The organism is Pseudomonas typographi (genome assembly GCF_014694385.1).
GTDB lineage: Bacteria > Pseudomonadota > Gammaproteobacteria > Pseudomonadales > Pseudomonadaceae > Aquipseudomonas > Aquipseudomonas typographi.
The window spans coordinates 112,982-163,786 of record NZ_JAAOCA010000010.1 but is presented as its reverse complement, the minus strand read 5'-3'; the positions used below and the strand labels follow the sequence as shown (position 1 = coordinate 163,786).

The following is a 50,805-nucleotide window of genomic DNA, read 5'->3' as shown; positions in this document are numbered from 1 at the left end:
GCGTTGATTGATGGCGGCCTGGTGCTGACCGGCACCGGCGAGGCTAACGCCACGGTGAGCGTGGGCGGCGCCAGCGGTGCACTCGGCAGTGCGCTGGTTGCCAGCAACGGAACGTTTAGCGTGAGCTTGACCAGTGCCCAGCTCAACGGTGAGGTGTTGACGCTGGTGCAAACCGACGCCGCCGGCAACGCCTCGGTGCCGGTGAGCTATATCGCGGCAGACGTGACCGCGCCCTTGGCTCCTACGCTTCTGGCCTACAGCGCCGACAGCTCGCAATTGGCCGGGGCCGGTGAAGCCGGTGCCACCGTTAGGGTCAGTGCCGGTGGCACGCTGATCGGCAGCGGGCAGGTCGCCGCCAATGGCCGCTTCCTGATCGTTTTGTCCCCCTCGGTAGCGCCCGGCGATAGCCTGGTGGTAGTACTACAGGACGCCGCCGGCAACACCTCCCCCGCCACGGACTATGTCGTACCGAACGGGACACTGCCCGACGCCCCCGTGGGCCTGGCCTTGAGCAGTGATGGGTTGACCCTCACCGGCACTGCCCAAGTGGGCACCACCGTCGCCATATATGGCCCCGCCGGCACGCTGCTAGGTAGCGCCAGTACGGCGCTCGACGGCACCTTCAGCGTGGCCTTGCAAAGCGCCCAACTCAATGGCGAACTGCTGCAGGCCATAGCCAGCGCCAATGGCGCCGACTCAGTACCCACTAGCTTCACGGCTCCAGACGTCACCACCCCAGCCGCCGTCACCGACCTGGCTGTGAATGCCAGCGGCACCCAGCTCACAGGGCATGGTGAAGCCGGTGCCACCGTGACCGTGCGCAATGCCGCCGGCACCGTGCTGGGGACGGCGATCGTGGCCGCCAATGGCAGCTTTTTCGCTTCGCTGGCGCCGGCACAAGCCAACGGCCAGGTACTGAGTGCCGCCCAGCAAGATGGCGCGGGCAACACCTCGGCCAGCACGTCGGTCAACGCACCCGACATCACCCCGCCGGCGCAGGCCACCGCCTTGGTCGTGGCTGGCGATGGCTTGAGCCTTACCGGCACGGGTGAGGCCGGCGCCACCGCCACCGTGCGCGGCGCCGACGGCACCGTGCTCGGCAGCGGCCCGGTGGGCAGCAATGGCCAATTCAGCGTCACCCTCGGCAGCGCGCAAATCGATGGCGAACTGCTCAGCGTCACCCTGGCCGACGCGCACGGCAATGTCTCGACCAGCGCCTCGGTGACCGCGCCGGACATCGACGTCAATACCCCTGTGGTGGCCACTGACAACCTGGCCACGGCCGAGGTGACCATCGTGCCGGTCACCAACAACCGTACCTACACCGACTCGTTCACCACCTTGCTGGCGGGTTTTTCCAAAACGTTCAACTTCAGCGTGGCGGCGGGTACCGAGGTGGACCCCACCTTGACACTCAGCACCTCCAGCGCCGTGTCGCTGCTCGATGGCGTCGTTTATACCCTGCAGGTAAAAGACGCCAGCGGTAACTGGGTGTCGCTCGATGTCAACGGTAATAGCGGCCTGCTCGACCTGCTTGCACTGGCGGGCCAGGGCATGCGGGTGCATATCAACACCTTGCTGGCGGGCGATTACCGCTTGATCGTCAGCAGTACCGGCATCGGCGTGCTGACCACCGTCAACACCTCGCTGGCAATCGATACCACCAGCCTCACCCAATTCAACGGCGTGGCGGGGGCCGCCATCACGGGCAATGTGATCACCGACCCGGGCGTTAACGGCAACGCCGACATCACCGGCCCAGACCACGGTGCCGTACTCACCGTGCTGAAGAACGGCAGCTATGTGGCTCCCGGCAGCGGCACCGTGGTAGAAGGCCTTTATGGCACGCTCACGCTGAACGCCACCGGGGCCTACATTTACACGCCCAATGGCACGCTGGCCAGCGTCGGCAAGGTCGATGTTTTCAGCTACACCCTCACCCATGCTAACGGCTTGACCTCCACCGCCCACCTCTACGTGCGCATCGACAGCCCACAGGCCACTGAGGTCTGGAACAGCAACGACCTGGCGGCCGCGGCCACCCTGATAGACGCGACTAACGACGTAGCCAGCAGCGCATTGACCTTGGCACCTCTGGAAGTCACCAGCACCAGCGTGCTGGGCACGTTGTCGCTACCGTTGATCGGCAGTGCCAGTGCCAGCTACAACATCAGCGTGGCCAGCGGTGCGGTCAGCGACCTGACGGTGTCGCTTTCAGCGAGCAACGTGTTGAGTTTGCTCAGTTCGTTGACACTGAGCTTGTACCAACAAAACACCGCCGGCGCCTGGGTGTTGGTTCGTAGCTATGGTGGCAGTTCGTTGCTCGCCCTGGGCGGCGGTAATTACGGCATGACCTTCGAGGACCAGCCCAGTGGCAACTACCAGGTGCGCCTGAGCGGTGGCGGTATCAGCGTGGCGAGCAGCGTCACAGCCAGCTTGACCAACGTGGCCACCTACGCCAGCCAACTGGTAGTGCACAGCTACACTGCCGTTACCGGCAACCTGCTGACCGACACCGCCGGCGCCGGTGCCGATGTACTGGGTTCGCCGTTCACCGTACTCAGCGTACTGCTGGCCGGCAACTACGTAGTGCCTGGCAACAACGGCACCAGCATCGCCGGCACTTACGGCACCTTGTGGGTGAAGGCCGACGGTACCTACAGCTACACCTTGAATAACGGCCTAGATAGCAGTGTGGTGGGCCAGCAAGATGTTTTCAGCTACGAACTAACCCATCCCAGCGGCGCCACCAGCACGGCTACGCTGACCGTGGACCTGACCCAAGCGGCTACCACGGCGAGTATCAGCACTTTCGCTACCCTGGCGTTGGCCGACGACACCGCCGCCAGCCAAGCGGCCGTGGCGGCGAGTAGCCAGGAGCAAGTGTTGCAAGGCACCGATGGCAACGACACCCTCGATGGCTCCCACGGTGGCGCTGTCACCTTGCAAGGCGGCGCGGGTAACGACACGCTGATCATCGCCGATCAGCATTTCACCTCAGTCGATGGCGGCAGCGGCACCGATACCCTGCTATGGGCTGGCGGCGATGCAACGATCAACCTAAGCGACCTGGCGCCACGCATTCACAACATCGAGATCTTCGACCTGAACAGCACCACCGCGGTGAAGCTCAGCCTGAGCCTGGCCGACCTGCTGGCGGTGACCGAAGCCGACCACGGCACACTGCAGATCAAGGGCAACAGCCAGGACAGCGTGCATATGAGCGGTGCCTGGAACAGCGACGGCGCGGCGCAGGCCGAGGGTGTCGAATACGCGCAGTTCACCCCCCAAGAGGACGCTACCCACCACCTATGGGTGCAGAACGGCATTCACGTTGTGTAAGGCCTAGGTGCCCCGGTACGCTGGCGCCGGGGGCGTTTCCACGAGTAAGGGATTGCAGTGAAACCACCTCGCACGCTTCGGCGCTTACCATTTGCGCTGTGTATGCTTTGCGCGCTCCCGGCGCAGCCCAGCCAGGCAGCCGGCGGCATCGACCCGGCTTGGCGGCGGTTGAGCCCGGTGCAACTGCGCAACGGGCCAGCACACGTGCCGGCGCGGCCTGCACCGCAGGCGGCCGATAACCCTGGCGGCGCGCTGCTCGACCTGCCGGCGGCCATTGCCCTTGCGGTGGCATGGCACCCGAGCATCGCCGAGGCGGTAGGCAACCTCTACCAACAGGGCGAAGGTATCAACGTGGCCGAAGCCGGCTACTATCCGCAGGTCAGCGGTGGCGTCAAGGCCGGGGTAGACAGCGGTTACAACGGCGCCCGTGGCAGCCGCGCGCTATCGCTTTCGCTTAAGCAAATGCTCTACGACTTCGGCAAGGTGCGCAGCGGTGTAGACATGGCCCAGGCCAAGGCTGCACAGGCCCAGGCGAACATTTTGCTAGCGATAGACCAAGTGGTCCGCGACACCGCCTACGCCTTTATCGAAGTGTGCCGTTATGAGCAATTGCTGGCCATAGCCCGCCAACAAGTCAGCGGCATCGGCGGAATCGTAGCGCTAGCCCGCCAGCGCAGCGACCTGGGCGCCAGCACCCGTTCCGACGTGGTGCAGGCGCAATCGCGCGCCGACGGCGCACAAGCCTTGCTGCAAGAATACAAGGCCCAATTGGCACGCTGGCAAGCCACCCTAACCAGCCTGCTGGGGCGCAGTTATGTGCCGGCCCTGAACGAGGCGCCCAGCCCACGGTTAGAGGGCGCCTGCACACCCACGGCGCCCGCCGGCGATACCCAGCCAGCGGTACTGGCCGCCCTGGCCCAGCGCAGCGAGGCCCGCGCACAACTGAACCAGGCACACGCGCAAGCGTTCCCTACGCTGTCGTTGGAGCCGTCGGTCAACCACTACCTGGACAACGACTACGACCGCGATAACCCTTACATCGACCGCACCCAGGCCGGCCTTTACCTGAACTTGGAAGTACCCATCTACCAGGGTGGCGCCACCAGCGCGCGCACCCGGGCCGCCGGGCACGCCCTGGCGGCGGCCGACTCAGCCGAAGATGCCGCGCGCCTGCATGCCCGCCAGGGGTTGGCCGAGGCCCAAGCGCAAACCGCCAGCCTCGACCTGCGCCTGCAATCGCTTCAGGCGCGCCAGGTGAGCATCACCGAGGCACGCGGATTGTACGAACGCCAATACCTGGACCTTGGCACGCGGCCGCTACTCGACCTGCTCAATGCCGAGCAAGAAATTCACCAGGCGCGTTTCGACCTGGCCAATACCCTGGCCGACCAGCAGCGGCTGCGCGTGGATTGCCTCTACGAACGTGGTGCCTTGCGCCGGGCGATGGGCCTCGAAGGCCTGGCCGTACAAGGTGTGGAGATACTGCCATGAGCAATGCCATACCGCTACCGCCTAGCCCCGGCGACGCTGGGCGCAACGACCAGGGCGCGTGGTTGGAGGCTATCCTGCGGGTGGCCGGGCATTACCGGTTGGATGTTTCGCCGCAGAGCATTCGCCTGGTAGCCGAAGCCGGCGGCACCCATGGAGACGACAGTGTGCGGCGTATGGCACGCCAGGCCGGCCTGAGCGTGCGCTTCACCCAGTTGGACCGCGCGGCCTTGAGCCCGTGGCGGCTGCCGCTGGTAGTGGAATGCGACGATGGCCAAGTGGGTGTGCTCGAGAGCATTGCCGCCCACGGAGCCCTGGGCCTGGCCTTCAGTGGCGACCAGGGCCTGCAAAGCCGGGTCGAAGCCGCCACCCTGCTAGCCCGGGCGCTGCGCGTGGCGGTGCTGCGCCCGGCCAAGACGCTGCGCGACGTACGCACCGACGATTACACCGCGCCCTTCGACGAGCATTGGTTTGGCCGGATCGTGCTGCGCGACCTGCGCCCCTATGCCCAGGTGATGCTTGCGTCGCTCGTGGCCAATGTGCTGGCCCTGGCCGGGGTATTGTTTTCGATGCAGGTGTACGACCGGGTGATCCCAGCGCAATCGTTACCCACGCTGTACGTGCTGTTCGGCGGTGTGTTCCTGGCGTTGTTGTTCGACCTGTTGATGCGCCTGCTGCGCCTGCGTATCACCGACCTGTTGGGCAAACGGGCCGACCTGCGCGTGTCAGACCTGGTGTTTGGCCATGCCCTGCGCCTGTGCAACTCGGTGCGGCCGAAATCCACTGGTTCATTCATCGCTCAGTTGCGCGAATTGGATCAAATCCGTGACTTGATCACGTCCAGCACCGCCACGGCCTTGGCGGACCTGCCGTTCTTCGTGTTGTTCCTGGCGGTGTTCTACCTGCTCGGCGGCGTGCTGGTGCTAGTACCGTTGTTCGCCCTGGTGGCCATGCTGCTGCCTGGGTTGCTTGCCCAGCGGCGCCTCGCCCGGCTGGCCAATGCCTCGATGCGTGAGGCGGCACTGCGCAACGCCATATTGGTCGAAACCATCCAGGGCCTGGACGACATCAAGGCCCTGCAAGCCGAAGCGCGCTTCCAACAGCAATGGAACCATTACAACGCCACCTGCGCCCAGGGCGCGCTACAACTACGGGGGCTGACCAACGCCTTGGTAGCCTGGACCCAAAGCGTACAAGGCGCGGTGTACGCCATTGTGATCGTGGTAGGCGCGCCCCTGGTCATCAACGGTGACCTTACCACCGGCAGCCTGGTGGCGGCTTCGATCTTGTCATCGCGAATGATGGCGCCACTGGCACAACTGACCACCGTGCTGACCCGCTGGCAGCAGGCCAAAGTGGCGTTGCAGGGCCTGAACAAGCTGATGCAGGCACCGGTGGACCACCCCGAAGGCACGCCGCGTGTGCACCTGCCGGCGATTGCTGGGCATTACCGCCTGCACAACGTTGCCTTTCGCTACAACCCCGACGGGCCGCCCGCCCTGCGGGTCGAGCAATTGCTGATCGAACCGGGCGAGCACATCGCTGTACTGGGCCGTAACGGTGCGGGTAAATCCACGCTGTTGCAGGCCCTGGGCGGGGTAATGGACCTGGCCCAAGGCGAAATCAGCCTTGATGGCATCGCCCTGGCGCACCTCGACCCGGCCGACCTGCGCCGCGACGTGGGCCTGTTGCAGCAGCATGCACGGCTGTTCCACGGCAGCCTGCGGGAAAACCTGACGCTGGGTGCCAGCCAAGCCAGCGACCCGGACATCATCGCCGCGTTGGCCGCCACTGGCGCATTGGAATTCGTGCGGCAACTGCCCAAGGGCATGGACCATGTGGTGCTGGAAGGCGGCTTGGGGCTGTCCGGCGGCCAACGCCAAAGCCTGGTGCTGGCCCGGCTGTTATTGCGCCAGCCGCACATACTATTACTCGATGAGCCCACCGCCGCGTTGGATGACGTGAGCGAACGGCGCCTGCTCGACAACCTCTGGGCCTGGGCCCAAGGCCGAACCCTGGTGGTGGCTACGCACCGCTTGAGCGTGCTCCAGCGGGTAGACCGGGTGATTGTGCTGGACAACGGCCAGGTAGCGATCGACGGCCCGCGCGAGGCCGCGTTGGCCAAGCTGCGCCAGGCCGGCGCAGGCCAACAGCCATGAAAGGCAGCCTTGGGCCCCTGCGGGCGGCCAATGCGTCATACCTGGAAGGCGCAGATGAGCGGGCGGTGGCCGGCGCCGGCCGGCTGATTGGGCTGTGCGCCTTGATGCTTGGCGGCTTTCTGGCCTGGGCTGGCCTATTCAATGTGGTGGAAGTGTCTACCGGCACCGGCAAGGTGATCCCCAGCGCCCACGAACAGTTGATCCAGTCGCTCGAAGGCGGCATCGTCACCACGCTGAATGTGAGCGAGGGTGACCGGGTGGAACGCGGCCAGGTATTGGCCCAGCTTGACCCCACTAAAACCGCTTCCACCGTGGGCGAAAGTGAGGCCAAGTACCGCGCCGCCCTGGCGAGCCAGGCGCGGCTGCAGGCCGAGGTCAGCGGCCAGCCGCTGAAGTTTGCGCCGGAGCTTGACGCCTGGGCGCCACTGACCCGGGCCGAAACCGAGCTGTACAACGTGCGCAAGCAGGGCCTGGAAGCCACCTTGGCGGGCATCGAGGCGTCGCTGCGGCTGCTGCGCGCAGAGCTTGAGATCACCGAAAACCTCGCCAAAATCGGCGCCTCCAGCCGGGTCGAAGTACTACGGCTGAACCGCCAACGCTCGGAGCTCGAACTCAAAGCCATCGAGGCGAAATCCGATTACATGGTGCGTGCCCGCGAAGAGCTGGCAAAGGCCAGTGCCGAGGCCGACATGCAAGCGGCGATCATCCGCGGGCGCAACGATGCCTTGCAACGCCTCACCGTACGCTCACCGGTGCGCGGCATCGTCAAAGCCATCGAGGTGAACACCATAGGTGGGGTAGTCCCGCCCAATGGGCAATTGATGCAGATCGTACCGCTGGATGACCAATTGTTGATCGAAACCCGCATCCAACCGCGCGACATTGCCTTTATCCATCCTGGGCAGAAGGCCAAGGTGAAGCTCAGCGCTTATGATTATTCGGTGTACGGCAGCCTCGACGGCGAGGTGGTGACCCTCTCACCCGACACCCTTCAAGACGAGGTCAAACGTGATGAGTTCTATTACCGGGTGTACATCCGCACCGGCGATAACGCCTTGCACAACAAGGCCGGCAAGGCATTCCCCATCGTGCCGGGCATGGTCGCCACCGTCGACATCCGCACCGGCGAGAAGAACGTGCTCGATTACTTGCTCAAGCCGCTGAACAGGGCGCGCGAAGCGCTACGGGAGCGCTAGCGCAAGCGGCGCTGCCCCGGCGTGCGGGTGTGCCTGCCCCTGAAACCGCCGCCACTGCTTATCGATTTCACTGTAGGGCATGAAGATGCTCACGCGTGGGCGGTTCGCCAGGTCTGGCCGTTTCAACCGGGCAAGGTCCGCCTGGGTCAGGTAGGCCACGTTGATGCCCACCACCTCGCCATCCTGGCCGAACACCGGGCCACCACTCATGCCTTTGGCCGTAGGGCCATCGTGGGTGGCCTAGAACACACCGTCTTGCGCATCGAGGCGTACCAGCGCCGCCAGCGCGTGGCCGCGGCCCTCGATCGGTAGGTACAGGCTGTTGAAGCCAACGGCGGTGAGGGTTTCGCCGTGGGTGTATTGCCGCCAAACCGGCAGGTTGCCGTTGGCGTTGTGCTTGAAGAACTGCACGTCGCCGCTACCCTGATACGCCGCCCCGGGCAGGTACGGCAGGTGTTTTACCGTTACCGCGTAATCCTGATTCCACTGCACCGCGCTGCCCATTAACAGTAGGGGTAGCGGGCCACCAGAGTGGACGACGAAAGCTTGGGGGTAGGCAGGGTCCTTTACTAAAGCGGTTGGCACTCCGTTGCACCCGCTGACCAGCACACAGGCTGCCAGTAGATACTTGAACAGGGGCATTTCAGACACACAAGGGATAGCGGACAGGGGCGAAATATGTCACATAGCCACTACCCCATCAACCCACCCGGCGGTCCTTTTGTCCGCGGCCAATGCCCCCAGGTAACACCCTCAGCCGAGCAGCGTTTGCAGTTGTGCCTGTGTTTGCCCAGCGCCCATGGCTCGCGCCGCCCCTAGGGCATCGATGCCCTGGGCATCCCGGGCGCGCAGGTCGGCGCCGTGCTCGAGCAGGTAGCTTACGATCTCGCTACGGTTGAACATGGCGGCCATCATCAGCGCTGTGCGCCCATCGGCCCCACTGCCATCCACCGGTGCCCCTCCTTCGACCAATGCCTCGATCACCTCCAGGTAGCCCTTGAAGGCCGCACCGGCCATGGGCAGTTGGCCACGGTCATTGGCCTGCAGCGGGTCGGCACCATGGGCCAACAGCACGCGGGCGGCGGCCGCATGGCCGTGGTAACAGGCCAACATCAGCAGCGAATCGCCCTTGTGGTCGCTCAGGTTGGCTGGCAGGCCGTTTTCCAATAGCCGTTGCAGCATTGGCGCGTCGCCTTGGCGGGCGACCTCCAGCACCTGGCGGGCAAATTCGGCGCTTTCTTCTTCGGTCATGGGCGTAGGCTGGGCGGTCATCAGGCTGTCTCCTCAAGGCATGTGCATTACCAGGCAAAGTGTTGGCCAACGGGGACCGCTGGTCAATTCAATGCAGGCTATGCACCTGGGTGAAGGAATTAATCGTGGTTAAAAGGTCTGAGGTTATGAGCGCCCCGCCGAGCAGGCGTTCAATCCCGCAATTTGCATCCCGCCTCACCGTGCATCTTGCAATATGCACGAAGCCTACAAACCACCACAGTTCTCAACCCCTTGTTTTTATAGATGATTTTATTTTTTCATCAGTTGGCACGCTCGCTGCAACCTTCTCTCGTGTATCTGCCAAGCACCAGTTGAGGAGCCGACATGAACTTCCTGCAAGAAAAATTCGCCAGCCTCTTTTCCGAATATCAAGTCACTGCCCTGCCCCGCCCAGACGGTGCCGTGCTGCTGACCCTCAAGGGCGCCGACGGCAATACCACGCGCCGCTCAATTTCTTATGCACAACTCAATACCCCTGAACAGTTGTCGTGGGTGATCAGCGCCATCCGCCGTGATTTGGCTGGTGAAGCAAGCCAACTGCCCGACATTCACCAACTGCAAAGCCAGAACCGCTTCGCCCTGCCGACTTATCATTCCGTTTGAAACAGCCGGGGCTCGATCGCGTAAAAACCGCCGACCGTTAAATGCCCCTGCAGCTCCCCGCCTGCCCTGGCCAGCCCACAGGTCGCCATCCCGGCCTGCTGGGCTGCGTTCAGTTCTTCGACCACATCAGATAAAAACAGCACTTGCCCCGCCGGCACGTTAATCGCCGTAGCGATCGCCGTGTATGACGCAGGCTCGCGCTTGCCCCCCGAGGTGGTATCGAAATAGCCCGAGAACAACGGGGTAAGGTCACCTGCTTCGCTGTAGCCGAAAATCAATTGTTGCGCTTGCACTGAGCCTGATGAGTACACGTACAGGCGGTAACCGGCTGCATGCCATTGGCGCAACGCGGCCACCGCGTCGGGGTACACGTGGCCCTTGAGCGTGCCGGCCTGGTAGCCTTCGGCCCACACCCTACCTTGCAGGGCCTTGAGCGGGGTGGCTTTGCGATCCTCGGCAAGCCAGCCGAGCAAAATTTGGATCACCCGTTCTACGTCTGCATCCGGCTCGCCGCTGGCCTGGCGCACGGCGGCCAATTGCGCAGCCACCTCGGGCTGCTGAGCATGGGCGCGCACATAGGCCGGTAGACGCTCCCGGGCGAAGGGAAACAACACGTCGTATACGAAGCTTACCGCGCTGGTGGTACCTTCGATGTCAGTCAGAATAGTGGTAATGGCCATGGGGGTCAGTCCTCCAGCAGTGGGAAACGGCGGGCGATGCTTTCGCCGGTGAACCGCGCCACCCAGCCTTCGGCATTGTTGAATAAGCGTATGGCTACAAAATGCGGGTGCTCGCCCATGTCGAACCAGTGCGGGGTGCCGGCCGGGACGGAAATCAGGTCGTTCTTTTCGCACAGCACCGCATACACGTAGTCGCCCAGGTGCAGCGTGAACAGCCCACGGCCCGCCACGAAAAAGCGCACTTCGTCTTCGCCATGGCGGTGTTCGTCGAGAAACTTCTCGCGCAGCTCGGCCTTTTGCGGGTGGTCGGCATTCAGGCTGATCACATCGACGGTGAGGTAACCACATTCGTTCATCAAACGCTGGATTTGCCCCTGGTAGGCAGCGATCACCTCGTCCTGGCTGGCACCGGGGGTAATGGGCGCGTTGGCCTGCCAGCGCTCGAAACGCACCCCATGCTCGGCCAGGGTGGCGGCGATGTCTTCAATGTGGGTCAGTACTTTGTTTGGCAGCGCCGGGCTGCTTTCGTGGTAAACGGTCAGGCGGCTCATGGTGTACCTCTTTGTCGCAAGCAGTTGTTGCAGGCAGTTATTACGGGCCAGCTGTTGTGGGCAGATCAGCGGCCAGCGGCGCGGGTTTTCAATTCACATTCGAAGAGGAACTCGAACGCCTCGACCTGGCGCAATGCATCGCTCATCGCCGCCCCCCAGGTGTACAGCCCATGGCCACGAATCAGGTACCCCACGCAGTCGGGGTGCTCGGCCAGCCAGGGCTGGACTTTACTGGCCAGGCGGGCAATATCCTGATCGTTGTCGAAAATCGGCACCACCAGCGTGCTTTCATGGGTGGTGATACCGCTGAAGGCCTTTTGCAGTTCGTAATCCTGGAACACCAACCGGTCGCTGGCCGCCAGGCGCGAGAGCACCGTGGCATTGACCGAATGGGTGTGCAGCACGGCATGGATGCGCGGGTCCCAGCGGTAAAGCTGGGTGTGCAGCAGGGTTTCGGCCGACGGCCGCTTGCCCGGTTCCAAGCTGTTGCCGGCCATGTCGGTGGCCAGCACGTCGCCGGGGCCCAACTGCCCCTTATGTTTGCCTGAAGCCGTGAGTAGCGCTTCACTGGGCGAGAGGCGCGCCGAATAATTGCTGCTGGTGGCCGGCGACCAGCCACGGCCGTACAGAAAGCGCCCGGCGTCGATAATCTGCTGGGCCAGGGTGTCGCGGTCCGGGTTCATGGGGTTTCCTCTTTCATCAAAGTGGCGATGATAACCGCTGCCGCGCCCGCTGCCACGCCGGCGAGGGCAAAGGTGGCCAGCGGCCCCAGGGGTGCCCAAGCGTAGCCTGCGTACAGTGCGCCCAATGCACCGCCAGTGCCGGCCAACGCCGCATACAGCGCCTGGCCCTGGCCTTGGTGGTGCAGGCCAAAAGTGCGTTGCACAAACCCAATGGCCGCGGCATGAAAACTGCCAAAGGTCGCCGCGTGCAGCAGTTGCGCCAGTAATAACACCGGCCACACCCCTGCAGCGCTGCCCAGCAGCAGCCAGCGCAGCGCTGCCAGGGCGAAACTGGCCGCCAACACCCGCCGTACAGACCACCGCCCCAGTACACGGCCCATAACCATGAACATCAGCACCTCGGCCACCACCCCAACCGCCCACAACAGGCCGATGGCGGCGCGGCTGTAACCTAACTGCTCCAAGTGGATGGTTAGGAAAGTGTAATAAGGCCCGTGGCTGAACTGCATCAGCGCCACGCACCCATAAAACGCCAGCACGGGCCTGCGCCGCAAGCGTTGCCAGAAGCCTGCTTCGGCCAGGTTGGCCGTGGGTGCCAGGTGTGGGGGTGGCGGTACCCACAGGCTGGCGAGCAAGATGCCCGCCATGATCGCCACCACGGTGTAGGGGTAGGCATCGAGCCCGGCCCATTCGAAGGCGCGGCCCAGGGCGACCACCGCGGCGATGAACCCCACCGAGCCCCATAGCCGCACCTGCCCGTAACGGGCCGGCTGCGCGCGCAAGTGGGCCAGGGTAATGGCTTCGAATTGCGGCAGCACCGCATGCCAAAAAAAAGCGTGCAGTGCCATGACCAAGGCCAGCCAGGCATAGCGATGGTCGATGAAGATCAGGCTGAACGCTGCCAGCGTACACAAGGTGCCCAAACGCACGATGGCCAGGGGCTGGCCGCTGCGGTCGGCCAACCACCCCCATAGGTGCGGTGCCACGCAGCGCATCAGCATCGGGATGGCCACCAACTCGCCAATGCGCGCACTGGCAAACCCCAGGTGGGCGAACCAGGCCGCCAGGTACGGCGCGGTGGCCCCCAACAGGGCGAAATAGAAAAAGTAAAACCCCGACAGCCGCCAGTAGGGCACCACCACACCAAGCTGCTCGGCGGGCGGCAGGCCCCTCAACGCTGGCCCAATACCGGCGTGCTCACCTGTACCCCAGCGTTCTGCCCGCGGTGGCGCAGCAGGTGGTCGAGCAGCACAATGGCCATCATCGCCTCGGCGATGGGGGTAGCACGGATACCCACGCAGGGGTCGTGGCGGCCCTTGGTCACCATATCCACCGCCTGGCCGTTCACGTCGACGCTGGCGCCCGGCACCGTGATGCTGGAGGTAGGCTTGAGCGCCAGGTGGGCAACGATCGGCTGGCCGGAGGAGATACCGCCTAGAATGCCGCCGGCATTGTTGCTGGCGAAGCCCTCGGGGGTCAGCGGGTCACGGTGCTCGCTGCCGCGCTGGGCAATGCTGGCGAAACCGGCACCGATCTCCACGCCCTTGACCGCATTGATGCTCATCAGGGCATGGGCCAATTCGGCGTCGAGGCGGTCGAAGATCGGCTCACCCAGGCCTGGCATCACCCCTTCGGCGACCACGGTAATCTTCGCGCCGACCGAATCCTGGTCACGCCGCAGTTGGTCCATGTACGCCTCAAGCTCGGGCACCTTGGCCGGGTCTGGGCTGAAGAACGCATTCTGCTCCACCGCCTCCCAGCTTTTGAACGGTATGGCGATAGGCCCAAGTTGGCTCATGTAGCCGCGCACCTGAATGCCCAGGGTTGCCAGGTACTTCTTGGCGATGGCGCCAGCCGCCACGCGCATGGCGGTTTCGCGCGCAGAGCTGCGGCCGCCGCCGCGGTAGTCGCGCACGCCGTACTTATGGTGATAGGTGTAATCGGCATGGGCGGGGCGAAACACATCTTTGATGGCGGAATAGTCCTTGGACTTCTGGTCGGTGTTGCGCACCAGCAGGCCGATCGGGGTGCCGGTGGTGCGCCCCTCGAACACCCCGGAGAGGATTTCGACTTCGTCGGCTTCTTGGCGCTGGGTGGTGTGGCGGCTGGTACCGGGCTTGCGCCGGTCGAGGTCGCGTTGCAGGTCTCGCAGCGACAGCTCAAGGCCCGGCGGGCAACCGTCCACGATGGCGACCAGCGCCGGGCCATGGCTTTCGCCGGCGGTGGTGACGGTGAACAGCTTGCCAAAGGTATTACCGGACATGCGAGCGCTCCGCGAAATCAGACTGCCTGGGTAAAACGGTCGGTTAGTATACAGATTGTTGCGCGCCGGCGAACCATCGCCGGCGTGCCCAGTCCAACCGCTAACCCGCTGCCATGGCCCAATGATGTTACGCCTGATCGCCTCACTGCTGCTGTGCCTGTGCTGCTCTGCCCAGGCAGCCCCCACGCCCATTCTGCAACACCCCATCGACCTCGACGTGCCCGGCGGGGCGCTGCACGGCACCTTGCTGCTGCCACAAACCGGCCAGCCCGTGCCGGTGGTGTTGATACTGGCGGGCTCCGGGCCCACCGACCGCGACGGCAACAATACCGACGGTGGGCGCACCGACAGCCTCAAGCGCCTGGCCTGGGCCCTGGCCCGCCAAGGCATCGCCAGCGTGCGCTACGACAAACGCGGGGTGGCCAGCGGCCGCCCGCTGGCACCCGACGAACGCCAACTGAGCGTGGAGGGCTACGTGGCCGACGCCGTGGCGTGGGCGCAGCGGCTCAAGGCCGACCCCCGCTTCGGCCCCCTGGTACTGCTCGGCCACAGCGAGGGGGCGCTGATCGCCAGCCTAGCCGCCCCGCAAATACCGGCCCAGGCGGTGGTCAGCGTGGCGGGCAGCGGGCGGCCGATCGACCAGGTACTCACCGAGCAATTACGCGAGCGCCTGCCACCGCCGCTATTCGCCCGCAGCCTGGCGTTGATCGAAGCGCTCAAGGCTGGGCGCCAGGCCTCTGATGTGCCAGAGCCGCTGCAGGTGGTGTTCCGGCCCAGCGTGCAACCCTATTTGATTTCCCTGTTCCACCAAGACCCCGCCCGCGCCTTCGCCGCTTTGCGCATGCCGGCGTTGATCGTTCAAGGGCGCAACGACATCCAGGTGAGCGTGGCCGATGCCCGCGCCTTGAGCGCAGCCAAGCCCGATGCGCAACTGCAGTTGATCGCGGGCATGAACCACGTGTTGCGCATCGTACCGATGGACCTCAAAGCCCAATTGGCCTCATACAACCAGCCAGACCTGCCCCTGGCCGGTGAATTGCCTGCCAGTGTGGTGGCGTTTATCAAGGCCCACACTTGATGGGGTGCTTCGGCAATTGACTGCACCCTTTTGACGGTGCCCTTTGTGCTGCCGGGCAGCGTTGCCGCGCGACGATATTCACGCGTCGCCGCGTGGGCGAACCGCTGAAGCGCCCTCAGTGACTACAGGTTTTGTAACAACGGCCGATACATCCTCCAGTGATGAGGACGCCGCGATGACCGACACCCCTGTAGATAAAGCCCCAGCCACAGAAAGCCCCGCTGCCGAACCGGCGCCGGGCCGGGTGCTGCCATGGGGCGATGTGCTGCCCGAACACTTCCAACTGCTGCGCCTGCTTGCCCTGCCCAGCGACCGCATCAGTGGGCCGCGGCCGCTGCGTTTCATGCAGGCCGCCCATGCCGAGCGCCACGGGCCGCAATACAGCCTGTTGCGCATGGAGGTGCAAGTGCCAGGCCAGCACGTGCGCAAAGAGCAGAACCGCCTGGATGTGTGGGTAGACCACGAACAACAAGTGGCTTGGAGCGAACCGGCCACCCTGAACATGGAACCGGCCAACCGGGGCCTGGGCCGCTACCTGCTTGCCCAAGCCGCCGGCTGGTTGCAAAAACGCTGGCCGCACTATCGGATCGAGGGCCAGGAACTGCCCAACCGCGACGCTATCGTCGAAAACACCCGCCTGCGCCGCGACCACGTGCTGCGCGTGCACGGCTTCGATGTGGAATACGCCGACCCACAGCACCTCAAAGGCCGCTATCGCGAGCTTAAGGTGAACCAACTGCTGCCCCAGTGGAACACCGAGAAAGTCCAGCCGGTGGACATCCTCGACGCGGCCACCTTGCTGCAAGCGGGCGACCAGCATATCCAGGAGTTGGAAAACACCTTACGCAAGCGCGACGAACACATCGCCAAATACCGCCGCGAAGACGGTAGCCTGCGTTTTACCATCGTGTGCCTGATTGCGTTCGCCGTGTTCCAGGCGGGGTTGCTGATCTGGATGGCCACGCATCGATAAATGCGGTGGCCGGCGCGTAAGGCCGCGAGCGGCCCGGCCGTGGCGTTATGGCAACTCCGGCTGTACCCGGTTTCGCCCGGCCTGCTTGGCCGCGTACACTCCGGCGTCGGCCCGCAGCAGCAAGGCGTCGGCCCCTTCGCCCGCACGCCAGGCGGCCACGCCGAAGCTGGCGGTGACCACGCCCAACCCTTCCACCGGCTGTTCGCGCAGCGCTTGCAGCAGTTCCTCGGCGAGCTTCAACGCCTGGGTGGTGTCGCTGCCTGGGCAGAGGATCATGAATTCCTCACCACCCAGGCGGCAAAACACGTCGGTACGCCGCAGCCGCTGGCCGATGCGCCGGCACAGCGCCTGCAGTACCGTATCGCCCATGGCGTGGCCCAGTTGGTCATTGATGCGCTTGAAATAGTCGATGTCGAGCATGATCACCGCCAGCGGCAGTTGGTCACGCTCGGCGCGGGCAAGCTCAGTGGTGAGCCGCTCTTGGAAGTAACGCCGGTTGTAGATGCCGGTCAGGGCATCGGTCACGGACAACGCGCGCAGTTCTTCCTCGACCCGTTTCAGGTCGGTGATGTCGCTCAAGTAGCCATGCCATACCACGGCGCCATCGGCCACCGACTCGGGCGTGGCTTCGCCACGTACCCAGCGCAGGCCCTGCCGGGGCAGGCATACACGGTACTCTTGGCGCCAGCGCCGCAGTTCGATAGCCGAGGCCCGGATCGCGGCACGCACCCCTTCCAGGTCATCGGGGTGAATGCGTTCGAACACCGGGTCGGCATCGGCCAGCAGTTGGGTCAGCGGTAGCTCGTAGATATCCAGCATTCCGCGGCTCGCATAGGTAAACGCGCTGCGCCCATCAGCCCGCAAACGGAACTGATAGATACCGCCGGGCACCTCGGCGCTGAGTTTTTCCAGCAAGCGGTCGCGGGCTGCCAGGGCTTCGTGCACACGCCGGCTTTCGGTGATATCGATACACACCGCCAGGTGGCCGACCGCATTACCGTTGCCATCGCGCACGGCGGTGACCAGCATGTTCACCGTCAAACGCGTGCCGTTGCGCCGCACCAGGCTCCACTGCTGGGCGTGAGGCTGCCCACCTGCAAGGCTGTCGGCGAGCATCGCGCGGCTGGGCGGGATCACCTCGCCCAGTTGCTCGGCCCGCTGCCGCACGCGCTCGCGCAGTTCATGGTGCACGTGCAGGTCGCCCAGGTTCAGCCGCCCGATCACTTGCTCGCTGTGGTAGCCAAGCATGCGCTCGGCACCGGCGTTGAAGGTGGTGATCAGGCCGCCCAGGTCGGTGGCAATGATCGCCACTTCGGTGGCCGCGTCGAGTACGCTGCGCAGTTGCCCATGGGTATTGCGCAAGCGCTGTTCGCTGGCACTGAGCTCCAAGGTACGGCGCGCCACCAGTTGCAGCGCGCGCTGGCGCTGGCTAACCAAGTTGTAAAGCAACCCGGCCAGCAGCAAGCTAAGGGTGCTGCCCAGCAACGCCACCACCGGCACTAGTGAACTGCGGTTGGCCCGCAGGAACACCTCGCTGGGCAAGGTTTGCAGTTCGTACACGCGGTCGGCCAGGTGCAGCGGGCGCAAGTCGCGCAAGGCATGCTCCGGCGGCGGCTCCACCGCGCCATAGAATGGGATGGGCCCTGCCGGGTCGGTGACATCGCTTATCGCCACGCGCAGGTTGTCTTCGCCGGGCTTGGGTAAACCATCGGTCATCAACTGGCGAATGCTGATCGCGGCCGTCAGGAAACCCAACGGCACCTGTCCCGCCCGCCCGGCCTCCTCTGCATAGCCGTACACAGGGGCCGCCAACAACATGCCACGGGAAAACCCGGGGTCGACGCCGATCAGCTCCAACGGGGCAGAACCGGCCAACCGGCCCTGGGCCAACGCCTTGCGCAACGTCACGCCGGGCAGGGGCTCGCTGAGCGAATCGAAGCCCAGCGGCAATTGCAAATGGCTATGGGCGCGGATGTACAACACCGGGTAATATTCCGGCCGGTGTGCCGCCGGCACCCATTGCTCGCCGACCCGCTCGCGAATCACATACCCTGGCGCCCCGCTGGCCTGGGCATATTGCTCGAAAGCGGCGCGCTCGGCGTCGCTGACACGCGGCAACCAGCTATAGCTCTGGGTACGCTGCAGCAGAGGCGCGGCAAAGCCGTTGAATGCGCTGCGCGTCACGCCCTCGGAATAAGCGAAATAACGCCGCAGGGTGTCCAGGCACTGGAGCTGTTCGGCGAACCGCTCGTAAAGCCGGCTGTAGCGCTCGCTGGCGAGCAATTCGAAACGCTGGCGCAGTTGCTGTTCAGCCAGCCGTTGCAAGCCCAGCGTAAGGCTGGCGGTGACCAAGGCACCACAGGCCAACCCCACACAGGCCACCAGCCAGGCCGAGGCCCCCTCACTGATCAAACCAAGAATTTTCGGGCGCGCGGCCAACCCCATAGGTATTACCCAACGATATCGGCGTGCGTAGAAGCACGCTGGCCACGCGCTCTGTTATAGCTATTCGCCATTAGCTTGAACAGCCTGCCGCGCCAGGCCTCAGACAAAAGGCCAGGTGGCGCGGGCGGTCAACGGGCCGTGATGCGCCAAGCGCGGTGGATCTTATCGTTACGGGCGAAGTCCATTGGCCGGGTACTGGCGCTGATTTCTTCGACCTGGTAACGCTGCAGCAGCGAGGCATCGAGCACGAAGCGCCTGAAATTGTTCGAGAAATACAGCACACCACCTTCAGCCAAGCGCGCCATGGCCAGGTCGATCAACCGAACATGGTCGCGTTGCACGTCGAACACCCCTTCCATGCGTTTGGAATTGGAAAATGTCGGCGGGTCGACAAAAATCAGGTCGAACGTTTCGCGGTTTTCTTCCAGCCAGGCCAGCCCATCGCCCTGCTCAAGCCGGTGTTTGTCGGAAAACCCGTTGAGCGATAGGTTACGCCGCGCCCAATCCAGGTACGTATGCGACAGGTCAACGCTGGTGCTGCTGCGCGCGCCGCCCTTGGCGGCGTGCACGGTCGCCGTGCCGGTGTAGCAAAACAGGTTGAGAAAACGCTTGCCGGCCGCTTCTTGTTGCAAGCGCAGGCGCAGCGGCCGATGGTCGAGGAACAGCCCGGTGTCGAGGTAATCGCCCAGGTTCACCAGCAAGCGCACACCGCCCTCACTGACCTCCAAGAACCGCCCCTCGCGCCCCTGGCGCTCGTACTGGCGGGTGCCGCCCTGGCGCTCTCGCCGCTTGACCACCACATGGCGCGGGTCTACCCCCAGTGCCTGGGGAATCGCCGCCAAGGCATCGAACAGCCGCGCCTGGGCTTTTTCTGGGTCAATCGAACGGGGCGCTGCGTATTCCTGCACATGAACCCAGTAGCGGTACAGGTCGACGGCGACCGCGTATTCGGGCATATCGGCGTCGTACACCCGGTAACATTCCACCTGCTCGCGGCGTGCCCATTTGGCCAACTGCCGGTGGTTCTTCTGCAAGCGGTTGTAGAACATCTGCCCGCCCTCGGACAACCGCGCGGGGGCTGCCGGTGCTGGGGCCGGCGGGTGCTCGCCAGCGGTGCCCTGGCCGGTGTCGCTGTGCTCATGGGCATGGCTGCGTTCGGTGCGCTCGCCGGTCACGAACTGTGTGGGCACCACGTCGATCAGCAACAGCTTGCAGGCCAGTGCGCCGTTCCAGAAGGCGTACTGCTTATGGCTGCGGATGCCCATGCGTTTACCCAAGTCCGGCGCCGCGGTGAACACGGCGGCTTGCCAGTTCAGGCAGCCTTGGCGCAAGCGCTCACCCAGGTTTTGGTAGAGGTACAGCAAGCTGGCCTCGTCACCCAGGCGCTGGCCATAGGGGGGGTTGCACACCACCAGGCCTTTCTGGTTTTGGTCCGGGCGCGGTTCAAAAGTGGCCACCTCACCCTGGTACACCTTGACCCAGGCACTGAGGCCCGCGCGCTCGATGTTATTGCGTGCCGGTTGGATCAGCCGCGGGTCGGCCTCGTAGCCGCGAATCCACAACGGCGGCCGCGTTAAGCCGGCCTCGGCGCGCTGCTGCGCCTCACTGTGCAGCTTGCGCCACAAGGCCGGCACATGGCCCAGCCAGGCGCTGAAGCCCCAGCGCTCACGGGCCAGGTTCGGCGCAATGTCGGCGGCCATCATTGCCGCCTCGATCAAAAAGGTGCCCACACCGCACATGGGGTCGGCCAGCGCCCCGCCTTCGGCGGCGATCCGCGGCCAGCCGGCGCGGACCAGGATCGCCGCGGCGAGGTTTTCCTTGAGCGGCGCGGCGCCTTGCTGCAGGCGGTAACCACGCTGGTGCAGGCTGTGCCCGGAAAGGTCGAGCGATAGCACCGCCTGGCCACGGTCCAGGCGCAGGTGCACGCGCAGGTCGGGGTTGAGTTTGTCGATGCTGGGGCGCTCGCCGCTGGCGCTGCGTAGGCGGTCGACGATGGCATCCTTGACCTTCAAGGCACCGAAATGAGTGTTATCGATGCCCGAACCGTGCCCGCTGAATTCCACCGCCAGGGTGCCGCTCGGTGCCAGATGGTCGGCCCAGTCAACGGCATGCACCCCTTGGTAGAGTTCATCGGCGTTGCCCATGGCGAACCGCGACACCACCAGCAGCACCCGGTTGGCCAGGCGCGACCATAGGCACAAGCGGTAGGCGGTTTCCAGGCTGGCTCGGCCACGAATCGCCGAGGTCGATTGGCGCACCTCGGCCAGGCCCAGCACGCCGGCCTCATCGGCGAGCAAGCCTTCCAAGCCTTTGGGGCAGGTTAAAAACAGCTCATGCATTTCGGACATCGGGTGACCTCTCGGGGCCGCACGGCATGCGCCGGCCCGGGTTACTGGTGCTGTTCCCGCAGCGCCACGGTGGCACATCAGGTGCCATGCCACCTACGCAAGGTAGGCAGCGAACTGGCCGCAACGGTAAAAAACCTGCGACCCTTCGTCGATATTCTGGCCCGGCACCTCCGCCGGCCGACGCAATAGCGAATGGCTTGCAACCGCAATACAGCGCCCGGCACCAAGGCATTACAGCTTTTGCAACCTCTGAAACACACTTTTACTTATGGTGCTTCATGCTAACTAGGACTGGGTTATGACAAAACGATCATTCCCACGGCAGCAACCATTGTTTAGAACTTGGCCCTAGCGCTGCCATCAAGGGGCGCTATGTGGCCCGCGACGCCGGCAGTGGGCCCTGTATCACCGGTAGAACGATTCTGCCCGGCCTCCCGGAGGCCGACGGGACATTCAGTCAACAATGAGGGCTAAACCCTATGAGAAGACTCAAGCGTGATCCGTTGGAACGAGCTTTCAGTAAAGGATACCAGCACGGTGTTAGCGGTAAATCCCGCGAACTGTGCCCATTTACCCTGCCAGCAGTTCGCCAGGCCTGGATTAATGGTTGGCGTGAGGGGCGCAGCGACCAATGGGACGGCATGACCGGCACCGCAGGCATCCACCGGCTCAACGAGCTTCACGCGGTCGGCTGAGTACCGACGTACCATTCCACTCAACCGTTTGACCTAGCCCGCCTCATCCGGGCGGCGGGTTAGTGGCAAGGCAAGGTCGCCTGCCACGCACCCGGGGCCTGTTTCGCAGGCCCCTTCAACCAACGCACAGGCCTTAACGCACGGCCCTCAATGCATCGACCGCTTCGCGGATCAGCGCCGGCCCCCTGTAGATGAACCCGGAATACACTTGCACCAGGCTCGCCCCGGCGGCGATCTTTTGCGCAGCGTGGGCACCCTCGGTAATACCGCCGGCGGCAATGATCGGCAGTTTGCCGCCCAGCGCCTGGGCCAGCACGCGCACGGTATGGGTGCTCTTCTCGCGCACCGGCGCGCCGGACAACCCGCCGGCTTCATCAGCATGGGCCAACCCTTCGACGCCCTGGCGGCTGAGGGTGGTGTTGGTGGCGATCACCGCGTCCATCCCGGTGTCCAGCAGCGCTTGGGCCACTTGCGCGGTTTCTTCGTCGCTCATGTCCGGGGCGATCTTGATCGCCAACGGCACCCGCCGGCGATATTCGGCCGCCAACGCCTCGCGGCGCTCGGCCAGGGCCAGCAGCAATTGCTTGAGCGAGTCGCCGAATTGCAGGCTACGCAAGCCCGGGGTGTTCGGTGAGCTGACATTCACCGCCACGTAGCTGGCCAGCTCATACACTTTCGCCAGGCCGATCAGGTAATCGTCGACCGCGCGCTCCACCGGGGTATCGAAGTTCTTGCCGATATTGATGCCCAGCACGCCCCGGTAGCGGGCGGCACGCACCCGCTCGAGCAGGTGGTCGACGCCCAGGTTGTTGAAGCCCATGCGGTTGATGATCGCTTGTGCCTGCGGCAGGCGGAACAGCCGCGGCTTCGGGTTGCCCGGTTGTGGTCGCGGCGTCACCGTGCCTACTTCGATGAAACCGAACCCCAACTGCGCCAGGCCATCGATGGCCGCGCCGTTCTTATCAAGGCCCGCGGCCAGCCCCACCGGGTTGGCGAATTCAAGGCCCATCAGCGTGACCGGCAGGGGCACCGGGGCCTTGGCCAACAGCGCATTCAGGCCCAAGCGGCCACCGGCGCCAAGCAGGTCCAGCGAAAGGTCGTGGGAGGTTTCCGGGGAAAGCTTGAACAGCAACTGGCGGGCCAGGTCGTACATGGGCGGGCGACGCTCACGAGGTCTTCAGAAGGCGCCGAGTATAGCCGCAAGCCGGCCGCTGGGCACCTGCCACATTGACCGTGCGCCGTCTGGGCGCGCCCCTGCGCCGTTGCGCACCCGCTTGGCGCAGCCCGGCGCTGGCCACGCGGCGCAAAACCTCGCCACACGGCGCTGGCAGCGCCGCCATGGCCATTGGCCCGGCTCTTGCTAGGGAACTTGCAACACATTCGGGAGGTGGCCAAAGGCGGCCTTCTCCCCCCGACGAAGGCGTCGTTCCCCCCTGCGAAAGCGGGACCGGGAGCGGCGCCTTTTTTTGTTTCAGGCTCCTAAATCGCGGTTCGAGACCGCCGCCGAGGTGTTCGATGCAAACGAGTTTCTGGAAAGCCGGGCATGCCCCCACGTTGTTCTGCGCGTTTTTGTATTTCGACCTGTCGTTCATGGTCTGGTACCTGTTGGGCCCACTGGCCGTGCAAATCGCCACTGACTTGCAACTGACCACTCAACAACGCTCGCTGCTGGTGGCCACACCGCTGCTTGCCGGCGCCTTACTGAGGGTGGTGATGGGTTGGCTGGCTGACCGCTACTCGCCCAAGGCCGCCGGGCTACTGGGCCAAAGCATCGTGATCGTGTCGCTGCTGGTGGCCTGGCAACTGGGCGTGCATACCCTTGAACAAGCGTTGCTGCTGGGCGTCGCCCTGGGCGTGGCCGGCGCCTCGTTCGCCGTATCGTTGCCGTTGGCTTCACAGTGGTACCCGGCCGAGCACCAAGGCAAGGCCATGGGCATCGCCGGCGCCGGCAACAGCGGCACCGTGTTCGCGGCGCTGTTCGCCCCGGCACTGGCGGCGGCCTATGGCTGGAATAACGTGTTCGGTTGGGCGCTTATACCATTGCTGGTTACCCTGGTTCTATTCGCCCTGCTGGCACGCAACGCCCCCACCCGGGCGCAGCCGAAAAAACTCGCCGATTACCTCAAGGCGCTGGGTAACAAAGACAGCTGGTGGTTCATGTTCTTCTATAGCATCACGTTCGGCGGCTTCATGGGCTTGGCCAGCGCCTTGCCCGGCTACTTCCATGACCAATATGCGCTCAACCCGGTGACTGCCGGCTACTACACCGCCGCCTGCGTGTTCGGCGGTAGCATGATGCGCCCGCTCGGCGGCGCCCTTGCCGACCGTTTTGGCGGCATCCGTGCGTTGCTGGCGATGTACACCGTGGCGGCCTTGTGCATCGCCGCGGTGGGCTTCAACGTGCCCAGCTCGCTAGTGGCGCTGGCGCTGTTCGTGGTGGCGATGCTGGGCTTGGGCGCCGGTAACGGCGCGGTGTTTCAACTGGTGCCCCAACGCTTTCGCCAGGAGATCGGCGTAATGACCGGGCTGATCGGCATGGCCGGCGGTGTCGGTGGCTTTTTGCTGGTGTCGGGCTTGGGCGCGATCAAGCAGCAAACCGGCGACTACCACTTGGCACTGTGGGGCTTTGCCTGCCTGGCAGTGCTGGCCTGGTTCGGCCTGCACAGCGTCAAGCGCCGCTGGCGCGCCACCTGGGGCGCAGCGGCCGTAACCGCGGCACGGGTGTGAGATGAGCCTAAGCCTGGCGTTCGGCCAGGCCAGCGCCGCCGGCCCGCGGCCGGAAAACCAAGATGCCCTGCGCGGGGTAACCCCTGCGCCGGCACTGGCGGCAAGCAAGGGCTATTTGTTCGCCATTGCCGATGGCGTGAGCCAGTGCGCCGACGGCGGGCTGGCCGCGCGGGCCTCGCTGCAGGCGGTGGCGATGGATTACTACACCACCCCGGAAACCTGGCCGGTAGCGCAATCGCTGGACCGCTTGCTGATTGCGCAAAACCATTGGCTGCGGGCCAACGGCGGCGGCCAGCCATTGCTGACCACGCTCAGCGCCGTGGTACTGCGCGGTAACCGCTTCACCCTCGCCCATGTGGGCGATTGCCGCGTGTACCGCTGGCGCCGGCAACAGTTGCAGCGCCTTAGCGAAGACCACGTGTGGAGCCAACCCGGCATGCAGCACGTACTCAAGCGCGCGCTGGGCTTGGACCAACACCTGGTGGTCGATTACCACGAGGGCGAGTTGGCCGAGGGTGATTGCTTCGTACTGCTCAGCGACGGGGTGTGGGCGAGCCTGAAGGACGGCGAAATCGCCAATGCCCTGCGCGAGTACCCTGCCCCGCAAGCCGCCGCTGACGCCCTGGTGGCCCAGGCGCAATTGGCCCGCAGCCAGGACAACGCCAGTGCCCTGGTGGTGCAGGTGGTTCGCGTGGGGGCAGCGGCGCTGCGCGATACCCTCGCGCACCTACAGCAGTACCCGCCACCACCGGCGCTCAAACCCGGGCAGGTGTTTGAAGGCTTTCATATTCAGGCGCGCCTTAACGAAAGCCAGCAGGCGTTGCTCTACCGCGCCCACGATAGCCAAGGCCAAGCCTGGCTGCTCAAGACCTTGCCGGTGCATGGGCGCGACGACGCCCAGGCCCAGCACGCGTTGTTGCTCGAAGAGTGGTTCTTGCGCCGCGTGGCCGGCCGCTACTTTCCCGAACTGTACCCGGCCGGGCCACGCCAGTACCTGTACTACGCCATGCGCGAGTACCCCGGTGCCAGCCTCGCTCAACGCCTGCACAGCGAAGGGCCGTTGTCGTTGCCTGCGTGGCTGGGGTTGGCCATGGAACTGCTCAAGGCCTTGGGCCAATTGCACCGGCGTAACATCGTGCACCGCGACATCAAGCCGCAAAACCTCTGGTGGTCAGGCGGCGATCACTATCGCTTGCTGGACTTCGGCCTGGCCTATTGCCCGGGCTTGAGCAGCGTGCCGGCAGGCGAGGTGGCCGGCACACCCAACTATATCGCGCCGCAAGCCTACACCGGCGAGGCCCCTAACGCCGGGCATGACCTGTATGCCGCCGGTGTCACCCTGTACCTGGCCCTCACCGGGCACTTGCCCCACGGCGAAATCGAGGCGTTCCAACGCCCGCGCTTCGGCCAGCCCACCGCGCCGGGCCGCTACCGGCCAGACCTTCCCGGTTGGCTGGAAGCCTGGTTGCTGCGTGCAGTAGCCCCAGACGCCGCGCTGCGCTTCGAAACCGCCGAGCACGCCCTGTTGGCCCTGGAGCACGCAGACCGTAGCCCCCAGGTACTGCGCCCGCGGCCACTGCTGGAACGCGAACCGGTAAAGGTTTGGCGCAGCGTGGCTTTGTTGTCGTTGCTGGTGAATGTAGTGGCCTTGCTCGCCTGGCTCAAAGGCTAAGCTACCCGAGCCTCGGACGAGCGCGCCAGGGCCCGATCGCCCACCTGTTCAAGGTTCTTGTAACAAGGCCGATACGCTGTTTGCCCTGCGTGCACCCTTGGGGCCCGGCACAATGAGAACAGCAGCGATGCGCGACGTGCATACCCACTACGACAACCTGAAAATAACGCCGAACGCGCCACCGGAAGTGATCCGCGCCGCCTATAAGGCATTGGTGCAGAAGTACCACCCCGATAAGCACCCCGGCAACGAAAGCGCGGCGAAGGTGTTGCGCCTGGTCAACGAGGCTTATGCGGTGCTCAGCGACCCGCGGGAAAAAGCCCGGCATGATGCGTGGATCCGGGCACAGCCGGGCCGCAGAGCGCCCTTGCCCAAGCCGGCAGCGCCACAACCGGTGGCCGCGCAACACCGCACGGGGTGGGTTTGGATCGTTATTTTGCTGGTGCTGGCGTTTGCCTTGGGGGTGGTGTTGGCGATGGAATTACCAGCGGGGTTGCGGCCGCCGCGCTGAATAACAGCAACGCCGGTGTCAGGGCTCCAGGTCGTTCGCATGGACAAAGCACAGCTTATTACCTTCCGGGTCGCGGCAGTACGCGCCGTAGTAGTCTGGCGAGTAGTGCGGCCGCAACCCCGGCGCGCCTTCATCGCTGCCGCCCATGGCCAGCGCTGTTTCCCACGCTGCCCGCACGTGGGCCGGAGAAAGAGCCATAAAGCTGACCTGGGTGCCGTTACCGCACGTGGCCGGCAAACCATTGAAGGGCAGTTGTACGAAGAATTGCGGCCAACGCTTGCCAGGGCAGTGCCAGCCGGCGCCCGGCGGGCCGCTATCGTCTTCGTCGGGCATACGCACCAGGCCCAGGCGGGTGAGCACCGCGTCGTAGAAGGCGACCATGCTGGGGAGGTCGTGTGCACCCACTTGAATATGGCTGTACATGTGCTGTCCTCTTCGTGGTTGTAACGTTGGCCTTCAGCGCCCTTCAGTTCACCCCCGCAAGTACGTGGCCAGCACCTGGGCACAGGCGCTGATGCCATCACGCAGGACTTCTCGAAACCGTGGGTGTTCTCGGTGGGGATAGCCAAGCAACCCGCCCGGCCGATCACGCCGCTGGCGAGTATGGCCGATGCGTCCGAGGCAAAGTCCACCAGCAAAGCGACCTGAGGGGTATAGCCTGAGCGCTCGCCCGCCCCGATCAAGGCATCGGTGACTGACCGAGAGTATGGCCCCTTTTCGTCAGCCGCTACGATGATAGGATTCACCTCCAGCCGGGTGCCGTATTCCGCCGCCACCGGCCCCACTTCGATTGCAATCGCCGTGCTGCAGGGCAGGTGGCGGGCGGCGAACAAGGCACCGGCGTTGCTTTCTTCTTCCCTGGTGCTGAACGCGAAATAAACATCCTGGCGCAACGCCCCGCGCTCGCCCGCCAGCGCCTCGGCGGCCCGCAGGGTCGCCAGCAGGGGCGCGCGGTCGTCCATGAAGTGCGCGGCCAGCGCATCGGCTAACTCAAAGGGTTTACGCCAGTGCCGGCTCAATACCACACGGGTGCCCGGGCGAACCCCGGCGGCCTTCAGCTCGGGCGCGCTGCGGCGTGTGACCATGTGAACGTCGCCCCAGGTAACGTCGCCGCGTTGCACATCGGCCCCTTGCGGGGATTCGGCCGTCGCATGCATGGTGCCGAACGAGAGCACCCCGGGCAAGGTCGCCTGAGCGCCGAGGATATCCACCGGGCACATGCCGAAATTCACAGGGTTTACGCCGCCCAAGGCGATGACCTTCAAGGTGCCATCTGCCTCGACACGCTTGACGCTCATGGCCACCTCATCCAGATGGGCCATCACCAATATCGCCTCGGGCCGTTGCGTAGCGCCCCCTGTGGCAGGTGCCCGTAATACGCCCACCAGGTTACCGGCCTGGTCGGCCCATACGTCGTCGCACCACTTGCCCAGGTACCCTTGGCACAGTTGGCGAACGCTGCCCTCCTCGCTGCCCAGCCCCTGCGCGCAAAGCAATTGCGTGAGTATTTCCAGATCGTTTTCCGCGCGTGTTTCCCGTTCCAGTGGGGTAACTCGAAAGTCGACTGCACAATGTTGCCGGTGCCTTTATCTTTGGCCGGGCGAGTGGTCGCCGCTTGCCCGCTAGCCCCCGTTCGCGCGCCAACGTGCGCGATATCACCTGGGCACGCTCGATACGGCCCTGCATTGCTATGGCCTCCCCGGCTGTACCAGGGCCGGCCAACTGCTATCCACCGGCCCTCGGCAAGGCAAACGCCTCCAGGTAATCGCCCGCGCGAGTTTGCAGGCCACCGTGCCCGCCGGCAGCGATCACCACGTACTGGCGGCCGTCGTTGCCCATATAGGTCATCGGCGTGGCCTGGCCACCGGCGGGCAGGCGCACCCGCCACAGTTCGGCGCCGGTGCCTGCGTCAAACGCACGTAGGTAGTCGTCTGCGGTGGCACCCATGAAAATCAGCCCGGAACGGGTAACGATATTGCCGCCGATGTTGAAGATACCAGTGGGCAGCGGCAGGTTGGTATGCAGGCCGAACGGCGCCATGTCGCGGGTGGTGCCGACGTCGTGCTTCCACAATAGCGTGCGCTTAACCAGGTCTACCGCCGCCAGTTGGCCCCACGGCGGGGCCTTGCAGGGTGCACCGAAAATGCCTAGCCAAGGGTCGACCTTTACCACGTAGGGGGTGCCGTATTGGGGGTTGATCGCAAACTTTTTCGGCCGCGGCGGTGTGCCGTTACCGTCCCAGGGTTCTACCAAGCCTTTTTGTTCCGCGGTGGCGCGCGCGTAGGTCTGGGCCACGAACGGGATATAACTTAAATTGGCATAAAGCCGTTTATGCTCTGGGTCCACCGACGCCCCGTGCCAATCGATGACCCCGTCGAACGCCGGATAAACCAAGGTTTTTTTCTCCACCGTGAAGGGCGTGAATGCACCTTTATAGTCCATGCTTTTGTATTCGATGCGGCAGAGCATTTGGTCTAGCGGGGTGATCCCCCAGGTGTCTTGCTCAGTCACTTGCGGCGGCGCAAACGACGGCATGCCGACCGAATAAGGCTGCGTCTTCGCCACCCGCTCTTCAGCCAACCCGCCTTGTGGTGCGGGCTTTTCTTCGACCGCGCTGATGGGCTGGCCGGTTTCACGGTTGAGTACGAACAGCTCGCCGCGCTTGGTCGTTTGCACCAGCGCTGGGAGGGTACTGCCGCCTGGGCCGGGAAGGTCGACCAGCGACGGGCCGATCGGAACGTCCATATCCCACAGGTCGTGGTGCACCGTTTGAAAACTCCAGCGGGGCCGCCCGGTTTCGATGTCCAGCGCCACTGTGGCGCTGGAATACTGCTCATCGAATGGCCGGCGCTGCGCACCATAATAGTCAGGTACCGCATTGCCCGTGGGCAGGTAGACCAAGCCGCGCGCCACGTCGGCGGTATAAACACCCCAGGCGTTGGGTGTGCCAGGGGTAAACTGCTCATCCGCGCGGGGGTGCGCGATCGGGCTATCCGGTCGGCCAACGTCCCACGCCCAGGCCATCTCGCCGGTCAGCGGGTCGAACGCCCTCACCGCCCCAGATGGCTCATGTGTCTTTTGCCCGTCGTAGACCCAGCCGCCCAAGATCACCCGATCGTTCACCACCAATGGCGGCGAGGTCACGAAATGAAACCCAGGCTGTACCTCACCCAGGTGGGCCCGAAGTGACACGAAGCCCTGCTCGCCGAAGCCCTCGCAGGGCTTGCCCGTTTCGGCATCCAGCGCCACCAGGCGAGCATCCGCCACCGGTGCGATGATGCGCTGCGTACAGGTCGCGCGGGGGGCTGGGGCCTGATAATAAGCCACCCCCCTGCAGGCCAGGTAGGCGTTATTGTGGGTGTCCGGCTTGGGATCGAAGCGCCATTTTTGCGCACCGCTTACCGCATCCAGTGCGATGATCTGGCTATGCGGGGTGCAGATGTAAAGGGTATCGCCGACCTTGGTCGGGGTGACTTCGAAGTTGAACTCATAGCCATCGACGTTCTCGCCTTTGCGAGGCAGATCGCCTGTGCGGTACTCCCAGGCGGGCGTGAGTTTGGAAACATTCTGCGGGGTAATTTGCGCCAGCGGCGACCAGCGTTCGCCGCGAGGCGTACGCCCGTAGTACGCCCAGTCGTTGCCGCTTTGGTCGCTGCCATCGGCCTGCGCCACCGGGCTCGCGGCTGCCGGCTCTACGGGTTGCGAGGGTTGCGAGGGTTGCGGCCATGAGTGGGCGAAGAACAGCCCGCCGACCAGGGCCACGGCCAATACCGGTGACGCCACATTCCAGACCCTGCTGGCAGGGGCAGGTGGAGAGAGCCGGTTTCTCACCCTGGGTAGCAACAGGTAAAGGCCAAGCAAGGTCGGCAACATCAAGCGCGGCTCCAATTGCCAAACATCCAGCCCCGCTTCGTAAAACGACCATAGCAAGGTGCCCAACCATACCGCCGCATACACCCACAGCGACCAACGGGCCCCCTTGGCCAGCCCAATGCCGGTGGCGAGCAAGCCGATGCCGGCTGCTGCGTAGTACGGCGAGCCGCCCAACCACGACAGCCAAACCCCGCCTGCCAAAAATAGCAAGCCGGCCAATGCGACGGCGATACCGGTTATTCGGGGCGTGCGACGATTGTTCATGGTTGAAGGCCCATTGGCGTGATCACGCGGGAGGCAGCCGACAAAACCATCGGGCCGCCCTCTGTATGTGACATGGAGTCGATCGTTTCGTACTGAGTTCAGTTAAACCCTGGTGCTCGGTGCCGCTGCCCGGCGACCGCTTCTGGGTCCCTTAGCTAACATCCGGTAAAAAACCCCCTTGGCAGCGCACCCCCACCTTAGGTTCTAATACCGCCCTCTTAGCACATTGGCAGGCCTTCCCATGCAGGCATTGTGGCTGCACCTTCAGGACTTCTGGAGCACGTTGGACCGCCACCCCTGGTTGCAGTCCACCCTGGGGCTGGCGATGCTGCTGCTGGTGGCGCTGATCGCGGGGCGGCTGGTGCGCTATGGACTGCAGCGGTTCGCGCGTTTGCTGTCGCACCAATTGGCGCTGGTGTGGGTAGATGACCTGCGCCATAACAAGGTTTTCCACCGGCTGGGGCAGATGGTGCCGTCGCTGGTGGTGCAGTTCGGCCTGGGGCTGGTGCCGGAACTCAACCCGGCCTTGGCGCACTTTCTCGCTAACCTGGCGCTAGCGGTAACCATCCTGTTCCAGGCGCTGGCCCTGAGCGCGTTGCTCAACGCCCTGCTCGACATTTATGCGCGCACCGAGCACGCCCGCACACGCTCGATCAAAGGCTATGTGCAACTGGCAAAAATGGTGCTGTACGTATTCACCGGCATCATCATCGTCGCCACCTTGATCGACCGCTCTCCGTTGTTGCTATTGTCCGGCCTGGGCGCGATGTCGGCAGTGATTCTGCTGGTCTATAAAGACACCCTGCTGTCGTTCGTGGCCGGGGTGCAGCTCACCAGCAACGACATGCTGCGCGTCGGTGACTGGATCGAAATGCCCCAGGTCGGTGCCGACGGCGACGTGGTAGACATCACCCTGAACACGGTAAAGGTGCAGAATTTCGACAAAACCATCGTGTCCATCCCTACCTGGCGCTTGATGTCCGAGTCGTTTCGTAACTGGCGTGGCATGCAGCAAGCCGGCGGCAGGCGAATCAAGCGCAGCGTGTACCTGGATGCCAGCGGCGTGCGCTTTCTCACCGCCGAAGAACAGGCTCGGCTGGGCGAGATACGCCTGGTCAGCGACTATGTGGCACGCAAGCAGGCCGAACTCCAGGCTTGGAATCAAGCCCAGGGCAATGTGGCCGCCCATGCCGCCAACCAACGCCGGATGACCAACCTGGGTACCTTTCGCGCCTATGCCCACGCCTACCTGAAAAGCCTCCCCGACATCCAGCCGAACATGACCTGCATGGTCCGCCAGATGGAAAGCACCGCCCAGGGCGTGCCGCTGGAAATCTACTGCTTTACCCGCACCACGGCGTGGGCCGAGTACGAACGCATTCAAAGCGATATCTTCGATTACCTGCTGGCGGTGCTGCCGGAGTTCGGGCTTGGGGTGTTTCAGCAGCCCAGTGGCGCGGATATGCGGGCCGGGTTGATGGGTAGTGGTGCGCGCCTCCCAGCCTTGGACACACCCCCTTCGTCAGCTCTCCCTTGCAGGAGTGACAGCACATGAAGCGGTCATTGAAAGCAGCGTAGGCTACCGATAGCAGCGCTAACCGTACGGAATTTGTCAGGCGATGTGCATCGCGCCCTACGTCTACGTGCTGCGGAGCATGCCGCAGCACAGAAGCAGAAGTCAGAGACACCCTTGCCCAGGCTGTTCGCCCAAACTCACGCCTTATGCTGGGTGAGGCCCTGGCGCCGTTGGGTCGACGATTTGAGTGACCAGGATGTCGACGCGATCAATCAGGCACGGGACAAGACGCCTGCTGAACCGATGAGGTTCGAATGATTGTCCTGAACACGAATGTTCTCAGCGAAACCCTGCGGCCTCAATCAGAGGCCACGGTGCTCGACTGGCTCAATGAGCAACAGGCAGAGACGCTGTTTATCTCCAGTGTGGCCGTGGCAGAAATGATGTTCGGTGTTGTCGTTCTGATGCAAAGCACATTCGCAGTGAAAACCCTAGATCGACCGACGCTGAGTGTCTTTTCTAGGGTTCGGCTTCAAACTCGCTACCTTTGTAGCGAGGCCATTCACTGCAATGGATTGGAGTCGCCGGGATGATGCGAGGGGGTACGTCCTCGCCTGGGTGGGGCCCATCAGCCTATCAGGTGGATAGCGACACTTCTCCTCAGCCGACAAAATCCACTTTGAGGTTCGAACTTGGCGGAGCCCAAAAGAGGCCCGTCCAACTCCCGGTAGCGATCAGATCGCCAGCTTTTAACGGCCTACCTTGCCCGGCGGCATGCCGTGCTAGCCATGGCAACGATCTCAAAGGATCGGTGAACGGGTCGCTCCCAATACCCGACCGTTGAATCCGACCGTTCAGCCATAGTTGAACGCTTTGCCTTGACCAGTCTACTGCCGGCTCGATCGGCGCCCCGAGTATCAGTGCGCGGTTGAGTTACTGATCCGCCACACAGAGCAATGGATCAGCCCGCTCTCCATTGATAAACCGTGTGTCACACAGCTCAATACCGACGTGCCAAGTTTCAACGGCTTCATGCGCGGCGCACAGGCTGGCATGCTCGTCGAGATCCAATCCAAGACGCACGATGAGCTCAGCTTCAAGTCCGATGCGGTTGCAATATCCTGCCGGTACTTGCCATCCAGAGGAATGAATCGCCTCAATACGGACACGCGCTGCGCTGACCAAACTGCCTGGGCTGCCGCCTAGCTTCCAAGCGGTCATGGCGCTTTCAGGATACCAACCCAGTTCCGAAGCCACTATTTGCTGTACCCAATATGCATCCGTTTCGGTCATCAGCCCGTATTCTTCCAATGGTTGGCACACCTCATCTCGCCAAGCACGTATAAGGGCTGCCGCCACCTGGGCTCGCCGGTTCATAGCGGTAGCTCATCTTGACGGCGACGCGATTGAGCGGGAGCTGGCCGCTCACAGGCTAAAAACTTCCCACGACCCGGGATACCTCTAGCTTCACCATCCCAAACGACCTCCCCCCTCGAAAGCGTTATCGCAGGCCAGGCACTCAGCTCCATACCCTCGTAGGGGGTATAGTCAACGTTGTGATGCAGCATCTCGTTGGTAATCACAACCGGCTCGCCCTCATTCCAGATGACCAGGTCGGCGTCAGATCCAATGGCGATGCTGCCCTTGCGTGGATACAGGCCATACATCTTCGCGGCATTAGTGGAGGTGAGTGCGACGAAGCTTTGTGGGGTTATCCGGCCGGTGCGGACGCCCTCAGACCACAGCAGCGGCATCCTCGTTTCGATTCCAGGAATACCGTTGGCAACCTGCTCGAACGACGGGCTTTCCCCATGGGCTTTTTTACCGTCTCGTCCCTCGTAACGGAACGGCGCGTGGTCCGACGAAAACAACTCGAACGAGCCGTTCTCCAGGCCGTTCCAAATGACCTGCTGGTTTGCCGGGTCGCGAGGTGGTGGACTGCAAATGCATTTCGCACCGTCAAAACTGTCATCGCAACCCAGCGAAGCAGCGGTCAGGAACAAATACTGTGGACACGTTTCCGCAAACACCTTGAGGCCTTTGCTTTGTGCCCAACGGATCTGCTCGACTGCTTCACGGCCAGAGACATGGACGATCAAAATGGGTACGTCTACCAACTCTGCCAATGCGATGGCGCGATGAGTGGCCTCACGTTCAATCAACATGGGGCGTGAGCTTGCGTGATAGCGCGGAGCGGTAAGCCCGGCTGCTATCAAACGTTCGGTAAGCCACGCAATGCAATCGCTATTCTCGGCGTGGAGCATCACCATGGCGCCTTCCCGACGTGCAACAGACAAGGCCTCCAGAATCTGCCGGTCATCAAGTTTCAACGCGTCGTAGGTCATGTAGATTTTGAAGGAGGTATACCCCTGCGCTATCAGCGCCGGAAGCTCTCTTTGCAAGACGTCGGGGGTCGGATCAGTCACGATGAGGTGAAATGCATAATCGATTACTGGCTTATCGCCGGCGCGCCGATGGTAGTCGTCGACTGCTGCACGCAAGCTTTCACCCTTCTGCTGACAAGCGAAGGGAATCACCGTGGTGGTGCCACCGCATGCAGCGGAAACGGTGCCGCTGTAAAAGTCATCAGCCATCACTGACCCATCGCCTGTCGGTTGGTCGAGATGCACGTGGCTATCAACCCCACCCGGCGTGACATGGCGCCCGGCTGCATCAATTTCCTTTAGCCCAGGAGGCAGGTCAGCCGCCAAGGAGACAATGCGTCCATCAAGAATCCCGATGTCGCAAGTGAAAGTGTCCGCAGCCGTGACCACTCGGGCCTTACGGATAACCGTGTCGAAAGATGGCATATCAAACCTATATAAGCGCTAGCCGACCACCGTCATTCACCGGCGCTTAAATCCAGGTGGATTTAAGCGCCGCCTGGAACGTCCGAGCGGCCGCCTGAAACAGTGATTTATGGTGCAAGGATACGGAGCTATGGGTTAGCCGAGGCGTACCGTTTAAGGCTTAAAGCATGACGTCGCCGCCATTCGGCGACAGCGTTTGGCCGGCGTAGAAAGCCCCTGCGCTAAACGCCAGTAACAAAGCGGTGGGGGCTATTTCAGAAACCTGGCCGAACCGCCCAATCGGTAGCTGCGCTTTTTTTGCCGCGAGCCATCCACGGCTATGCTTGCGAAGCAACTCGGTGTCTACAGGGCCTGGGGCAATTGCATTGACCATGACATTTTGCGGGGCACCTTCGTAGGCAAGCGCTCTGGTGAAACCCACCACACCGGCTTTCGCCGCGCAGTAATGCGCAAGCCCTGGTGCTCCTTTGTAAGCCAGCTGCGAAGCGACGTTGATCACACGACCATATCTGCGGGCAAGCATCCCACCAAAGAAGGCATGCGTGACCAGCATTGTTCCGCGTAGGTTCACCCCGACAATGCGATCCCAATCGCTGTCATCGGTCATTGAAAACGGACGGTCGCCACCCCCAACACCCGCCGAATTCACGACGATGTCTACGTGACCCAAGCGTTCTTCTGCCCATCCGGCAAAGCGCCTGACCGACGCCGGATCAGACACATCGCACTCAGTTGTATGAAGCTCCAGGCCTTTCACACTCATGCGATCGCAAAGGGCTTCTGCGTTTTCGTCATCGTCGACATGACAAATCGCGACCTCAGCTCCCTGTTCCAAAAACAGTTCTGCGATCGCCCCGCCGATGCCTCTGCTGCCGCCGGTGATGACTGCCTTGCGGCCGGTAAGATCAAATGCATTATTCATGACCAACTCCTAATTAGCGGGTGCGGGATGGACGCTGTGCCAATGCTTGGCAATGTCGAGGCGGCGGGTAATCCAGACGTCCGAGAACGTCGAGACGTAATCAAGAAATCTTTCCAGCGCCGCGGCACGCGCGGGATGGCCAACCAACCGCAGATGGAGACCGATCGACATCATCTTGGGTTGGGTCTTCCCCTCCTTGTAGAGCATGTCGAAGGCATCTTTGAGGAAGCTGAACCATTGGCTGCCGGTGCTCACACCCGATGCAAACTGCCCGTCGTTATTAGTCAGCGAGTAAGGGATGACCAGATGTGGTTTACCGCCGACGTGGGTCCAGAACGGCAACTCATCACCGTAGTAATCCGAGTCATAGATAAAGCCCCCCTGCTCGACCAACAATCGCCGGGTGTTGACGCTAGGGGAGTATCGGCAGTACCAGCCCTGAGGTCGGATCCCCGTTGTCCGTTCGAGGGACTCGACCGCTTTTTGGATATGCTCTCGCTCTTGCTCCTCGCTGAGCTGGTAGTGCTTGATCCACCGCCATCCGTGGGAACACACATCGAACCCTGACGCCCTGATGGCTTCACACGCCTCAGGGTTACGTTCGAGTGCAAGCGCGCAGCCATATATCGTTGCCTGCATGGATCGCTCTTGGAATAGGCGCATGACTCGCCAGAACCCAACCCGGCTTCCATACTCGAACAGCCCTTCGGCAGCGAGGTCACGGCCCTGCACGCCAGTATTGAGCCCGCTGCTTTCAGTGAACCAGGTTTCAGTGGTTTCCTCGCCATCCAGGATTGATGGCTCTGAGCCCTCCTCGTAATTCAGGACGAAGTTCAGAGCTAGCCGAGCGCCGCCAGGCCATTTCGGGTCGGGAGGATTGCGGCCGTATCCAACAAAATCTCGTTCATGTTCACTCATGCTGCTGCACCTCTGAAAGCCCAGGAAGTCGTAGGGTAGTTGGGTCTACATCGGCAAACGTTTCGTCATCAGCCGTGAGATCCCGCCACATGAAAATCGCGTGGGTAGCAGGCCCATCTAGTACATGCAGCCCCAGATGCCAAGTACCTGGGAAGAAAGTGATGCCCTGATCGGGGGTCGCCACGAACGCCCTTGCACCACTGATGTCCGGGCGTTCATCAACATCTGGCGCCACGACAACCAGCCAGCGCTGGGAGCTCATGGGTACGAACGATTGCGAGGAGTAGCGATGACACTCAAGGCTGTCGAAGGTCAGGGTCTCGCCGTGCACAGGCTCGTTTCGCACGAGTGAAAGCGAAGGGAGAGCATGACTGCGCTGGGACTGGAGTTCGTCGTCAAAATAATGCCTGGCCGCAGTGCGCGGTGACTCTAGAACCCGCCCATATGAGGCAAATGCCTCCTGCGTCAGCGGTTCAGTGAAGATATCAACCACGGCGGCCTCCTTGGGTCGATTCTATCCACGCCGCATAAGCACCAATGCCCTGCTCCAGAGCAATCCTGGGCTCGTAGTTGAGGTCACGACGAGCGGCTTCAATACTGAATTTTTCCTGGTATTCATCTACCGGGTCAGGCCCAGGCTGAAGCGCTATGTCCGCATCCGGGAATAGCTTGCGCACTATCTGCGCAACCTCTTCAAGCGTGCCCCAGGTGTCGCCGGTGATGTTGTAGGTCGGGCGCGGCAATTCAGGCGCGTCCAGGGCATTCAGAAGCCCTTCAACCGCATCGTCGACGTGGATGAATTGCCGGGGGAAATCCGAGCCGAAGGCCATTCTGGTCGGGCGCTTTGCCAGGGCGTTCTCAAGCATTGTGCGGATCACACACTCGGTGGTTCTACCCGGGCCGTATACCCAGGACAGGCGAACACTCGCCGCAGACAACCCGTACTGCTTCGCATAGGCCGTTGTGATGTATTCGGATGACACCTTGCTCGCGCCATAAAGGCTGCCCGGCCTGAGTACAACGTCTTCGCAAACGGGGCCTGATTCGACGACACCGTAAGCACTGGTCGAGGAGCAGTAGACGAACCGCCGCGCACCATGGATACGCGCAAGTTCAAGCACGTTAGCCGTACCGACAATGTTCACCTGCACCATTGAATAGGGCACATCACGAGCCACCATTGGCCCGGAATAAGCGCCGCAATGTATGATCGATTCGACACCCTCTTTCGCGATCGCATGCAGGCGATGGATATCACCCAAATCGCACTCTTTGATCTCGATACCTTCGCGGGTGATCGAGGCAAGTCGATCCAGCGCCACCACTGGACGGCCCTGCTCGAATAGCCGACGCACCAACTGGCGTCCTATCAGCCCCGCAGCACCGGTCACGATCACCGGCTTTGTCGCTGAATGATCGGCGTTCATAGCTGCTGCTCCGTCTGTAGGATGGGAGTACTGGCCTCGGCTCGGGCTTCAATGGGCAGCTCCGCATCAAGGAGCTTGCGGGTATAGGCCTGTTTCGGATTGGCGAAGATCTCTTCCGTCGGGCCTTGCTCAATAATCTTTCCGTGACGCATGACCGCGACATAGTGGGCCAGAGACCGCACCGAGTTAAGGTCATGGGTGATGAACAGTGCGGACAGCCCCATGCGCTTCTGCAGGTCACGCACCAGATCGATAATCTGCGCGCGCACGCGGATATCCAGAGCCGTTGTCGGCTCGTCGAAAATCACAAAATCGGGGCGGATAGCAAGGGCCCTGGCCACCCCGACACGTTTCTGTTCACCTGCGGTCAGCTCATGCGGATAGGCATCAGCCTTGACGCTGGCGATACCCACCAGGTCAAGCAGCTCCATCACGCGCGTTTGCTTCTCAGCTCGCGTCAATCGCTCACCTAGCTTCAGCGGCTCGGCCACAAGATCCCGTACTCGCCATCTCGGATTCAGCGCAACGTAGGGCTCTTGAAAAACCATCTGCATGCGGCGTCGGACGTCCCTAAATTGCCTGTCTGGAAGGCTCAGGGTTTCTGTTCCATCAAAGCGGATAGAGCCCGAGTCGGACTGCAGCAGCCGAACAATACATTGGCCGGTGGTGGTTTTGCCTGACCCGCTCTCTCCCACAAGTGCCAGCGTCTCCCCTTTGCGAATGGTCAACGACACATGGTCTACCGCCCGAACGGGTTCGCTGGAACCTTCTACATGGAACGTCTTGACCAGATCGATAACCTCCAACAGAGGGGGTGCCTGGCTGCCGTTTTGGGCCTGGTCGTAGCCCATGGGGAGCGGCCGCACCCTAGCGGCATCCAGCAGTTCTTGGCTGTACGGATGTTTAGGGCCATCGTTCAAGAAAGAACGGATGGTTTCGAGCTCCAGCAATCGCCCGGATTTCATGATCCCTACTCGATCGCAATAGCTGGCCACTATGCCGAGGTCATGGGTAATCAAGACCACTGCGAGTCCGAGTTCACGGCATTTTTCCACGAGCAGATCCAAGACTTGCAGCTGGATAGTGGCGTCCAGGCCCAATGTTGCGTCGTCGGCGAGCAGGATCTTCGGCTGCGCAATCAGAGCCATCGCAATCACAACGCGTTGCGCCATACCGCCCGATAGCTCATGGGGATACGCATGGGCCCTTCTGTGCGGGTCGACGATCCCGACTTGCTCAAACAGGCGAATGGCCTCGCGCCAAGCGTCTTTGTTGTTGATGCCCCGATGTGCGCGAAGGATCCTAGCGATCTGCTCGCCGACATTCACAACCGGATCCAACAAAGACTTGGCGTTCGTTCCGATAAGCGCAACTTCACCACCGCGATAACCGCGGCGCTGCTCCGCTGTCATCTTGGAAATAGCGTGCCCATTTACCAAAATCTCGCCTTCGACAATGCGCCCATCACCGGGCAGCATGTCGATGATGGCTCGCGCCAGCAGCGACTTGCCTGCGCCCGTCTCGCCGACAATGCCGAGGATTTCTCCTTTCTTCAGCGAGAAGCCTACGTGCTGTAGCGCGAGCGAATGTGCACCGTCAGAGAATCCAACAGACAGGTTGCGGACTTCGAGCAAGGGCTGGTTAACTTTCGTCATGAGGTGCTCCGTGTCTGCGGGTCGAACATTTGCTTAGCCGCGTCTCCAAGCAGCGCAAACGTCAGTACCGAGAAGACGATGGCGAGACCGGGGAACAACGCCACCCACCAAATACCGAGGATCATTTGTTGGGCGCCGTTGCTCACCATCAATCCCCATTCAGGTGTCGGCATCCGCACCCCTGCGCCCACGAAAGACAGGCCGGCAGTCAGCAGGATTGCCATGCCAATGCTGATGGAGATCTGAACGATTGCCGGTGTAAGTGCATTGGGCAGGATGTGTTGGAACATGATCGTTCGGTCTGTAGCGCCGCTACACCTAGCTGCCGCGATGAATGGGCGATCGCGAAGTGACAACACCTCCGCGCGGATCAAGCGAGCGAAGACCGGGGTGAACAGAACGGCGAGCACGATGGCTACGTTCCAGATTTCCTGGCCCATTACTGACACCAGTACCATCCCCAGCACGAAGACCGGGAATGATTGGATAAAGTCAAAGAGGCGCATCGCCAAGGAGCCGAGCCAACCTTTGTAGTACCCGATGGCGAGCCCGATCGGCACCCCGATAACGAAGGCGATCGCAACGGCGGTGACACTGATGAGCAGGTTAATGCGCGTAGCAAAAACGACGCGGGAAAAAATATCCATGCCTGACACATCGGTGCCGAACAGGTGCGACGAAGACGGTTGTTGCAGCGCGTTTATGGGATCAGCGGTTTCCGGTGAATACGGAGCAATCCACGGCGCGAAAACTATCGCCACAACCTGCATCGCCAGGAGTGCCAGCCCAATAATCAATGCCGTGTTGCCGCAGACCCGGCGCTTTCCAGATACCTGCTTCATACCTGTATCCTCGGATCAGCGATGCCGTAGAGCACATCTACGACGGTGTATACGATGAGAATGAACGCGGCGGCCACTAGCACAAAACCTTGTAAGGCAGGGTAATCACTGTTCATCACCGCAGAGACGGCGTACTGACCCAGCCCTCCCCAAGCGAAGATCGTTTCAACCAATACGGCAGCGCCCAAAAGGAACCCAAAAAGAAACCCAGCCATGGTGATGATCGGTGGCAGGCTGTTGCGCAGCGCGATGCGAACCAGTTGCCATTCGCAAAGGCCGCTTGCACGAGCATGGCGGACGAACTCACTCCGATAGTTATCGGCGAAAACCATCTGTGTCATCTTCATCAACGCGCCGGCATTCACAATGACCAGCGTGATCACCGGTAGGCACAGACGGCCCACTGCAGAGGCAAAGGCAGCCGTATCGCCTGCCAGCAATGTGTCGATGGTCAAGAACCCGGTCACGACAGGCGGGGCTGAAAGGGTCGGGTCGAGCCTGCCGAACGGTGCGGGTGCAATACCGGCAACATTGAAGAGAAAATAAATGAGGAGAAGGCCAACCCAAAAGTCCGGTACTGCCCCAGCGGCAAGGCCGTATACCTTGCTAAAGCGAGCAATTACCCCTTTCGGCTTGGTGACGGCGACGACGGCGAGAGTCACGCTCACGGTGATCGTCAAAATCATCGTGTAAGTAATCAACTCAAGCGTTGCCGGGACACGATCAAGCAAATCGACAACCACAGGGTTGGACGTGAACATTGATGTACCCAAATCCCCATGAACGACCGTCGATAGATAACTGGTGAATTGCGACCAGATACTACCGTTGAGCCCGAGTCGCTCGCGCAAACTCAAAATTTGTTCTGGGGTGGCCATGTTGCCCAGCATCAACAGGGCCGGGTCCCCTGGCAGCAGTCGAATAAGTAGGAACGTGGCAAGCAGAACGCCAAACATCTGCGGAACAAGAATGGTCAGCCTGGCCAGAACGATTCGTAAAGGGCGGGGCAGCGACCGCAATGAAATGCTAAGTCTCATACTGTTTTCCTGGTGTGTAGGCTTGCGTAGCGAGAGGGGCGAAGGCCCTACCCCCCTATTGATGCTCCCTACTTCTTGTAGAAGTCATACCAACTGTTGCTGTTGGGCGTGTACCAGCTGAAACCCGCGACGTTTGCACGTGTCGCGAGCTGAAAACCAGGGTTCATCAGGAAAACCCACGGGGCTTGATCCATGACGATTTGCTGAACGCGCTTCATGCCTGCATCGCGCGTTGCCTCGTCCGTACTCGACAAAGCTTCATTGATCAGCTTGTCTACTTCGGCATTGTTGAATTTTGCGTAGTTGATAAGTGAGGCACTGTTCAGCCAGAGATTGGCCACATAGGCCGCATCAGGAACGATCGCCATGTCGCGGAAGAAGTACATCGGAATGGTACCCTTCGAGTATCTCTCCACCAGCGTCGAAGACGGTAACTTCACAAGCTCGACATCTACATTCGCGCGAGCGAATGCAGTCTTGAGGATGACCGCGATCTCTTCTTCGATCTGGTCGCCAGTGCGATATCCAAGCTGCGTTTTGAACCCCGATTCCTGGCCCGCTTCCTTCAATAGCGACTTGGCCTTCTCAACATCCTGGGTGTACGTGAAATACTGATCGGTGTACGACGGGTAGATCTCCGAAATCGGGCTCTTGGTTGCCCGAGCCTTGCCGTAGTACACGGCCTTGAGGATGTCGTCACGTGGGACGAGGTAGTTCAGGGCCTGACGAACCTTGGGATTGTCGAATGGCGGGGTTGTGTTGTTCATCTCCACACGGTGGATGTAGTTGCCGAACACCTGCCAGACCTTCAACTGCGGGTTCTTTTCAACCATCGTAAGTTCACGTGGAGAGAGCCATTCTGCTACATCCACGGCCCCGGCTTGCAGCGCAGCCAGGCGATTCGCCGAGGTCGGCATTTCACGGAATATCACCTTCGACAGGCGGGGCACACCGCGGTAGTAGTTCGGGTTGGCCTCGTATACGACTTCCTGGCCTGATTGAAATTTTGTGACCTGATACGGAGCGAACGAAGCAGAGTGGGTAGAAAGCCAGGTGGATGCGTACGGGTCGCCTTAGGTAGCGTTCTTCTTGGCGGCTGCTGCGTCCAAAATACCCAGATCGTTATTTACCCAGATTCGCTCAATCAGCGGTGAGGTTTTCGGCAACGTGACTTTCACCGTCATCGCATCCAGTTTCTTGAAGGCCTCTTCAAAAGACTCGATGCCCAAGATCTGGCTCATGTACCAGCGAAAATTCGCATTCTTGTTCCAGCCGCGTTCGAAAGACCACATAACGTCGTCCGCTGACAAGGTGTTGCCGGCAGCGCTTTTGACCCCAGGGCGCAGATGAAAGGTGATGGAGGTCTTGTCCTCTGCCACCGTCCAACTTTCGGCGAGCGCCCCCACCAATTTGTCGAAATTCTCGACCTGCACACCGTCGGCGACCTTGGTGTCATACGCCAGCAACCGCTCGTAGATATTCCGTTTCGCTTCGTGAGTCGCTTCGGTAGGTGGGTACTCTTGGTCCAGTGATTCAGGAGTCCGAGGCCCCGCCACCACCAGGATTGAATTCGCATCCTGAGCAAACGCGCTCGAACTCAGCGCCGCGCCTAGGAGGGAAACGACTGCCAGTGCCTGAGCAGTTGGCTTCAGAAAGAACCGCATCATCTTCGTTTTCATCGTATGGGTTACTTTATTGAAGGTGAGTGAGCGAACCCCTATTCGGGTGTTATGGCGTGATGCCAGTGGTTCCCTGGCACACGTCACCGGCTCGTGAAGAGGAACGTTGTAAGGCATGGTCAATGGGAACGTGGATCGCTAACATCTTGATTTTTAATATTGTCGCTAAATTATTTACAATTGTGACAATCGAACTGCAAGCGCTATGCCATTCTGTGACAAAGGCATTATCAAGGGATCGCTTCTAGCGCGCAGATGCCCTGTAGACCGCGATATAGGGGCATTCGGGGATTCACAACAGGGGACCTTTCTCAGCCCCGCGCGGCACTGTGCTACGCCCGGATTCCTGCTCTTATACGGTGCATGAGTGAATACAGTGATCACCGAGGGTGCACCCTTGAACAATGATGGACAATTTTGTGACAATCACGGAACCTTTCGTAACAGACCATGAAGGCTGCCCGCATGCTTACCGATGACCGATCTTCAATACGTCCTCGCAAAGCCCGAACCACGGGCCAAATCCTCGGTACGGCTGATAAGCGAGATACCATCTACGAACGCATCCTTCATGCGGTGATGGAACATCGCCTGATTCCCGGCACCAAGCTTGTTGAAGAAAAGCTGGCGAGCGTATTCGAGGTCAATCGGACGCGCATCCGGGAGGTGCTGGCCAGGCTTGCTCATGAAGGCGTGGTCACGACCATCCCTAATCGCGGCGCGTTCGTGGCAAGTCCTTCGGTAGAAGAGGCCCGATACATTTTTCATGCACGCAGAATTCTCGAACCGGCATTGATTCGTACATTGGTCACACAGGCCGATGAGGAGCGAATCCGTCGGCTATATGACCACGTGGCTCAGGAACGAGCTGCGCGCGAGGCGGGTGACAAGCGGGCTGTCATCCGCTTGTCAGGAGAGTTCCACTTGCTGATCGCAGAGATGGTCGGTAGCCCACCACTGTTGAAACTCATGCGGGAGCTCGCATCGCTCACTTGCCTGATAATTCTGCTTTACGACTCTCCGAATGTTCCGGCGTGCCCTAACCACGAGCATCTGGAAATAATCAAAGCGATTGAACAGGGGCAAGGTGAGAATGCGGTAGATCTTGTGATCGCCCACCTGAACCATATTGAGGAAACGCTTGATCTATCGGTAAGCGAGGAACAAGAAGTCGACCTGGAGGAAATTTTTGGTTAACGGGGGGAATTACCTGCTGGCGGCCCTACCGAAGTTCGGCCCGGCAATGTTCCAGCAGCCCAGCGGTGCGGACATGCGTGCGGGGCTGGCACGAAGCTGAGAGGGCTGTTATCGCGACGCTTTATCGCCTTCACCGTAACGGTGTTTTGCCGGCCACCCAGGGGCCGTTGGGTTTTCGATCAGGTACCATGCGGGCCGCGTGCAACGCATGCCTCAGCCGCTCTGGATCAAGGGTTTTACCAGATAAAAGCCCACTTTTGGACCTTTCGATGACTTCGCGTAATAAGCTCCGCGCCCTGGCCCTGGGCGTTGCCGTCGGTTGTACTGCCCCCGCTTTCGCTGCGACTGCTTTCGCCCCCGATTCGCCCTGGATGCTTGGCGATTGGGGTGGCCTGCGCAGTGAGTTGCTGGCCAAGGGGGTGGATTTTCAACTGGCCTATTTAAGCGAAACCGCCGGCAATGTACGAGGTGGCTACACCGGCCACCACACCGCCCGCTACGCCGACCAATGGACGTTGGGCGCCACCTTTGACTTGAACAAGCTGCTGGGCTGGAATGCCACCCAGGCGCAAATCCAGTTCACCGACCGCAATGGCCGCAGCTTGGACGACGATGCGCTCAATGACCCACGCGCCGGAGGCTTCGCCGCCACGCAGCAAATCCACGGCCGGGGCAGCGTTACCCGTATTACCGAGTTGTGGCTGAGTAAGGGCTGGTTCGACGATCGGCTGAATGTCAAAGGCGGCCGGTTTACCGTCAGCGACGAATTCGCCGTACAAGACTGCCTGTTCCAGAACTTGGCGTTCTGCGGCTCGCAACCTGGCAACTACGTGAATGACATCTACAACAGCCCCACCAGTTCATGGGCGTTACGCATCCGTTATCGCGTGGTGCCAGAACTGGCCGCGCAGGTGGGCGTGTACAACATCGACCCTTCAGGCCTGGAAAACGACAACGCGATGAAGCTGCGCACCCACGGCACACGCGGCATGCTATTGCCGGCCGAGCTGGTGTGGACGCCACAGCCGAACCACCTGCCGGGCGAATACCGCCTGGGCTATTACTACAACACGGCTAACCACGACGACGTGTACGACGGCGCCGATGGCCAGCCGGCCGCGCTGACCGGCGAAAACTATCGCAGCCAAGATAGCCGCCATGGTTGGTGGATAACTGCCAAGCAGCAGGTGACCGCGCGCGGTGGCGACGCCAACCGTGGGCTGGTGCTGTACGCCAGTGCGACCTTCCACGACCGCGCGACCAACCCGGTAGACAGCTACCAACACACCAGCATGATTTACAAAGGGCCCTTCGATGCCCGCCCACACGATACCTTGGGCTTGGCCGTGGCCCGCATCCACGCCAGCAGTCGCTACTTGCGCAACGCCAAGCTGCAGAACGACCTGAGCGGGCTAGGCGACAACGCACTGGGCTACATACCCGAGCAACATACCGCGTACATCGCCGAGTTGAACTACGGCATACAGGCCACCGGCTGGCTTAACCTAATGCCCAATATCCAGTACGTACGTAACCCAGGGGGCGTGCGCGAGGTGGATAACGCGGTGGTGTTGGGGCTTCAGGCGAGTTCGACCTTTTGATGCTGGGGGCGCACTACCGGTAGCGTGTGCCCCTAGCCCCCTCCAAACATCGCTGTCCAATAGATGCCAGCATTGCTCTTCGGGTCAGTGGCATAGCCGGCGCCCATGTCACGGTAGGTCGGGTTCATCAGGTTGGCGCAATGCTCGGGGCTGGCCGCGGGCGCTGTTAAGGGCGGCCAGCAGTGCTTGGCCTTCTGCTTGCGGGTCGCCCAGCCGGGCAGAGAGCAATGGCCGCGCGAGCACGATGCGCCAATCACGCCCGGCCTGGCTGATGCCGATGTCTACGAACTGTGGGTCGAGCACCACCTTGCAGAAGCTGTCACGCACCGCAGCCAGGGCAGCCTGCACGTCGCGCGGGCCGGAAAGGCTGATCGCGCGCACGTTGGCCATCGGGTAACCGGCCTTCGTCAACGCGCCCTGCAGGTCAGCCGCGCCGTCCGCCGGCAGTACCAGGCGCGGGTCGCTGGCCAGGGGTGGAAGCGGTTGCGACGCTTGGTCGCCGCAGCGCTGGTACTGCCCGCGGTAGGTATTGAGCGCTTGCGCCAGTTCGCCGGGCTCGTCCGCTTGGGCCTGGGCGGCCAACAAAACCATAGGTACCAGGGCGAGTGAGCGAAACGTTCGCATAGGGCCTCCTACTGTGGTGTTTCCGAAGTTCGCACACGAACTGATGCTTGGGTTTTGCTGTCGAGAAAGGCGCCGTGAAGCGGCATAGCAGGGCTATGGCCAGGAGCGGCAATGCGGGCCGGCAGCAAAAGGCACCGTCAACATTGTGCAGCCAACTTCTGAAACACCACGCTAGCGCCTACGCTACAGCCGCAACAGCCCTTGCCGGGCGATGCGAGTCAGGTGGCCGATGACCGTGGCGGCATCGCCGACCTTGGGCGATTGCACCACCGCCAAGTCAAAACGATCGTCGGCGAAGCCGGCCAGGTCTTGCCCTGCCTCAACGAACTGAATGGCCAAGGCTGCGGCCTTGCCATTACGCCGCGGCCAGCCGTCGAGGCAGCGCAACAGTGTGGGCTGGTGCTGGCCGCACAAGAGAATGCTAGGGGTACGGCTGTGCAAGCGGGCTGTTGACAGCGGCGCCAAGCAGACGATGGGGCGTGGGCAACTCATGGAACTCTCCGCCTCGCGAACGCTGCCGGGCGGGGTGGAGGCATCACCGAGCCAGCGCTTTAGCGGTATTTCGCAAGCCGCCCGGCTTGCCGCGCCCCGCAAGTAGCTGTCTAAATCGGCGCTATGGGCGGGAATCCTAGAAAAGCCCTGCCCTGCTTGTCAAGCGGCATCAGCGGTAGGCCACCCGCCCGCCCTGCGGTTCCAGGCGCTCGCGTTCGCGGTCATAAGCCAGAAAATACTTGTTCACCGCGTTCACGTAACTGACCGGGGCCATGCCCACTTGCTCTTGGGCCACCCGTTCGACTTGAAAGAACCATTGGTTGGGGTTCAGCCCACGGCGCCGGGCCTCGGCGCGTAGCGCCTGCACACGTTCCGGGCCGAGGTTGTACGCCGCCAAGGTAAACGCCATGCGTTCGCGTTCGGCCAGGTGCCGGCTGGCAAAGAATTTGCGCTTGATCATTGCCAAGTAGCGGGCCCCGGCCTTGACGTTGTTGTCTACGTCGTGGATACCCCCTACCCCGACCCGTGCCGCCGCCGACGGGGTGATCTGCAGCAGCCCGGTGGCGCCGCTGGCGCCGCGGGCGTCCGGGTCCAATGCAGACTCCTTGTAAGCGAGGGCGGCGAGGTCGAGCCAGTCCAGGCCCTGCTGTTGAGCATTGCGTTGCAGCACCGGGCGCAGGCCTTCGAGGCGCTCGCGCTCGCGGCGCGCCATCGGGTTCTGGATCTTGTAGAGCTGTGCATAGGCCGCGGCGAAGGTTTTATCCTGGTCGGCCGGCGGCCGATAATCGCGCAAAAAGCCATCGACACTGGCCTGCAACTGCGTCGCTTCGCTGCGGGTGTACCAACGCATGCCGGCGGCAGGGGCGAATGCCAGTTGGCGGTCGACCTGCAACTGGGGCATCACTTTTGCCCAGCGCTCAGCAATCGGCTGCTCGACCAGGGTCATCGGGTACACCTTGGCTTCGACCATTTCCAACACATCTTCCACGGCTAGGCTCGGGTCTACCCATTCGATGCGCACCGGCGCCAAGTGGCGCCGTTCCAGCCGTTCGTTCAGCGCCGCCACGGCTTGCCCAGCGGCGCTGCCGGCCGGCAACACCAGCAGTTGCCCGGCCAACTGTTCAGGGCGGCTGAACTGCCGCGCGCCGCGTGCCCTCACCAGCACCAATGGCGCCCGCCCCACAGTGGGCGCGCTGCCAGCCACCGCAGCCAGGGGCGTCGGCTCTTCCATGGCCTCACCGGGCGCGACGAGATCGCCTTCACCCCGCAACAGTGCACCGAGCAATTGCTCCTTGGCCTTGGGGATCACCTTGAACCTGATGGCCTGCCCGCCGCCGGCAGGGCTTGCCAGGTAGCGTTCGAAGGCTTTTAGGCGTACCTCTTCCTCACCAATCGACCGGCCACTGACCGTGCCGGAGCTGTTGCGGCTTTGGTTGACCAGCACCCGCAACACATGGCTGGCGCGGATCTCGGGCAGGTCGCGGCCCTTTGCCGAGTGCGCCACCTGCTGCGGCCCGCCGGTTCTCGCCTGTGCCCCTGCCGGTAACCAGGCCGCCATGCATAACACAATGAGTAAGAGGGGTCGCTTCATTCGTGCTCCGAATCAGTGGCCGGCCCGAGGTACTTGGGTTAGCAAACAACGCGCCAGAACCCGCGTGCCCAACCCTCGGCCATCGCCAGCCGCCCACACCGGGCGCCGGCAAGCCCTTGAAGTGCTTGTTTTTATTACCAATACCCAGCTCTGCTATGCTGCGTGCAAAATGTAGTGAGCACGCACCATGCAATTGATCGACATTGGCGTCAACCTTAGCAACCCCCGCTTCGATGGCCAACATGAGGCCGTGTTGGCGCGCGCGCACCAAGCCGGCGTGGTGCAAATGGTGCTCACCGGCACCAGCCTTGCCAGCAGCGAGCAGGCTCTGGCGCTCGCTTTACAGCATGCCCCGGAAGGCCAACGGCTGTTCAGTACGGCTGGGGTTCACCCACATGAAGCCAGCAACTGGGGCGCAGACAGCGCCCGACAACTGGCAGCCTTGCTCGACCAGCGGCCGGTGGTGGCGGTGGGCGAATGCGGCTTGGACTTCAACCGCGATTTTTCTCCGCGCCCCGCCCAGGAGGCGGCCTTCGAAGCGCAACTGGCCTTGGCGGCGCAGTTTCAACGGCCGGTTTTCGTGCATGAGCGCGACGCCTTTGGGCGCCTGCAAGCCATTATTAAAAGCTTTCGCGACCAATTGCCGGCGGTGGTGGTGCATTGCTTCACCGGCGAGCGGCAAGCGCTGTTCGGCTACCTCGACTTGGACCTTCATATCGGTATCACGGGCTGGATCTGCGACGAGCGCCGGGGTGGTCATCTGCATGGGCTGGTGCGCAACATTCCCCGCGGCCGGCTGATGCTCGAAACCGACGCCCCCTACCTGCTGCCACGCACCTTGCGGCCCAAGCCCAAGAATGGCTGCAACGAGCCGGCCTTCTTGCCCGAAGTGCTGCGCGAGGTCGCGCGCCACCGTGGCGAAACCGAGCACGACTTGGCGGCCCATACCACCGCGTGCGCGAAGTTATTCTTCAATTTGCCCGGCGTGGATTGATCTGAATCACCAAAGGCATCATCTTGGAAGTGGAAAATAATGGCCCTGCGCCACTACAGACTGTCGAGATCGCCCTATGCATTGGCTTAGTAACCTTTCGCTCAAGTACAAATTCTGGGCTGTGAACGCCGTGGCATTCTTCACCACCTGCTTGTTGGTGTTGTACGCGGTGCACTTGGAACAACAAGCCCTGGCGCGGGTTGCGCAACCTGCGCCGAGCTATGCCGAGGTGTTTGTCGACCGCCTTCCACACTACGCGGCGGCCGTGCTGGTGCTGATGCTGGTGCTGCTGGCGGCCTCGCAGTGGTTGATTCGTTTTTTGCTGGCCCAACTCAACGCCCTGCGCGACGTGATGGTGCACGTCGAACGCAGCGGCGACCTTAATGCGCGAGTGAACGTGGCCGGCAGCGATGAAGTGGGCCAGATGGCCAGCGCCTTCAACGCACTGCAGGCGGGTTACCGGCGCGTGGTAGGCACCGTGGCCGAAACCGCTGGGCAGCTCGACAACGGCGCAGCGAAGCTGGCTGCCAGCATGGCCCAGGTGCGCCAAGGCATGCTGGGGCAGCAAAGCGAAACCGACCAAGCCGCCACCGCCATTACCGAGATGGCCGCCACCGTGCAACACATTGCCGAGCATGCCAAGGCTACCCGTGAGTTATCCGAACAGGCCGACCAAC

The 50,805-nt window shown here is 62.4% G+C and carries 41 protein-coding genes and 4 pseudogenes (1 of these 45 running past the window's edge); 18 read left to right on the top strand and 27 right to left on the bottom strand.

Annotated elements, in window-relative coordinates; all coding sequences use genetic code 11:
• The 4 genes from HAQ05_RS10280 to HAQ05_RS10265 form a co-directional block, all read left to right on the top strand.
• A partial coding sequence (locus tag HAQ05_RS10280) for a BapA/Bap/LapF family large adhesin (protein ID WP_238936497.1) occupies positions 1-3,342 on the top strand: 3,342 nt, incomplete at its 5' end.
• 57 nt (positions 3,343-3,399) lie between these two features.
• On the top strand, positions 3,400-4,833 hold the full coding sequence (locus tag HAQ05_RS10275) for a TolC family outer membrane protein (RefSeq protein WP_420825764.1): 1,434 nt from the start codon (positions 3,400-3,402) through the stop codon (positions 4,831-4,833).
• A complete protein-coding gene (locus tag HAQ05_RS10270; RefSeq protein ID WP_190420067.1) occupies positions 4,830-6,989 on the top strand; it encodes a type I secretion system permease/ATPase in 2,160 nt (719 codons plus the stop codon). The genes HAQ05_RS10275 and HAQ05_RS10270 overlap by 4 nt, the downstream gene beginning before the upstream one ends.
• On the top strand, positions 6,986-8,185 hold the full coding sequence (locus tag HAQ05_RS10265; protein ID WP_190420065.1) for an HlyD family type I secretion periplasmic adaptor subunit: 1,200 nt from the start codon (positions 6,986-6,988) through the stop codon (positions 8,183-8,185). Before HAQ05_RS10270 ends, HAQ05_RS10265 begins: the two co-directional genes overlap by 4 nt.
• Here the strand turns inward: HAQ05_RS10265 and HAQ05_RS29460 are convergent.
• A pseudogene (locus HAQ05_RS29460) lies at positions 8,171-8,827 on the bottom strand (trypsin-like peptidase domain-containing protein). The gene HAQ05_RS10265 and the pseudogene HAQ05_RS29460 sit on opposite strands and share 15 nt — an antisense overlap.
• Positions 8,828-8,938: 111 nt before the next feature.
• The gene (locus tag HAQ05_RS10250; protein ID WP_190420060.1) at positions 8,939-9,457 is read right to left on the bottom strand and encodes an ankyrin repeat domain-containing protein; all 519 of its coding nucleotides are present in this window, start codon (positions 9,455-9,457) and stop codon (positions 8,939-8,941) included.
• A gap of 324 nt (positions 9,458-9,781) precedes the next feature.
• Here HAQ05_RS10250 and HAQ05_RS10245 point away from each other — a divergent pair, with 324 nt between their 5' ends.
• On the top strand, positions 9,782-10,060 hold the full coding sequence (locus tag HAQ05_RS10245; RefSeq protein ID WP_190420059.1) for a DUF3509 domain-containing protein: 279 nt from the start codon (positions 9,782-9,784) through the stop codon (positions 10,058-10,060).
• On the opposite strand, the gene mtnC is transcribed toward HAQ05_RS10245, so the two are convergent.
• The 5 genes from mtnC to aroC all read right to left on the bottom strand — a co-directional run bounded on the left by mtnC (position 10,048) and on the right by aroC (position 14,237).
• Complete coding sequence (gene mtnC / locus HAQ05_RS10240; protein WP_190420057.1) at positions 10,048-10,740, bottom strand: acireductone synthase; 693 nt, start codon at positions 10,738-10,740, stop codon at positions 10,048-10,050. The genes HAQ05_RS10245 and mtnC overlap by 13 nt on opposite strands.
• Positions 10,741-10,745: 5 nt before the next feature.
• Positions 10,746-11,291, bottom strand: coding sequence for a 1,2-dihydroxy-3-keto-5-methylthiopentene dioxygenase (locus HAQ05_RS10235; RefSeq protein WP_190420055.1), 546 nt, complete (start codon positions 11,289-11,291; stop codon positions 10,746-10,748).
• Between the two features lie 65 nt (positions 11,292-11,356).
• Positions 11,357-11,974: a methylthioribulose 1-phosphate dehydratase gene (locus HAQ05_RS10230; protein WP_190420053.1), complete on the bottom strand. Its 618-nt coding sequence runs from the start codon at positions 11,972-11,974 to the stop codon at positions 11,357-11,359.
• Positions 11,971-13,140, bottom strand: coding sequence for an MFS transporter (locus HAQ05_RS10225; RefSeq protein WP_194718649.1), 1,170 nt, complete (start codon positions 13,138-13,140; stop codon positions 11,971-11,973). The genes HAQ05_RS10230 and HAQ05_RS10225 overlap by 4 nt, the downstream gene beginning before the upstream one ends.
• A 5-nt stretch (positions 13,141-13,145) precedes the next feature.
• Positions 13,146-14,237, bottom strand: coding sequence for a chorismate synthase (gene aroC / locus HAQ05_RS10220; protein ID WP_190420051.1), 1,092 nt, complete (start codon positions 14,235-14,237; stop codon positions 13,146-13,148).
• Positions 14,238-14,358: 121 nt separating this feature from the next.
• Between aroC and HAQ05_RS10215 the strand changes: the two genes are divergently transcribed.
• Both HAQ05_RS10215 and HAQ05_RS10210 read left to right on the top strand, forming a co-directional pair.
• On the top strand, positions 14,359-15,315 hold the full coding sequence (locus tag HAQ05_RS10215; protein ID WP_190420049.1) for an alpha/beta hydrolase: 957 nt from the start codon (positions 14,359-14,361) through the stop codon (positions 15,313-15,315).
• Between the two features lie 175 nt (positions 15,316-15,490).
• Positions 15,491-16,288: a hypothetical protein gene (locus HAQ05_RS10210; RefSeq protein WP_190420047.1), complete on the top strand. Its 798-nt coding sequence runs from the start codon at positions 15,491-15,493 to the stop codon at positions 16,286-16,288.
• Between the two features lie 45 nt (positions 16,289-16,333).
• Here HAQ05_RS10210 and HAQ05_RS10205 read toward each other — a convergent pair whose 3' ends face one another.
• Both HAQ05_RS10205 and rlmKL read right to left on the bottom strand, forming a co-directional pair.
• Complete coding sequence (locus HAQ05_RS10205; protein ID WP_190420045.1) at positions 16,334-18,733, bottom strand: sensor domain-containing diguanylate cyclase; 2,400 nt, start codon at positions 18,731-18,733, stop codon at positions 16,334-16,336.
• A 128-nt stretch (positions 18,734-18,861) separates the two neighbouring features.
• Complete coding sequence (gene rlmKL / locus HAQ05_RS10200; RefSeq protein ID WP_190420043.1) at positions 18,862-21,081, bottom strand: bifunctional 23S rRNA (guanine(2069)-N(7))-methyltransferase RlmK/23S rRNA (guanine(2445)-N(2))-methyltransferase RlmL; 2,220 nt, start codon at positions 21,079-21,081, stop codon at positions 18,862-18,864.
• A 479-nt stretch (positions 21,082-21,560) separates the two neighbouring features.
• Between rlmKL and rmf the strand changes: the two genes are divergently transcribed.
• Positions 21,561-21,776: a ribosome modulation factor gene (rmf, locus tag HAQ05_RS10195; RefSeq protein WP_190420041.1), complete on the top strand. Its 216-nt coding sequence runs from the start codon at positions 21,561-21,563 to the stop codon at positions 21,774-21,776.
• 133 nt (positions 21,777-21,909) lie between these two features.
• Here rmf and HAQ05_RS10190 read toward each other — a convergent pair whose 3' ends face one another.
• Positions 21,910-22,929: a quinone-dependent dihydroorotate dehydrogenase gene (locus HAQ05_RS10190; RefSeq protein WP_190420039.1), complete on the bottom strand. Its 1,020-nt coding sequence runs from the start codon at positions 22,927-22,929 to the stop codon at positions 21,910-21,912.
• Between the two features lie 362 nt (positions 22,930-23,291).
• Between HAQ05_RS10190 and HAQ05_RS10185 the strand changes: the two genes are divergently transcribed.
• From HAQ05_RS10185 to HAQ05_RS10175, 3 genes are all read left to right on the top strand, one after another.
• Positions 23,292-24,503, top strand: a complete 1,212-nt coding sequence (locus HAQ05_RS10185) for a nitrate/nitrite transporter (protein WP_190420037.1) — start codon at positions 23,292-23,294, stop codon at positions 24,501-24,503.
• 1 nt (position 24,504) lies between these two features.
• Positions 24,505-26,175, top strand: a complete 1,671-nt coding sequence (locus HAQ05_RS10180; protein ID WP_190420035.1) for a bifunctional protein-serine/threonine kinase/phosphatase — start codon at positions 24,505-24,507, stop codon at positions 26,173-26,175.
• Positions 26,176-26,302: 127 nt separating this feature from the next.
• The gene (locus HAQ05_RS10175; protein ID WP_190420033.1) at positions 26,303-26,686 is read left to right on the top strand and encodes a J domain-containing protein; all 384 of its coding nucleotides are present in this window, start codon (positions 26,303-26,305) and stop codon (positions 26,684-26,686) included.
• A gap of 18 nt (positions 26,687-26,704) precedes the next feature.
• On the opposite strand, the gene HAQ05_RS10170 is transcribed toward HAQ05_RS10175, so the two are convergent.
• From HAQ05_RS10170 to HAQ05_RS10160, 3 genes and pseudogenes are all read right to left on the bottom strand, one after another.
• Entirely contained in the window at positions 26,705-27,109 is a 405-nt protein-coding gene (locus HAQ05_RS10170) for a VOC family protein (RefSeq protein ID WP_190420031.1), read from the bottom strand.
• Between the two features lie 48 nt (positions 27,110-27,157).
• A pseudogene (locus HAQ05_RS10165) lies at positions 27,158-28,200 on the bottom strand (zinc-binding metallopeptidase family protein).
• 211 nt (positions 28,201-28,411) lie between these two features.
• Complete coding sequence (locus HAQ05_RS10160) at positions 28,412-30,823, bottom strand: membrane-bound PQQ-dependent dehydrogenase, glucose/quinate/shikimate family (RefSeq protein ID WP_190420029.1); 2,412 nt, start codon at positions 30,821-30,823, stop codon at positions 28,412-28,414.
• Between the two features lie 241 nt (positions 30,824-31,064).
• On the opposite strand from HAQ05_RS10160, the gene HAQ05_RS10155 reads away from it, so the two are divergent.
• From HAQ05_RS10155 to HAQ05_RS10150, 3 genes are read left to right on the top strand one after another with little or no spacing between them, the layout of a single operon-like run.
• Positions 31,065-32,378: a mechanosensitive ion channel family protein gene (locus HAQ05_RS10155; protein ID WP_190420027.1), complete on the top strand. Its 1,314-nt coding sequence runs from the start codon at positions 31,065-31,067 to the stop codon at positions 32,376-32,378.
• Positions 32,379-32,408: 30 nt separating this feature from the next.
• Positions 32,409-32,657: a FitA-like ribbon-helix-helix domain-containing protein gene (locus tag HAQ05_RS29455; protein WP_420825766.1), complete on the top strand. Its 249-nt coding sequence runs from the start codon at positions 32,409-32,411 to the stop codon at positions 32,655-32,657.
• The gene (locus HAQ05_RS10150) at positions 32,654-32,932 is read left to right on the top strand and encodes a PIN domain-containing protein (protein ID WP_190420025.1); all 279 of its coding nucleotides are present in this window, start codon (positions 32,654-32,656) and stop codon (positions 32,930-32,932) included. Before HAQ05_RS29455 ends, HAQ05_RS10150 begins: the two co-directional genes overlap by 4 nt.
• Before the next feature lie 67 nt (positions 32,933-32,999).
• On the opposite strand, the gene HAQ05_RS28635 is transcribed toward HAQ05_RS10150, so the two are convergent.
• The 11 genes and pseudogenes from HAQ05_RS28635 to HAQ05_RS10100 form a co-directional block, all read right to left on the bottom strand.
• Complete coding sequence (locus tag HAQ05_RS28635) at positions 33,000-33,257, bottom strand: fumarylacetoacetate hydrolase family protein (protein WP_338050186.1); 258 nt, start codon at positions 33,255-33,257, stop codon at positions 33,000-33,002.
• Positions 33,258-33,272: 15 nt separating this feature from the next.
• Positions 33,273-33,632: a hypothetical protein gene (locus HAQ05_RS28630; protein ID WP_238936496.1), complete on the bottom strand. Its 360-nt coding sequence runs from the start codon at positions 33,630-33,632 to the stop codon at positions 33,273-33,275.
• A gap of 80 nt (positions 33,633-33,712) precedes the next feature.
• Positions 33,713-35,149: a dihydropyrimidinase gene (hydA, locus tag HAQ05_RS10140; RefSeq protein ID WP_190420023.1), complete on the bottom strand. Its 1,437-nt coding sequence runs from the start codon at positions 35,147-35,149 to the stop codon at positions 33,713-33,715.
• Between the two features lie 160 nt (positions 35,150-35,309).
• On the bottom strand, positions 35,310-36,071 hold the full coding sequence (locus HAQ05_RS10135) for an SDR family NAD(P)-dependent oxidoreductase (RefSeq protein ID WP_190420021.1): 762 nt from the start codon (positions 36,069-36,071) through the stop codon (positions 35,310-35,312).
• A gap of 9 nt (positions 36,072-36,080) precedes the next feature.
• Positions 36,081-36,989 carry an allantoinase PuuE gene (locus HAQ05_RS10130; RefSeq protein WP_190420019.1) on the bottom strand — a complete coding sequence of 303 codons (909 nt, stop codon included), beginning with the start codon at positions 36,987-36,989 and terminating at the stop codon, positions 36,081-36,083.
• A complete protein-coding gene (locus HAQ05_RS10125) occupies positions 36,982-37,482 on the bottom strand; it encodes an ureidoglycolate lyase (protein WP_190420017.1) in 501 nt (166 codons plus the stop codon). Before HAQ05_RS10125 ends, HAQ05_RS10130 begins: the two co-directional genes overlap by 8 nt.
• Positions 37,475-38,416 (bottom strand): NAD-dependent epimerase/dehydratase family protein, encoded by a 942-nt coding sequence (locus HAQ05_RS10120; RefSeq protein ID WP_190420015.1) that lies wholly within the window; start codon positions 38,414-38,416, stop codon positions 37,475-37,477. The genes HAQ05_RS10125 and HAQ05_RS10120 overlap by 8 nt, the downstream gene beginning before the upstream one ends.
• Positions 38,413-40,071 carry an ATP-binding cassette domain-containing protein gene (locus tag HAQ05_RS10115; RefSeq protein ID WP_190420013.1) on the bottom strand — a complete coding sequence of 553 codons (1,659 nt, stop codon included), beginning with the start codon at positions 40,069-40,071 and terminating at the stop codon, positions 38,413-38,415. The genes HAQ05_RS10120 and HAQ05_RS10115 overlap by 4 nt, the downstream gene beginning before the upstream one ends.
• On the bottom strand, positions 40,068-40,913 hold the full coding sequence (locus tag HAQ05_RS10110) for an ABC transporter permease (protein ID WP_190420011.1): 846 nt from the start codon (positions 40,911-40,913) through the stop codon (positions 40,068-40,070). Before HAQ05_RS10110 ends, HAQ05_RS10115 begins: the two co-directional genes overlap by 4 nt.
• Positions 40,910-41,950: an ABC transporter permease gene (locus HAQ05_RS10105; protein WP_190420009.1), complete on the bottom strand. Its 1,041-nt coding sequence runs from the start codon at positions 41,948-41,950 to the stop codon at positions 40,910-40,912. The genes HAQ05_RS10110 and HAQ05_RS10105 overlap by 4 nt, the downstream gene beginning before the upstream one ends.
• A 68-nt stretch (positions 41,951-42,018) precedes the next feature.
• Positions 42,019-43,614: pseudogene (locus tag HAQ05_RS10100) on the bottom strand (ABC transporter substrate-binding protein).
• 480 nt (positions 43,615-44,094) lie between these two features.
• On the opposite strand from HAQ05_RS10100, the gene HAQ05_RS10095 reads away from it, so the two are divergent.
• Entirely contained in the window at positions 44,095-44,826 is a 732-nt protein-coding gene (locus tag HAQ05_RS10095; RefSeq protein WP_190420007.1) for a GntR family transcriptional regulator, read from the top strand.
• 269 nt (positions 44,827-45,095) lie between these two features.
• Positions 45,096-46,427, top strand: coding sequence for a carbohydrate porin (locus tag HAQ05_RS10090; protein ID WP_190420005.1), 1,332 nt, complete (start codon positions 45,096-45,098; stop codon positions 46,425-46,427).
• 32 nt (positions 46,428-46,459) lie between these two features.
• Here HAQ05_RS10090 and HAQ05_RS10085 read toward each other — a convergent pair.
• The 3 genes and pseudogenes from HAQ05_RS10085 to HAQ05_RS10075 all read right to left on the bottom strand — a co-directional run bounded on the left by HAQ05_RS10085 (position 46,460) and on the right by HAQ05_RS10075 (position 49,134).
• A pseudogene (locus HAQ05_RS10085) lies at positions 46,460-47,051 on the bottom strand (CAP domain-containing protein).
• 183 nt (positions 47,052-47,234) lie between these two features.
• Entirely contained in the window at positions 47,235-47,543 is a 309-nt protein-coding gene (locus HAQ05_RS10080) for a class I SAM-dependent methyltransferase (RefSeq protein WP_190420003.1), read from the bottom strand.
• Positions 47,544-47,712: 169 nt separating this feature from the next.
• Positions 47,713-49,134 (bottom strand): MltF family protein, encoded by a 1,422-nt coding sequence (locus HAQ05_RS10075; protein WP_190420001.1) that lies wholly within the window; start codon positions 49,132-49,134, stop codon positions 47,713-47,715.
• Positions 49,135-49,321: 187 nt separating this feature from the next.
• Between HAQ05_RS10075 and HAQ05_RS10070 the strand changes: the two genes are divergently transcribed.
• Positions 49,322-50,128 (top strand): TatD family hydrolase, encoded by an 807-nt coding sequence (locus HAQ05_RS10070; protein WP_190419999.1) that lies wholly within the window; start codon positions 49,322-49,324, stop codon positions 50,126-50,128.
• A gap of 76 nt (positions 50,129-50,204) precedes the next feature.
• Positions 50,205-50,805, top strand: partial view of a methyl-accepting chemotaxis protein gene (locus HAQ05_RS10065; RefSeq protein ID WP_190419997.1) — the start only. 632 nt of this gene lie beyond the right edge of the window; only the first 601 of its 1,233 coding nucleotides appear in the window; the start codon lies at positions 50,205-50,207; its stop codon lies beyond the right edge, outside the window.

Excerpts from the sequence above, each read along its gene's own strand:
- rmf (WP_190420041.1), top strand. The coding sequence starts at position 21,561 with ATGAGAAGACTCAAGCGTGATCCGTTGGAACGAGCTTTCAGTAAAGGA.
- HAQ05_RS10150 (WP_190420025.1), top strand. The coding sequence starts at position 32,654 with ATGATTGTCCTGAACACGAATGTTCTCAGCGAAACCCTGCGGCCTCAA.
- hydA (WP_190420023.1), bottom strand. The coding sequence starts at position 35,149 with ATGCCATCTTTCGACACGGTTATCCGTAAGGCCCGAGTGGTCACGGCT.
- HAQ05_RS10270 (WP_190420067.1), top strand. The coding sequence starts at position 4,830 with ATGAGCAATGCCATACCGCTACCGCCTAGCCCCGGCGACGCTGGGCGC.
- mtnC (WP_190420057.1), bottom strand. The coding sequence starts at position 10,740 with ATGGCCATTACCACTATTCTGACTGACATCGAAGGTACCACCAGCGCG.
- HAQ05_RS10215 (WP_190420049.1), top strand. The coding sequence starts at position 14,359 with ATGATGTTACGCCTGATCGCCTCACTGCTGCTGTGCCTGTGCTGCTCT.
- HAQ05_RS10070 (WP_190419999.1), top strand. The coding sequence starts at position 49,322 with ATGCAATTGATCGACATTGGCGTCAACCTTAGCAACCCCCGCTTCGAT.
- HAQ05_RS10160 (WP_190420029.1), bottom strand. The coding sequence starts at position 30,823 with ATGAACAATCGTCGCACGCCCCGAATAACCGGTATCGCCGTCGCATTG.
- HAQ05_RS10190 (WP_190420039.1), bottom strand. The coding sequence starts at position 22,929 with ATGTACGACCTGGCCCGCCAGTTGCTGTTCAAGCTTTCCCCGGAAACC.
- HAQ05_RS10135 (WP_190420021.1), bottom strand. The coding sequence starts at position 36,071 with ATGAATAATGCATTTGATCTTACCGGCCGCAAGGCAGTCATCACCGGC.
- HAQ05_RS10230 (WP_190420053.1), bottom strand. The coding sequence starts at position 11,974 with ATGAACCCGGACCGCGACACCCTGGCCCAGCAGATTATCGACGCCGGG.
- HAQ05_RS10205 (WP_190420045.1), bottom strand. The coding sequence starts at position 18,733 with ATGGGGTTGGCCGCGCGCCCGAAAATTCTTGGTTTGATCAGTGAGGGG.
- HAQ05_RS10075 (WP_190420001.1), bottom strand. The coding sequence starts at position 49,134 with ATGAAGCGACCCCTCTTACTCATTGTGTTATGCATGGCGGCCTGGTTA.
- HAQ05_RS10170 (WP_190420031.1), bottom strand. The coding sequence starts at position 27,109 with ATGTACAGCCATATTCAAGTGGGTGCACACGACCTCCCCAGCATGGTC.
- HAQ05_RS10235 (WP_190420055.1), bottom strand. The coding sequence starts at position 11,291 with ATGAGCCGCCTGACCGTTTACCACGAAAGCAGCCCGGCGCTGCCAAAC.
- HAQ05_RS10080 (WP_190420003.1), bottom strand. The coding sequence starts at position 47,543 with ATGAGTTGCCCACGCCCCATCGTCTGCTTGGCGCCGCTGTCAACAGCC.
- HAQ05_RS28630 (WP_238936496.1), bottom strand. The coding sequence starts at position 33,632 with ATGACCGAAACGGATGCATATTGGGTACAGCAAATAGTGGCTTCGGAA.
- HAQ05_RS10115 (WP_190420013.1), bottom strand. The coding sequence starts at position 40,071 with ATGACGAAAGTTAACCAGCCCTTGCTCGAAGTCCGCAACCTGTCTGTT.
- HAQ05_RS10185 (WP_190420037.1), top strand. The coding sequence starts at position 23,292 with ATGCAAACGAGTTTCTGGAAAGCCGGGCATGCCCCCACGTTGTTCTGC.
- aroC (WP_190420051.1), bottom strand. The coding sequence starts at position 14,237 with ATGTCCGGTAATACCTTTGGCAAGCTGTTCACCGTCACCACCGCCGGC.
- HAQ05_RS10250 (WP_190420060.1), bottom strand. The coding sequence starts at position 9,457 with ATGACCGCCCAGCCTACGCCCATGACCGAAGAAGAAAGCGCCGAATTT.
- HAQ05_RS10095 (WP_190420007.1), top strand. The coding sequence starts at position 44,095 with ATGCTTACCGATGACCGATCTTCAATACGTCCTCGCAAAGCCCGAACC.
- HAQ05_RS10105 (WP_190420009.1), bottom strand. The coding sequence starts at position 41,950 with ATGAGACTTAGCATTTCATTGCGGTCGCTGCCCCGCCCTTTACGAATC.
- HAQ05_RS10130 (WP_190420019.1), bottom strand. The coding sequence starts at position 36,989 with ATGAGTGAACATGAACGAGATTTTGTTGGATACGGCCGCAATCCTCCC.
- HAQ05_RS10090 (WP_190420005.1), top strand. The coding sequence starts at position 45,096 with ATGACTTCGCGTAATAAGCTCCGCGCCCTGGCCCTGGGCGTTGCCGTC.
- HAQ05_RS10210 (WP_190420047.1), top strand. The coding sequence starts at position 15,491 with ATGACCGACACCCCTGTAGATAAAGCCCCAGCCACAGAAAGCCCCGCT.
- HAQ05_RS10245 (WP_190420059.1), top strand. The coding sequence starts at position 9,782 with ATGAACTTCCTGCAAGAAAAATTCGCCAGCCTCTTTTCCGAATATCAA.
- rlmKL (WP_190420043.1), bottom strand. The coding sequence starts at position 21,081 with ATGTCCGAAATGCATGAGCTGTTTTTAACCTGCCCCAAAGGCTTGGAA.
- HAQ05_RS10110 (WP_190420011.1), bottom strand. The coding sequence starts at position 40,913 with ATGAAGCAGGTATCTGGAAAGCGCCGGGTCTGCGGCAACACGGCATTG.
- HAQ05_RS10175 (WP_190420033.1), top strand. The coding sequence starts at position 26,303 with ATGCGCGACGTGCATACCCACTACGACAACCTGAAAATAACGCCGAAC.
- HAQ05_RS10120 (WP_190420015.1), bottom strand. The coding sequence starts at position 38,416 with ATGAACGCCGATCATTCAGCGACAAAGCCGGTGATCGTGACCGGTGCT.
- HAQ05_RS10180 (WP_190420035.1), top strand. The coding sequence starts at position 24,505 with ATGAGCCTAAGCCTGGCGTTCGGCCAGGCCAGCGCCGCCGGCCCGCGG.
- HAQ05_RS10265 (WP_190420065.1), top strand. The coding sequence starts at position 6,986 with ATGAAAGGCAGCCTTGGGCCCCTGCGGGCGGCCAATGCGTCATACCTG.
- HAQ05_RS10155 (WP_190420027.1), top strand. The coding sequence starts at position 31,065 with ATGCAGGCATTGTGGCTGCACCTTCAGGACTTCTGGAGCACGTTGGAC.